60 protein-coding genes, 1 tRNA gene and 2 pseudogenes (2 of these 63 only partly in view) are annotated in these 54629 nt (G+C 62.5%); 40 read left to right on the forward strand and 23 right to left on the reverse strand.

What is annotated here, in order from left to right; genetic code table 11:
• A protein-coding gene (locus ACE10W_RS04930; protein WP_375762533.1) for an alpha/beta hydrolase family esterase crosses the window boundary here: on the forward strand, nt 1-390 show its 3' portion. Its footprint begins 804 nt before the window's first position; only the last 390 of its 1194 coding nucleotides appear in the window; its start codon lies beyond the left edge, outside the window; it ends in the stop codon at nt 388-390.
• Nucleotides 391-484: 94 nt separating this feature from the next.
• Here ACE10W_RS04930 and ACE10W_RS04935 read toward each other — a convergent pair whose 3' ends face one another.
• Both ACE10W_RS04935 and ACE10W_RS04940 read right to left on the reverse strand, forming a co-directional pair.
• Nucleotides 485-694, reverse strand: coding sequence for a hypothetical protein (locus ACE10W_RS04935; protein WP_375762534.1), 210 nt, complete (start codon nt 692-694; stop codon nt 485-487).
• A 272-nt stretch (nt 695-966) separates the two neighbouring features.
• Nucleotides 967-1326 carry a response regulator transcription factor gene (locus ACE10W_RS04940; RefSeq protein WP_375762535.1) on the reverse strand — a complete coding sequence of 120 codons (360 nt, stop codon included), beginning with the start codon at nt 1324-1326 and terminating at the stop codon, nt 967-969.
• 347 nt (nt 1327-1673) lie between these two features.
• On the opposite strand from ACE10W_RS04940, the gene ACE10W_RS04945 reads away from it, so the two are divergent.
• Genes ACE10W_RS04945 through ACE10W_RS04955 form a run of 3 tightly spaced genes read left to right on the forward strand, consistent with a single transcriptional unit; the run spans nt 1674 to nt 2671 of the window.
• Nucleotides 1674-1895, forward strand: a complete 222-nt coding sequence (locus ACE10W_RS04945; RefSeq protein WP_080133286.1) for a hypothetical protein — start codon at nt 1674-1676, stop codon at nt 1893-1895.
• Nucleotides 1896-1909: 14 nt separating this feature from the next.
• Nucleotides 1910-2155: a hypothetical protein gene (locus ACE10W_RS04950; RefSeq protein WP_375762536.1), complete on the forward strand. Its 246-nt coding sequence runs from the start codon at nt 1910-1912 to the stop codon at nt 2153-2155.
• A gap of 48 nt (nt 2156-2203) precedes the next feature.
• Nucleotides 2204-2671 carry a hypothetical protein gene (locus ACE10W_RS04955; RefSeq protein WP_375762537.1) on the forward strand — a complete coding sequence of 156 codons (468 nt, stop codon included), beginning with the start codon at nt 2204-2206 and terminating at the stop codon, nt 2669-2671.
• Nucleotides 2672-2737: 66 nt separating this feature from the next.
• Here ACE10W_RS04955 and ACE10W_RS04960 read toward each other — a convergent pair whose 3' ends face one another.
• From ACE10W_RS04960 to ACE10W_RS04970, 3 genes and pseudogenes are all read right to left on the reverse strand, one after another.
• On the reverse strand, nt 2738-2968 hold the full coding sequence (locus ACE10W_RS04960) for a hypothetical protein (protein ID WP_375762538.1): 231 nt from the start codon (nt 2966-2968) through the stop codon (nt 2738-2740).
• An 80-nt stretch (nt 2969-3048) separates the two neighbouring features.
• A pseudogene (locus ACE10W_RS04965) lies at nt 3049-3286 on the reverse strand (hypothetical protein).
• On the reverse strand, nt 3279-3542 hold the full coding sequence (locus ACE10W_RS04970) for a hypothetical protein (RefSeq protein ID WP_375762539.1): 264 nt from the start codon (nt 3540-3542) through the stop codon (nt 3279-3281). Before ACE10W_RS04970 ends, ACE10W_RS04965 begins: the two are co-directional and overlap by 8 nt.
• Before the next feature lie 133 nt (nt 3543-3675).
• On the opposite strand from ACE10W_RS04970, the gene ACE10W_RS04975 reads away from it, so the two are divergent.
• From ACE10W_RS04975 to ACE10W_RS05020, 10 genes are all read left to right on the forward strand, one after another.
• Nucleotides 3676-4605, forward strand: a complete 930-nt coding sequence (locus tag ACE10W_RS04975) for a Ku protein (protein WP_375762540.1) — start codon at nt 3676-3678, stop codon at nt 4603-4605.
• A 52-nt stretch (nt 4606-4657) separates the two neighbouring features.
• A complete protein-coding gene (locus ACE10W_RS04980) occupies nt 4658-4909 on the forward strand; it encodes a hypothetical protein (RefSeq protein WP_375762541.1) in 252 nt (83 codons plus the stop codon).
• Nucleotides 4910-5273: 364 nt separating this feature from the next.
• Entirely contained in the window at nt 5274-6734 is a 1461-nt protein-coding gene (locus ACE10W_RS04985) for a glucan biosynthesis protein G (RefSeq protein ID WP_375762755.1), read from the forward strand.
• Nucleotides 6722-8842 (forward strand): glucans biosynthesis glucosyltransferase MdoH, encoded by a 2121-nt coding sequence (mdoH, locus tag ACE10W_RS04990; RefSeq protein ID WP_375762756.1) that lies wholly within the window; start codon nt 6722-6724, stop codon nt 8840-8842. The genes ACE10W_RS04985 and mdoH overlap by 13 nt, the downstream gene beginning before the upstream one ends.
• 270 nt (nt 8843-9112) lie before the next feature.
• Nucleotides 9113-9304 (forward strand): hypothetical protein, encoded by a 192-nt coding sequence (locus tag ACE10W_RS04995; RefSeq protein ID WP_375762542.1) that lies wholly within the window; start codon nt 9113-9115, stop codon nt 9302-9304.
• A 127-nt stretch (nt 9305-9431) separates the two neighbouring features.
• Nucleotides 9432-9842, forward strand: coding sequence for a hypothetical protein (locus tag ACE10W_RS05000; RefSeq protein WP_375762543.1), 411 nt, complete (start codon nt 9432-9434; stop codon nt 9840-9842).
• Nucleotides 9843-10123: 281 nt separating this feature from the next.
• Nucleotides 10124-10324, forward strand: a complete 201-nt coding sequence (locus ACE10W_RS05005; RefSeq protein WP_375762544.1) for a hypothetical protein — start codon at nt 10124-10126, stop codon at nt 10322-10324.
• A 16-nt stretch (nt 10325-10340) separates the two neighbouring features.
• Nucleotides 10341-10745, forward strand: a complete 405-nt coding sequence (locus ACE10W_RS05010; protein WP_375762545.1) for a hypothetical protein — start codon at nt 10341-10343, stop codon at nt 10743-10745.
• Nucleotides 10746-10833: 88 nt separating this feature from the next.
• Entirely contained in the window at nt 10834-11043 is a 210-nt protein-coding gene (locus tag ACE10W_RS05015) for a hypothetical protein (protein ID WP_375762546.1), read from the forward strand.
• 132 nt (nt 11044-11175) lie between these two features.
• Nucleotides 11176-12204 (forward strand): glycosyltransferase family 4 protein, encoded by a 1029-nt coding sequence (locus ACE10W_RS05020; protein ID WP_375762547.1) that lies wholly within the window; start codon nt 11176-11178, stop codon nt 12202-12204.
• 100 nt (nt 12205-12304) lie between these two features.
• On the opposite strand, the gene ACE10W_RS05025 is transcribed toward ACE10W_RS05020, so the two are convergent.
• Together ACE10W_RS05025 and ACE10W_RS05030 are read right to left on the reverse strand one after the other, a co-directional pair.
• The gene (locus tag ACE10W_RS05025) at nt 12305-12532 is read right to left on the reverse strand and encodes a hypothetical protein (protein ID WP_038383553.1); all 228 of its coding nucleotides are present in this window, start codon (nt 12530-12532) and stop codon (nt 12305-12307) included.
• Between the two features lie 101 nt (nt 12533-12633).
• On the reverse strand, nt 12634-12885 hold the full coding sequence (locus tag ACE10W_RS05030) for a hypothetical protein (protein ID WP_375762548.1): 252 nt from the start codon (nt 12883-12885) through the stop codon (nt 12634-12636).
• A gap of 293 nt (nt 12886-13178) precedes the next feature.
• On the opposite strand from ACE10W_RS05030, the gene ACE10W_RS05035 reads away from it, so the two are divergent.
• The 3 genes from ACE10W_RS05035 to ACE10W_RS05045 all read left to right on the forward strand — a co-directional run bounded on the left by ACE10W_RS05035 (nt 13179) and on the right by ACE10W_RS05045 (nt 14878).
• Nucleotides 13179-14297 (forward strand): DUF1236 domain-containing protein, encoded by a 1119-nt coding sequence (locus ACE10W_RS05035; protein WP_375762549.1) that lies wholly within the window; start codon nt 13179-13181, stop codon nt 14295-14297.
• A 24-nt stretch (nt 14298-14321) separates the two neighbouring features.
• Nucleotides 14322-14639, forward strand: coding sequence for a hypothetical protein (locus ACE10W_RS05040; RefSeq protein WP_375762550.1), 318 nt, complete (start codon nt 14322-14324; stop codon nt 14637-14639).
• A 68-nt stretch (nt 14640-14707) separates the two neighbouring features.
• Nucleotides 14708-14878 (forward strand): hypothetical protein, encoded by a 171-nt coding sequence (locus ACE10W_RS05045; RefSeq protein ID WP_375762551.1) that lies wholly within the window; start codon nt 14708-14710, stop codon nt 14876-14878.
• A gap of 39 nt (nt 14879-14917) precedes the next feature.
• Here ACE10W_RS05045 and ACE10W_RS05050 read toward each other — a convergent pair whose 3' ends face one another.
• Nucleotides 14918-15469: a response regulator transcription factor gene (locus ACE10W_RS05050; protein ID WP_375762552.1), complete on the reverse strand. Its 552-nt coding sequence runs from the start codon at nt 15467-15469 to the stop codon at nt 14918-14920.
• Between the two features lie 151 nt (nt 15470-15620).
• Here ACE10W_RS05050 and ACE10W_RS05055 point away from each other — a divergent pair, with 151 nt between their 5' ends.
• From ACE10W_RS05055 to ACE10W_RS05080, 6 genes are all read left to right on the forward strand, one after another.
• Nucleotides 15621-16571 carry a sensor histidine kinase gene (locus ACE10W_RS05055; protein WP_375762553.1) on the forward strand — a complete coding sequence of 317 codons (951 nt, stop codon included), beginning with the start codon at nt 15621-15623 and terminating at the stop codon, nt 16569-16571.
• Between the two features lie 300 nt (nt 16572-16871).
• Nucleotides 16872-17258, forward strand: a complete 387-nt coding sequence (locus ACE10W_RS05060) for a response regulator (RefSeq protein ID WP_375762554.1) — start codon at nt 16872-16874, stop codon at nt 17256-17258.
• A 400-nt stretch (nt 17259-17658) separates the two neighbouring features.
• Nucleotides 17659-17829 (forward strand): hypothetical protein, encoded by a 171-nt coding sequence (locus ACE10W_RS05065; protein ID WP_375762555.1) that lies wholly within the window; start codon nt 17659-17661, stop codon nt 17827-17829.
• Between the two features lie 101 nt (nt 17830-17930).
• Entirely contained in the window at nt 17931-18398 is a 468-nt protein-coding gene (locus ACE10W_RS05070) for a hypothetical protein (protein ID WP_375762757.1), read from the forward strand.
• Between the two features lie 166 nt (nt 18399-18564).
• A complete protein-coding gene (locus tag ACE10W_RS05075) occupies nt 18565-18732 on the forward strand; it encodes a hypothetical protein (RefSeq protein ID WP_375762556.1) in 168 nt (55 codons plus the stop codon).
• A gap of 572 nt (nt 18733-19304) precedes the next feature.
• Nucleotides 19305-20129, forward strand: a complete 825-nt coding sequence (locus tag ACE10W_RS05080; protein WP_375762557.1) for a class I SAM-dependent methyltransferase — start codon at nt 19305-19307, stop codon at nt 20127-20129.
• 10 nt (nt 20130-20139) lie between these two features.
• Here ACE10W_RS05080 and ACE10W_RS05085 read toward each other — a convergent pair whose 3' ends face one another.
• The 10 genes from ACE10W_RS05085 to ACE10W_RS05130 all read right to left on the reverse strand — a co-directional run bounded on the left by ACE10W_RS05085 (nt 20140) and on the right by ACE10W_RS05130 (nt 30633).
• Entirely contained in the window at nt 20140-20409 is a 270-nt protein-coding gene (locus ACE10W_RS05085) for a hypothetical protein (protein WP_375762558.1), read from the reverse strand.
• A gap of 128 nt (nt 20410-20537) precedes the next feature.
• The gene (locus ACE10W_RS05090; RefSeq protein ID WP_375762559.1) at nt 20538-21260 is read right to left on the reverse strand and encodes an SOS response-associated peptidase; all 723 of its coding nucleotides are present in this window, start codon (nt 21258-21260) and stop codon (nt 20538-20540) included.
• A 2-nt stretch (nt 21261-21262) separates the two neighbouring features.
• Complete coding sequence (locus tag ACE10W_RS05095) at nt 21263-21712, reverse strand: hypothetical protein (RefSeq protein ID WP_375762560.1); 450 nt, start codon at nt 21710-21712, stop codon at nt 21263-21265.
• A 9-nt stretch (nt 21713-21721) separates the two neighbouring features.
• A complete protein-coding gene (locus tag ACE10W_RS05100) occupies nt 21722-22120 on the reverse strand; it encodes a hypothetical protein (protein ID WP_375762561.1) in 399 nt (132 codons plus the stop codon).
• A 119-nt stretch (nt 22121-22239) separates the two neighbouring features.
• Complete coding sequence (locus tag ACE10W_RS05105) at nt 22240-22878, reverse strand: GTP pyrophosphokinase family protein (RefSeq protein WP_375762562.1); 639 nt, start codon at nt 22876-22878, stop codon at nt 22240-22242.
• The gene (locus tag ACE10W_RS05110; protein ID WP_375762563.1) at nt 22853-23866 is read right to left on the reverse strand and encodes a hypothetical protein; all 1014 of its coding nucleotides are present in this window, start codon (nt 23864-23866) and stop codon (nt 22853-22855) included. Before ACE10W_RS05110 ends, ACE10W_RS05105 begins: the two co-directional genes overlap by 26 nt.
• Before the next feature lie 288 nt (nt 23867-24154).
• Complete coding sequence (locus tag ACE10W_RS05115) at nt 24155-25462, reverse strand: ATP-binding protein (RefSeq protein ID WP_375762564.1); 1308 nt, start codon at nt 25460-25462, stop codon at nt 24155-24157.
• Nucleotide 25463: 1 nt separating this feature from the next.
• Entirely contained in the window at nt 25464-28007 is a 2544-nt protein-coding gene (locus ACE10W_RS05120; protein ID WP_375762565.1) for an Hsp70 family protein, read from the reverse strand.
• 2 nt (nt 28008-28009) lie between these two features.
• On the reverse strand, nt 28010-28357 hold the full coding sequence (locus tag ACE10W_RS05125) for a hypothetical protein (RefSeq protein WP_375762566.1): 348 nt from the start codon (nt 28355-28357) through the stop codon (nt 28010-28012).
• Between the two features lie 38 nt (nt 28358-28395).
• Nucleotides 28396-30633 carry a tetratricopeptide repeat protein gene (locus tag ACE10W_RS05130; protein ID WP_375762567.1) on the reverse strand — a complete coding sequence of 746 codons (2238 nt, stop codon included), beginning with the start codon at nt 30631-30633 and terminating at the stop codon, nt 28396-28398.
• 596 nt (nt 30634-31229) lie between these two features.
• On the opposite strand from ACE10W_RS05130, the gene ACE10W_RS05135 reads away from it, so the two are divergent.
• Nucleotides 31230-34922, forward strand: a complete 3693-nt coding sequence (locus tag ACE10W_RS05135; protein WP_375762568.1) for an SNF2-related protein — start codon at nt 31230-31232, stop codon at nt 34920-34922.
• A gap of 25 nt (nt 34923-34947) precedes the next feature.
• On the opposite strand, the gene ACE10W_RS05140 is transcribed toward ACE10W_RS05135, so the two are convergent.
• Nucleotides 34948-36417, reverse strand: a complete 1470-nt coding sequence (locus tag ACE10W_RS05140; protein WP_375762569.1) for a TM0106 family RecB-like putative nuclease — start codon at nt 36415-36417, stop codon at nt 34948-34950.
• Nucleotides 36418-36572: 155 nt separating this feature from the next.
• Between ACE10W_RS05140 and ACE10W_RS05145 the strand changes: the two genes are divergently transcribed.
• The 8 genes from ACE10W_RS05145 to ACE10W_RS05180 all read left to right on the forward strand — a co-directional run bounded on the left by ACE10W_RS05145 (nt 36573) and on the right by ACE10W_RS05180 (nt 41437).
• Nucleotides 36573-37067 carry a helix-turn-helix domain-containing protein gene (locus ACE10W_RS05145; RefSeq protein WP_375762570.1) on the forward strand — a complete coding sequence of 165 codons (495 nt, stop codon included), beginning with the start codon at nt 36573-36575 and terminating at the stop codon, nt 37065-37067.
• A 160-nt stretch (nt 37068-37227) separates the two neighbouring features.
• Nucleotides 37228-37890 carry a hypothetical protein gene (locus ACE10W_RS05150; RefSeq protein ID WP_375762571.1) on the forward strand — a complete coding sequence of 221 codons (663 nt, stop codon included), beginning with the start codon at nt 37228-37230 and terminating at the stop codon, nt 37888-37890.
• Nucleotides 37891-38433: a hypothetical protein gene (locus ACE10W_RS05155; RefSeq protein WP_375762572.1), complete on the forward strand. Its 543-nt coding sequence runs from the start codon at nt 37891-37893 to the stop codon at nt 38431-38433.
• A gap of 1 nt (nt 38434) precedes the next feature.
• On the forward strand, nt 38435-38962 hold the full coding sequence (locus ACE10W_RS05160) for a hypothetical protein (protein WP_375762573.1): 528 nt from the start codon (nt 38435-38437) through the stop codon (nt 38960-38962).
• A gap of 1 nt (nt 38963) precedes the next feature.
• Nucleotides 38964-39158 (forward strand): hypothetical protein, encoded by a 195-nt coding sequence (locus ACE10W_RS05165; RefSeq protein WP_375762574.1) that lies wholly within the window; start codon nt 38964-38966, stop codon nt 39156-39158.
• Nucleotide 39159: 1 nt separating this feature from the next.
• Nucleotides 39160-40011: a metallophosphoesterase gene (locus ACE10W_RS05170; RefSeq protein ID WP_375762575.1), complete on the forward strand. Its 852-nt coding sequence runs from the start codon at nt 39160-39162 to the stop codon at nt 40009-40011.
• Between the two features lie 80 nt (nt 40012-40091).
• Nucleotides 40092-40682, forward strand: coding sequence for a hypothetical protein (locus ACE10W_RS05175; RefSeq protein ID WP_375762576.1), 591 nt, complete (start codon nt 40092-40094; stop codon nt 40680-40682).
• Nucleotides 40679-41437 (forward strand): hypothetical protein, encoded by a 759-nt coding sequence (locus tag ACE10W_RS05180; RefSeq protein WP_375762577.1) that lies wholly within the window; start codon nt 40679-40681, stop codon nt 41435-41437. Before ACE10W_RS05175 ends, ACE10W_RS05180 begins: the two co-directional genes overlap by 4 nt.
• Before the next feature lie 91 nt (nt 41438-41528).
• Here ACE10W_RS05180 and ACE10W_RS05185 read toward each other — a convergent pair whose 3' ends face one another.
• On the reverse strand, nt 41529-42638 hold the full coding sequence (locus ACE10W_RS05185; protein ID WP_304548173.1) for an IS630 family transposase: 1110 nt from the start codon (nt 42636-42638) through the stop codon (nt 41529-41531).
• 72 nt (nt 42639-42710) lie between these two features.
• On the opposite strand from ACE10W_RS05185, the gene ACE10W_RS05190 reads away from it, so the two are divergent.
• From ACE10W_RS05190 to ACE10W_RS05210, 5 genes are all read left to right on the forward strand, one after another.
• Entirely contained in the window at nt 42711-42878 is a 168-nt protein-coding gene (locus tag ACE10W_RS05190) for a hypothetical protein (RefSeq protein WP_375762578.1), read from the forward strand.
• Nucleotides 42879-42968: 90 nt separating this feature from the next.
• Nucleotides 42969-43793 (forward strand): hypothetical protein, encoded by an 825-nt coding sequence (locus ACE10W_RS05195; protein WP_375762579.1) that lies wholly within the window; start codon nt 42969-42971, stop codon nt 43791-43793.
• A complete protein-coding gene (locus tag ACE10W_RS05200) occupies nt 43790-46171 on the forward strand; it encodes a transposase family protein (RefSeq protein WP_375762580.1) in 2382 nt (793 codons plus the stop codon). Before ACE10W_RS05195 ends, ACE10W_RS05200 begins: the two co-directional genes overlap by 4 nt.
• A gap of 9 nt (nt 46172-46180) precedes the next feature.
• Nucleotides 46181-47164 (forward strand): ATP-binding protein, encoded by a 984-nt coding sequence (locus ACE10W_RS05205; protein WP_375762581.1) that lies wholly within the window; start codon nt 46181-46183, stop codon nt 47162-47164.
• Nucleotides 47161-49650: a hypothetical protein gene (locus ACE10W_RS05210; RefSeq protein ID WP_375762582.1), complete on the forward strand. Its 2490-nt coding sequence runs from the start codon at nt 47161-47163 to the stop codon at nt 49648-49650. Before ACE10W_RS05205 ends, ACE10W_RS05210 begins: the two co-directional genes overlap by 4 nt.
• Here the strand turns inward: ACE10W_RS05210 and ACE10W_RS05215 are convergent.
• Complete coding sequence (locus ACE10W_RS05215; RefSeq protein ID WP_375762583.1) at nt 49637-50242, reverse strand: hypothetical protein; 606 nt, start codon at nt 50240-50242, stop codon at nt 49637-49639. The two genes, ACE10W_RS05210 and ACE10W_RS05215, sit on opposite strands and share 14 nt — an antisense overlap.
• 98 nt (nt 50243-50340) lie before the next feature.
• Between ACE10W_RS05215 and ACE10W_RS05220 the strand changes: the two genes are divergently transcribed.
• Nucleotides 50341-50586, forward strand: coding sequence for a hypothetical protein (locus ACE10W_RS05220; RefSeq protein WP_375762584.1), 246 nt, complete (start codon nt 50341-50343; stop codon nt 50584-50586).
• Nucleotides 50587-50943: 357 nt separating this feature from the next.
• On the opposite strand, the gene ACE10W_RS05225 is transcribed toward ACE10W_RS05220, so the two are convergent.
• Nucleotides 50944-51019, reverse strand: a tRNA-Ile gene (locus ACE10W_RS05225).
• Between the two features lie 524 nt (nt 51020-51543).
• On the opposite strand from ACE10W_RS05225, the gene ACE10W_RS05230 reads away from it, so the two are divergent.
• A complete protein-coding gene (locus ACE10W_RS05230; RefSeq protein WP_162131541.1) occupies nt 51544-51705 on the forward strand; it encodes a hypothetical protein in 162 nt (53 codons plus the stop codon).
• Nucleotides 51706-51820: 115 nt separating this feature from the next.
• Here the strand turns inward: ACE10W_RS05230 and ACE10W_RS05235 are convergent.
• Nucleotides 51821-52580: pseudogene (locus ACE10W_RS05235) on the reverse strand (IS6 family transposase).
• A gap of 243 nt (nt 52581-52823) precedes the next feature.
• Between ACE10W_RS05235 and ACE10W_RS05240 the strand changes: the two are divergent.
• Nucleotides 52824-54629, forward strand: the 5' portion of a protein-coding gene (locus tag ACE10W_RS05240) for an NEL-type E3 ubiquitin ligase domain-containing protein (RefSeq protein ID WP_011084490.1). The gene runs 57 nt beyond the window's last position; 1806 of the gene's 1863 nt are visible here — the first part of the coding sequence; it begins with the start codon at nt 52824-52826; the stop codon falls past the right edge of the window.

Here is a 54629-nt window from a genome sequence, read left to right on the forward strand (position 1 = left end):
CTTTCCTCTGCGTTGACCGCGATGCGGCAGGGCGGTGCGCCCGTAGCTACCGTGAAGGCTTGCTCTGCGGTGCCGACCATCGTGTTTCATGGCGACCGCGACACCACCGTGCATCCCGACAACGGCGACCGGGTTCTCGATGGCCTCGGCGAAGCTGAGAGCCGGAAAGCCAAGGTGGTTCGTGGGCGAGTGCCGGACGGGCATTCGTATACGCGAACGATCCTGACCACTGCGCAGGGACGAGACATCTCCGAGCACTGGAGTGTCCACGGTGCCGGGCATGCCTGGTCGGGCGGCAGCCCTGCGGGCTCCTACACCGACCCACGCGGACCGGACGCGACGAGGGAAATGTTGCGCTTCTTTATGGAGCATCCGTTGAGTGCTCAATGAACTTCCCAACGCGCTCGGATATTCAAGAAGGCCATTCGAAGTTCGGCGACTGCAGACGTCACTCCTTCCAAAGGATGGCTGTCGTCGCCGGGCGTCAGGCCTCGCCAGGTCCGGAGAAGATGGAAGCCGGCGTGGTGCGCGGGGTCGGCAACGGCCGCTCGGTCGCCCCGGATCGCGAGGCCGGCCGGCCTTTCGCATCGTAGCGCATGGCGAGATCCAGCAACCGACGGCGGGTGAACGGATCGGCCCTCTCGGCTATGACCCGGACCCGCTGCGCGAGACCTAGGTAGAACTCCTGCTCCATGACGCACCCCCACAACATCACTGCCGGAAGTTGAGTACCATACGGTCGCGGAGTCAAGAAACGCCGGTGATCATGCAACTTTCCGCGACCGACTTGAGATCGCAACGGGGGGGCTGCACGACCCGACGGCCCGCAAATGGGCGGAGGGCCCGTTGCGTCCGCCGGCGAAATGAGCACGATCAGCGTGCCCCCTGCCGTCTCTCGAATGTCCAGTGGCAGGTTGGCGGCCCGTGCCGCGCGAGCCACCCCGTGGCGAAAGCGAGCATCTGCCGTCAATTCGGCGAAGCTCGCCTGCCCATTCTCTTCACGGCCTTCACGATTTCCGCCGGATCATATGGCTTCTGCAGGAGCAGACTGCCCGATACAGGGCGCGGCGCGACGGGCGAGAAGCCGGTCGCGTATATCACGGCGAGCTCGGGATCCTGCTCGCGGCAGCGCTCGGCGATCTGCCAGCCGTCGACGCGTCCGGGCAGCCTGATGTCGGTGACGAGCACGTCGGCGACTCGTCTCCCGCACCATGCCAGCGCTTCCTCGCCATTGGCCGCATGGATCACTTCGTAGCCCTCCTCGCGCAGGGCCTCCACCACGAGCTCGCGGATGAGGGGGTCGTCCTCGACGACGAGTATTCGCACCGGCGGCTCCTCGAAACCTAAAACTCACATCAGTCTGCGAACGGCCGAAAGTTTTGGCCGTTCCATCGCGCGCCTTGCGTCGAGCGCACCTCTGGCTGGCGATCGCAAAGGCGGAGGAGGCCTTCGATCGAGCGAGGCGGGCGCATTAAGAAAGAGCGGCCGCTATCGAGAGCGATCTGGCACAGCGGACCAGGGTGAGCAGGCGCGCCAGGTGTGTGGTCGGCGACGGATGAATGGGAAGTTCCGGTCCTGCGAACCGGGCATTCCGCGACCAACGGCTGCCCGAACGGAACGGCGATCCTCCATGCGACTTGATTCTCCGAAGTGTCTCAACTCGGAGAACGATTATGAAAACGATCTTGACCATCACCTGCCTGTCCGTACTCGCCTTGGCGTCGCCGGCGCAAGCCAAAGGATGCATCAAGGGCGCCATCGTCGGCGGCGTCGCCGGCCACATGGCGGGCCATGGCAAGCTGGGCGCTGCGGCGGGATGCGCGGTCGGACATCACGAAGCGAACAAGCAGAACCCGAACAATTCGAACGCCCAAGCTCCATCGGGGCAGAAGTAGCGCGGCCACGCGCGATGAAGATCAGATCGCATTCCGAGAGCCACATCGTCGAGCTTGAGGATGGCTCGCGCTGGCAGGTCTTCCCTGGCGATCTCGATCTGACGCTGAACTGGAAGCCCGAGACGGAAATCGTCGTCATGCCAACTGACGATGATCTGAGTTCTCACGTGCTGGTCGGCGGAGACACAAAGGTCCGCGTGATCGCGGACGGCGAAAGCTGGGCGGTACGTGAGGTCAAGTCGGCGTTGAAGGAAGGGTAAGGACCGGGCTCCGCCGGTTCAGCGGAACGAGATCCGGAGGGACGCGCGATGAAAGCAATGATGGTGGCTCTTGCCTTGGCACTCGCTGCCTCGACATCGGCGGTCTCGGCGCAACCGCTGAGATGGACCAGGTACACCATTCCGCAGACCGGCACCTCGGTGGATTTCCCTTCCTCGATCTTCACGGAAGAAGCCGGCCGACCCGGCGGGTACGGGCAACGATTCCGCACCGCAGACGGCCGCGCCGATCTCACGATCCAGGCCGCGCCCAACCTCGCGAACGATTCACCCGCGGCCTTTCTCGCGAAGAAGCACCCGCCTTCCCGCATCCAGTACAAGCGGGTGACACCGCGCTTCTTCGCAGTTTCCAGCTACAAGGGCGACAAGGTTTGGTACGACCGGTGCAACTTCTCGGAGCGGCTGGTTCATTGCGTGCTGATCAACTATCCCGCCGAAGAAGAGCAAGCCTGGGACGACGTCGTCACCCGCATGAGCCTGTCCCTCAGCGGCAAGTAGGTGATCCCACCTTCTCCGGCGGAGAGCGATCCTGTGCGTCGCCGGCCTGAGGTCTTGCGTGAGCGATCACGCGGTGTCCTCGACTCGATCGCAGCCGACCCACTCGCGTCGGCGTGCGTAGAACGTCCAATCGACCCTGCAATCGAAGAAGGTCTGCCGGTCCACAAACGGCGCGCTAGGCAACTCCACCGGCGTCACTTTCACGGCCCCGATCGCGGCCGCCGCCGGCATGGCGGTACAGGCCGCAGTGGCGGCGGCGCCAGCGAGGAGATTGCGGCGGGTGGGTTTGTGCGGCATCACTGCTTTCCAAGGTGCGAAGGCGGCGCGGAAGGCCGCTCGGCGGACCACCACCCGCAATCTCCGCGTTACCTAGCGCATCATAGCGCGCTGAGATCGTCCGGCACGTCACCGAACTTCCGGATCAGCTTGGCGTCGCTGAAGTCGCCGCTGGATGGATCCCCGGTCCGCGAGAAAGCGATGGCGCCAGCATGGCCCGGCTTGCGGGAGAGCGCCTCCGCGCGCATCACCGCTCAGGCATTCTGCCGGGTCCCCGGCGGCCACGCCGTCGTCGGAGAAAACGAACGGTAGAGCGACGTAGTAGGTCACCTCAGCCATCTGCCTCATCCTTGTGTTGTCGCGCTCCTGGAAGCCGTCCCCGGGCGTAGCCCGTCGAGACCTTCTTCCGGAGCGCGTCGAGCTGGGCCTCGAGAAAGTCGTTGGCCACGATCAGCGCCTTCACCGCCTCCCGGGCGTCGCCACCGCAGGCCGCGATCGCCTCGTTGGCGGCGAGCTCGAGGTCGCTCTCAAGGGCTCGGTCTGGTCGGAGGCAGCTTTCATCGGATTGTGTTCCCGTTTCGTTCCTGCGAGTCAAGAGCCTCTCTCCCAAATTCCCTTGGCGCAGCCGTCGGCACCGGATGAATCTCGGGGATGGTGACTGGCGTGTCGGAACCGGCCCCCATCGTTCGTCTTGAATCCAGGCCGCCTCGAACCGGAGTTCTGCGTACATGGCCCCCCGAGCCAATTGGAAAGGCTTCCTGAGACTGTCGCTCGTCACCTGTCCGGTCGCGCTCTATCCGGCCACCTCCGAGAGCGAGAAGATCTCGTTCAACCAGCTCAACCGGCAGACCGGCCATCGGATCAAGTATCTGAAGGTCGACGCCGACACCGGCGACGAGGTGCCGAACGAGGACATCGTCAAGGGCTACGAGCTCGACAAGGGCCAGTACATCGAGGTGACCAAGGACGAGCTCGAGGAGATCGCGCTGGAATCCACGCGCACCATCGAGATCGACGAGTTCGTCGACAAGGCCGACATCGACCCGCGCTACCTGATCCGCCCCTACTACCTGCGTCCGGACGGCAAGGTCGGGCACGACGCTTTCGCGGTGATCCGCGAGACCATCCGCGAGATGGACAAGGTCGCGATCGGGCGGGTGGTGCTGACCAACCGCGAGCACATCATCGCGCTCGAACCGATGGACAAGGGGCTGGTGGGTACGCTGGTGCGCTATCCGTATGAGGTGCGTAGCGAGCAGGAATATTTCGAAGACATCCAGGACGTGAAGCTGACAAAGGACATGCTCGACCTCGCTAGGCACATCGTGAACCAAAAGGCGGGGCGGTTCGAGCCTGAGAAGTTCGAGGATCACTACGAGAGCGCTCTGGTCGAGCTCATCAATCAGAAGCGGGCTGGCAAGGTCATCCGCCCGAAGGAGCGACCGAAGGGCGAGAACGTCGTCGATCTGATGGACGCGCTGCGCAAGAGTGTGGGCGGCGCTGCGGCCGAGGTCGCCACGTCGAAAAAGCCCGCGAGGAAACCGAAGAAGGCCTCGGCCGGCCAGAAGGAAATGCTGATGCCGATCGCCGGCAAGAAGCCCGCAAAGGAGGTGGCCGCGAAGAAGCCGGCGGCGGGGGCCCGGCGGAAGTCGGCCTAGGAACCGAGACGCGGGAGGCCGGTTTCTGTGGCGGCCACTGTGGGAGGTTCGCATGGATATGAAAGAGTCGTCGGCGATGACGGAGGCCTCTGGATTGACGGACGAGCAGGGCGACCTCGAGCGGGCTTCGGTGGACCGGTCGAACACGGAGACCGGGTTCGCGGACGGCAGGGCAACCCCGCCAACTTCGCAAGATGCAGCGGTGCGCTGGGCCGAGCGATTGCGCGAAGTCACCGTGAAAGCTCCGCTGCAGTCGCTCCTTGTCGCGTTCCTGCTCGGCATCTGGTTTGCTCGTCGCCGTTAGAGACTGCCCATGAGGACGCGATCGCAGGGCCTGGACCGGCAGCGCGGACCGGACTGCCGAGATACCGTTGATCTGGCGCAAGTGTCCGGCGTCGAAGCAGTCGGCTGACCAGGTCCAGCGGGGCGAGCCGAATTCCAGGAAGGCTCGCCTGGAAGAGGCGCGCCGGGCCGCAGAAGAGTACGCCAAAGATCTCCGGGAGATCATCAGGAGGCTCCGCGACCGTTTGCGTAATTGAGCCTGCAGGCGCGTCATCAATGATGGCCGCGCGGTGGAACTCGCTCGCTTGGCGGCCGTTGCATGGCCGCGGCAGCAGTAGCGGGTAGGAGAACACGTGAACCGACGGCAACTTGTTCAAGGGTCGGCGTTGCTGCTCGCCTCGCGCAGCGGTTACGCCGCCGCGTCAGATGACGCGTTTGGGGCGTCCACGGTCAGGGACTTGGCCCGTGCGCTGGCCGGCAAACCGTACGAGGCGCCGGATGAGAAGCTCCCGAGCGGATTGAAGGACCTCGACTACGATCAGTACCGTTCGATCCGCTTTTTGCCCGAGCGCGCGCTCTGGCGCGGCAAGAACCTTCCGTTCGAGGCGCAGTTCTTCCATCGCGGCTTCTTCTACAAGAACAGGGTGACCATCTTCGAGGTCGCTGACGGCAAGGCCACCGAGCTCAAGTACCGCAAGACCGACTTCTCCTTCGGCGATAAGGTCCCCGCGTTCGAGGACGCCGATCTCGGTTTCGCGGGCTTTCGCGTCCACGCCCCCATGAACCGTCCCGACTATTACGACGAGGTCTGCGTCTTCCTCGGCGCGAGCTACTTCCGCGCGGTGGCCAAGGGACAGACCTACGGGCTCTCGGCGCGGGGACTTTCGATCGATACCGGGGAAGCCAAGGGAGAGGAATTTCCTCTGTTCAAGGCTTTCTGGCTCGAGCGGCCGGCGCCGGGCGCGACCTCGATGGTGATCCATGCCCTGCTCGACAGCAAAAGCTGCGCAGCGAGCTACAGATTCACGCTGCGCCCGGGCGACACGACGGTATTCGACGTCGAGATGTCGGTCTACCCGCGCGTCGAGATGCAGCGGGCCGGACTCGCGCCCATGACCAGCATGTTCTTCTACGGTCCGAACGACCGCAACGACATCGACGATTTCCGCCCCTCGGTCCATGATTCCGACGGCCTTGCGATCTTCAACGGGAAGGGGGAAAGCCTCTGGCGGCCGCTTAGCAATCCGCGAGACCTCCAGATCAGCACGTTCCAGGATCTCAATCCGCGGGGCTTCGGACTGATGCAGCGGGAGAGAAACTTCTTCGCCTACCAGGACATCGAGTCCAGCTTCGAGAAACGTCCCAGTCTCTGGATGGAGCCGATCGGTGATTGGGGCGAAGGCGGCGTCACGCTGTTCGAGATTCCGACCAAGGAAGAGGTGCACGACAACATCGCCGCATTCTGGCGGCCCAAGAATCCGCTGCAGGCCAAGGGCGAACACAACTATACCTATCGGCTGCATTGGGGTCCGGATAGCCCGAAGCCGCATTCGCTGGCCCGCTTCACGCGGAGCGGGATAGGGGCGCGGGGCGAGGACATCCGCCTCTTCGTCCTCGATCTGATCGGTGAGAACCTGAAGGGCATAGATCCTTCCGGCGTCAAAGGCGTCGTGACGGCGGAAAAATCCGAGGTGAAGAACATCGTCACGCAGCCCAATCCGTACACCGGCGGTTGGCGGCTGAGCTTCCAGTGCCAGGTGAAGGGAGAGCCGATCGAGCTGCGGGCGTTTCTGACCGAAGGCGACAAGCCGTTGTCGGAAGTCTGGGTCTACCGATGGGCACCCTGAACGCGGCGCCGCGCCCGGTCGCCGGCGATCTCGCGACGCAGCGCTTGCTGCCGCGCGAGTCGCCCCTCCCGATGGCTCCCGGCGACCTCGGAAAGAAAGGGGTACCCGACCGCGTTCCCGCGCCGGCTGCACCCGCGATGGCCTGGCGACGCGGCCTCATCCTGCTCGCGACGGCGGCGCTCACGGGTGCCGGCGGCTATGAGATGTATCGCGTGCTGGAGGTCGGCGGCGTCACCGTCCTCGAAGCCATGGTGCTGGCGCTCTTTCTGGTCCTGCTCGCCTGGGTCGCCTTCTCGTTCGCATCCGCGCTGGCCGGCTTCTGCGTGCTACTGGCTCATCGTTCGGGCGCCTTCGCGCCGGAGGCGGAGCTGCCTGCGATCGCAAGCCGCACCGCCATGCTGCTTCCCACCTACAACGAGGACCCCCACCAATTGACGGCCCGGCTGCGCGCGATCATCGAGTCGTTGGAAGCGACGAACCATGGAGAGCTGTTCGACTGGTACGTTCTGAGCGACAGCACCGATCCGGACATCTGGGTCGCCGAAGAAAAGGCGCTGCTCGCATTGCGGCAGGCCGTCGGAACATCACGGCTGTACTATCGCCACCGCTCCGACAACACGGCGCGCAAAGCCGGCAACATCTCGGAGTGGATCACGCGGTTCGGCGCCGTCTACGACTTCATGATCGTGCTCGACGCCGACAGTCTGATGAGCGGGCAGACCATCGTCCGATTGGTCCATGCCATGGAGACCAATCCCACCGCCGGCCTCGTCCAGTCTCTGCCCCTGATCGTCAATGCGCGAAGTCTGTTCAGCCGCGTCCAGCAATTCGCGGGACGGTTATACGGACCGATGATCGCCGCCGGCGTCGCCTGGTGGCACGGCTCCGAGGGCAATTACTGGGGCCACAACGCGATCATCCGGGTGAAGGCGTTCGCCGAAGCGGCGGCGCTGCCGCAGCTGCGGGGGCCCAAGCCGTTCGGCGGGCACATCCTCAGCCACGATTTCGTCGAGGCCGCGCTGATGCGGCGCGCCGGGTGGGGCATCTACATGCTGCCGATGCTCGGCGGAAGCTTTGAGGAGGTGCCGCCTTCGCTGCTCGATTTCGCCGCGCGCGACCGGCGCTGGTGCCAGGGCAATCTTCAGCATCTCGCTGTGGTGCCTGCACGCGGTCTCCATTGGCTGTCCCGCCTACATTTCATGGTAGGCATCGGGGCCTATCTGACGGCGCCACTGTGGCTGCTGTTCCTGCTGCTGGGGATGCTTATCTCGCTGCAGGCGCGCTTCGTGCGTCCGGAGTATTTTCCGAAGGGCTTCTCGTTGTTTCCGACCTGGCCGGCCCAGGATCCGGTGCTGGCCATCTGGGTGTTCGTCGCCACCATGGGGCTGCTGCTGTTGCCGAAGCTGCTCAGCCTGCTCCTCGTCTGGATGCGGGGCTCGGAGCGGCGCCAATTCGGCGGGGCATTGCGAACCTCGGCCGGAGTTTTCGCAGAGATCGTCGTGTCGGCGTTGATGGCGCCTGTGATGATGATCTTCCAGTCGATCGCGGTCGTGGAAATACTGTCCGGCCGCGATGCGGGCTGGCAGACACAAAGACGCGACGATGGCACGGTGGAGCGCCGCGAACTCTATCGGAAGTACGGGCTCCCGACCTTGTGCGGCGTTGCGATGGCGGCAAGCGCCTACGCCGTTTCGCTTCCCCTTCTGCTTTGGATGTCGCCCGTCATCGTTGGGCTGCTGTTCGCGGTCCCCATCGGGGCGCTGACGGCCAGACCTGCGTCCGGCAAACTGTTCGCCACCCCTGAGGACAGAGAGCCGCCTCCCGTCTTACGCCGGGCCAACGAATTGAGCGCGTCGGCGGACGTCGGGTTCAGACCCGCGTTGGTAGAACTGCGCGCAGATCCTGCGCTGCTGGCCTTCCACCTGGCGCAGCTCCCACCACCTCGCGCCGCCAGGCCGGACACGGTCGATGCGAACCTGGCGGTCGGCCGCGCCAAGGTTGATGCGAGCGAGACTTTCGAAGAGGCCGCAGAGCATCTGTCCTCGCGGGAAGTTTTCTCGATATTGAACGACGGCTCGGGGCTCTCGACCGTGCTGCAGAAGCGATGAGGGTTTGGCTTGGCGGGCACTTAAGGAGTAGCGAGGGGACGCAGCTTGGTCGAGAGACCGAGAACTCGCGCGGGCGCGTCCTCAACTCCGTGAGCCTTTCAGAGGGAGCGCCGAACACCGCGGACCCGGACACCGGGCCTTGCGATCCGCTTTCGGCGACCTCCACGTCCGTGGGAACAAATCCTATCGAGGTCGGCTTGATGCCGGGCGCAATCTCGCGCGGGAGGATTTTCGGTGAAGAAGCTTGGGTGGACAACGGCAGTATTGACTATGACGATGCTCGGCGGCGCGCAAGTCGCTTCGGCAAGATTGGGCATGGCGCCCATGGCGACGCAGGACGAGAGCGTGATCCAGGTGAAGGGCGGTCATGGTCACGGCGGAGGCCACCGCGGATGGCACGGCAATCGCGGCCACCACTACGGTTGGTACATCGGTCGCGGCAACCGGCGGCACCATCATTGAGATCGGCTGATGGCATCCGCCGGTACTCCGGCGGATGCTATCTCTCTGCGGGTCACTGATCGCAGCGGCCCGCTCTTCCGATCCGGCCCCCGCCGATACCTGATTTCTCATTTGCGAGCGACCGTACATGCCGATCGTGCGTTATTTCCTCTTCGTCGGCGGGCTGCTGCTGGCGTTGCTTTTCGCCGCGGATCAGTACCTCCCGGATCCCGGCGGGCGCGCGAGCCCGTCCGATCCCGACAGGACTATCATCCGGATCGCCTCGGCGAGGAGCCTTCCGGAGAAGATCGTGTTCGACACGTCTCAGCGCGCCGATTTGCCGACGATTGCGCAGGCTGAGCCGCTCCCTGAAGAACCCCGGCAGCAAGTGCGAGAAGCCATGGCCGCAACGAATGTGGAACTGGCCGCTGAGGTGAAGAAAGGGGCGGCCGGGCGGGTCTCCCCAGCGGCCCGCCCGCATCCGAAGCGCTCGGCGAAGCTGCAGAAAAGGACACCCGACCGGCGTCTCGCCTTCGAGCGGGTCGATCCATGGTGGTGAATGCCGGCACCGGCGAGAGCAGCTCATTTCAAGTCGACAACGGCCGCCTCTAAGGCGCAGCCCTTGGCCGCATCACGCGCCAGCACCTCCGCTGGCCGGGGCGAGGGACCGCCAGCTTGCTCGAAAGCATCGACTACAAGACGAAGGCGTTAGGTTGGATTCAGGTCATGCTGCGTCGCGGAAGCGTAAGAGATTATCGCCTGATGTGGCAGGGTTAACTTTGTTGAATTCGCTGCGGAGCGTCCTGCAGTAGTTTAATTCTTCTTGCGTTGGGGGCTCCCATGTTCGATCCGGCCACGACCGCGATCTTGCGCGTCGTTTTCGACGAGGTCTGCGAAGACGTCTCGCGGTATGACACCGCGGCACGCACCCACGTGGCGTCGAGGATTCTGGAAGCGGCTACCAACGGTGACGTCTCGCCCGAGAGGCTCAAGCAAGTCGGACACGAGGCCCTCCACGACGCGCCCACGACGTGGCGATAAGGGGGAGGAAGGCGGGGTGAACTTCCAGGTCACTGTGCTCAAGATCCTGGTGAGCTATCCCGACGGGTTTGCCGTCATGGCGGACCTCAAGCGCGATATGGCGATTCTGGCGACGAGCGGGCGCGACTGGGCCGAGCGGACAAAACGTCTTGCGGCTCGCGTGCCCACTCTCGACATCTTCTCGCAAGGTCTGGTCGAGCGTCGGAACGGCGGGTGGCGGATCACCGAGAAGGGCCGCGCCTTGCTCGAGTTCATGGAAGCGAAGCCTGGCGAGATGCGGACGGAGAGCTCTGCGCCCGCAGCGGAGACTTCGGCTACACACCAGGCGTCCCCACTTCTGGCCGCCAGGCGCTCGGGCCGAAGCGAACGTCTGAAGCGCCGCCGCGCAGCACGCGAGCGAGCCCGCGCCAAAGCGAGCTGACGCGCCTATCCGGGCGACCGGGAAAAATCGGAAACATTGCCCAACGCTTCGAGTTGCCAGCGACAGGATTGGCCGCGGGAGCGTGAAGATGGTCGACGAAGTCGTTCTGAGGAGCGCCACCGAAACAGCTTGGTCTGTCTACCGGGCGCACCACCCTGAGGTCGACCCGCAGGACAGCAGGTGCTGCCTTCTCGAGCGCCATCTGCAAAGGCGAGGAGAAGACCGCGAGAGCGATACCGAAGAACTCGCCGGCTTCGGGATTGCCGACCTGCACAGATTTTTTCGGGACGGATGTTAAGGACCATCAAAATGCTCGTCGCGCGCGTAGCTCGCGGAAGCACAAGGCCATCTTGGACGCTGCTCGCGATTTCCTTTCTCATCTCCGCGGTCGTCGTGATCGGCTTGCGTCTCACGTTCGGAGGCTAGGTCGATGCGCATCGCCCAGCTTGCGCCGTTGGCCGAGAGCGTTCCGCCGAAACTTTACGGCGGGACGGAGCGCGTGATCGCTTGGCTGGTGGACGAGCTGGTCGGTCTCGGGCACGACGTCACCCTGTTCGCGAGCGGGGATTCTACGACGAAGGGCAGGCTTCACGCGGTGTGGCCGCGCGCGCTGCGCTTGGGGCGGAAAGGCGTCGATGCGAACGCCGCTTGTGCGCTCCTGATCGAGGCCATCGCCAAGCGCGCTGCCGAATTCGACGTGATCCACTCCCATGTCGACTGGTTGCCACTGCCCGTCCTGAGCCGCACCGGCGTACCGTTTCTGACGACCATGCATGGCCGACTCGACCTTCCAGGCTTGTCCGACGTGATCGGGGCTTTCCCTCACGCCCCCCTCGTCTCCATCTCCGACAACCAGCGCCGGCCTCTCCCTGAGGCGAACTGGGTGGCGACGATTCCGCATGGGCTGCCAAAAGAGCTGCTCCGTCCCTCCTACAAAGCCGGGTCGTACCTGGCCTTTCTCGGGCGGCTGACGGCGGAGAAAGGGCCGGAAGCTGCAATGCGCATCGTCCGCGCTGTCCGGATGCCGCTCCGGATCGCGGCCAAGATTCCTCGCGCGGAGACGGCTTACTTCAAGAAGAAGCTCGAGCCTGAGATCGACGGCGATAACATCCAGTTGGTCGGCGAGGTTGACGAAGTCCGCAAACAACCGTTCCTCGCGGGCGCCGCCGCGTTGCTCTTTCCGATCGATTGGCCCGAGCCCTTCGGCCTGGTGATGATCGAGGCGATGGCATGCGGGACGCCCGTGATCGCCTACCGGTCCGGATCGGTGCCGGAAGTCGTGGAGGAAGGCGTCACCGGCTTCATCGTGGACGGCGAGGAGCAGGCGATCGAGGCAATCAAAAAAGTCGTCCACTTGGATCGACGAAAAGTCCGCGCCCGGTTCGAGGAACGATACGTCGCGAGCCGGATGGCGAGGGAATATGAAGAACGATATCGCGCGCTGGTCGCTGCCAGGTAACGCCGCCGCAGGAATCGTTCGGCCGAAACGAAACGGCCCGCCCGGCGTGCCGGACGAGCCGCTAGTCAAAATGGCTTGTTGGAACAGAGCCGCCGAGCGATCACTGCTCGGTGCAGACCTTCGTGGTCTTCACGGCGGACTCGGCCTCCGTCTTGGTCTTGTAGACGCCATCGCCAACGACCGTCGTGGTGGTCGTCGTCGGCTTGGTGTCGACGACGGTGCACTTCTTGGTGGTCGCGTCGCGAACGATGTAGAACTCGGCGGCGCTGGCGGCCTGGGTGCCGAGAGCGAAAGCGGCGAGCGCGCCGCAAACAATCAACTTCTTCATGGTGTCCTCCTAGAGCAGTCCATAAGTTGTCACTGCTAACGAGGCGGGCACGGCCGAAGTTCCACTTTTTCCCGGTTAAGGCGCCACGAAGCGAAGAGCTTTCAGGTGGCCCGCTTACCCCCGTCGATGACCTGAAATCGCGGACTGGCCAGCTTGTCTGGCGGCACCATGACCGGCGCGAAATCCGCGTCCTGTCGTTGGGCGCGTTTGCAATTGGGGCAGACGAAGAGGTGCGCGATCATCGTCGAGGGAGTGTCCCGAACGAGCTCGGATCGAAACCACCGCATGGCTATACGGCAATTGGGGCAGGTCGGGTTGTCGACTTGCCCCAGGGAATCCTTCAGTCGTTTCATCGGCCGCCCCCGCCGCTTTGTGTTGGGTAAGTGGTAGCAGCTCGGGCGGCGAGGGAAAGTATAAAAAGATACACAACAAGCCGGCATGCCCCAGTGACACGCGCGCCCGAGCATCAGATCGGCGCCGCGTGGGACGCCGTCATGGTTAACGTTCGCTTGCCATTCCGCGAAGCGGCATCTCCAGTCTTGGGAGAAATCCGAAGCCTCGATCTCGCGTAATTGCCGAATTTTCCCGGTTCGGAACCGAAGGCCGCGCCAAGGGTTGATCGGCGTCCATATTAGGGAGGTTTCAGATGAACAAGCGTTTATTCTTGGCCACGACCGCTGCGATCGCCATCGCCACTTCGGCGTTCGCGCAGTCTTCTCCGAGCACGTCGAGCTCCAACCCGTCCGCGACGCAGCGTCAGCAGGATTCCAACTCGACGACGTCGCCGTCGTCTTCGGCGTCGACCCCCTCCAGCGCCTCTTCGGGATCGCAGACCAATCCTTCGACGAATTCCGCGCAGACGCAGTCTCCGTCCTCGACCGGCCAGACCGCGGCAGGCCAGTCGTCCAATTCCGGCAGCGGCACCAACACGACGCAGGCGCCTGCCTCGAACAATTCGACGAACCAGGCCCAGACCAATCAGCCGTCGAACCAGTCCACGACGCCGTCCAACCAGGCGCAGACCAATTCGCCGTCGAGCACCAACAACCAGGCGCACAGCGCGAACCCGCCTTCCTCGAACACCAACCAGGCGCAGTCCCCGTCGGGGAGCGGTTCGACCAACGCGGCCCAGCAGCCGAACAATCAGCAGAACACCGCTGATCGATCGTCGTCGAATACCAACGTGAATGCGTCCGTGAACATCAACGACCAGCAGCGGACCCGCATCAGCGCGTCGATCTCGCACCTGAACTTGCAGCCGCTGACCAACGTGAACTTCTCGCTTTCTGAGGGCACCGTCGTCCCGCGCGACGTCCGCCTGCAGCCGCTGCCGGCCGAGGTCGTCGAGATCGTGCCGCAATACCGCGGCTACGACTTCGTGCTCGTGAAGGACGAGATCGTCATCGTCGAACCGTCCACCTACAAGATCGTGACGGTCCTGCCGTACTCCGGCCGCTCGACGGCCTCGGCCCCGGCGCGCACGGAGCAGCGCAAGGTCACCTTCAGCGATCGCGACCGCGAGGTGATCCGCAAGCACGCCAAGGTGCGCCCGGTCGTACGCGAGAAGCAGGTGACCACCGGCAGCACCGTCCGGACCGAGATCCGGACCGGGGAGCGCGTGCCGGAGGGCGTGGAGATCGAGGCCTTCCCGGAGGAGGTCTATCGGGATGCTCCGGCCCTTCGCGAGTACCGGTACATCAACCGGGACAGCCGCACCTACATCGTCGAACCCCATGAACGTCGCGTCATCGAAGAGATCGATTGATCTCGCAACTGAAGGAGAAGAACCATGAAGACCATTGTGCTGGGAGCGCTCACGGCGACCCTGATGGCGGCGTCCGCGAATGCCGCCCCGCTCGCGCCTGCGGCAGTCGCGTCCGCCGAGCTTGGCGGCGTCGAGCAGGTCCGCCTCGTCTGCGACGAGTACGGCCGCTGCTATCGGACCCGCGGCCCCCGCTATGTCCAGCGCTACTACGGCGACGACGACGGCTACGTCGTCCGCCGAAGCTACGGCTACTACGGCGGACCCGGCTACTACGACCGCGGCTACGGCTACTACGGCGGCGGGCCGAGCATCGGTTTCAGCTTCGGCACCCGGAGCTGGTAATTCCCCAGAAGGGGCCGCTCTCCGAGCGGCCCCTTCGACGTCATGCTCGCTTTCGCGGAGAAGAGAGATTGTCTGCTGTTGCGAAGCTCCTTAATCAGAAGGAGCAGCTGCTCGCGCGCCTCGACAACGATCCGGGCCCGAACGAGCGCGCCGAAATCCAGGCGTTGCTTGCGAAGATCGAGACGGCGTTGAAGTTGCTGGGCAGCCAGGACTCCGCTCCTGCCGCGACCGACGAATAGCGCCCCGCGAGCGATTTCTCTTTCGCTCTTCCCGAGGATCTACCAAGGATAAAGGCCCCAGCTCTGGGGGCTAGGGGGGTATGAGCTGGGGCCAGTACGGGGTTCGCCCCTGGGGCAGGGGCATTGGGAAAACTTGGCACTGACGCCTTCGTTCCTGCGCAGGGAAATTTGATCTGCGCGCAGCCACTGCTGAATCGGTGAAAGCACAGCAGCCGGCAAAACAGCTAAGCCGAGCGCGTCCCCCTTCGTCTGGCCGAGCTCCTCTACTATTCGAACTATCTCTTCCGGACGAAAGGGTTTCTGAACAATGCGGCTGCCGGGAACCGGACGTGGCGGGACGGGTGAGAAGCCAGTCGCGTAGATGACCGGCAAATTGGGACACTGCTCCCGGTAGCGTTCCGCGATCTGCCATCCATCGACCTTCCCGGGCAACCTGACGTCAGTCACCAGGACATCCGCGATGCGGCGGTTGCACCATGCCAGCGCCTCTTCGCCGGTGCTCGCGTGGATCACGTGATAGCCCGCATCGCGCAGCGCCTCGACGACGAACTCGCGGATCAGAGGGTCGTCCTCGACTAGAAGTATGCTCACTGCCGACTCTTGACGAAACGTATGGGTCTTTCGCATCGAACGGCGCAGTGGCTCGGTCGTTCCCCGCGTCAATGGCTCTTGCGGACGAGCGCGGCCGTCCGAAATCCATACCTCCAAGGAACAGCTGTCCGCGGCAGGTAGTTTTCAATTCATGAACAGGCTCTCCCCGCTAGTTCTGGAGCATCGGCTTCCGACCTTCGCCCGGTACGCCATCTCCGCGAGCGTCATGCTCGCCTGCGCGGTCTTGCAGATGGCGCTGCAGATGCAGACGGGCTCGCCGGGCTATTTTCTTCTACTCCCGGGCGTGTTTCTCTCCGGCCTGATCTTCGACCGCGGCTCCGGAATATTCGCAGCCATCATCGCCGTCGCCGTCGGCGCCTACATCAGCTATGCCGGCAGCATGAGTATCGACTATTTCGCGACGAATGCGCTCTTTGCGATCACCGCCGCCGGGACGGCCGCCGTCGCCGAATTCCAGCGTGCCGAACTGCGCCGGGTCGTCATGGCAGACAAGACGAAGGCCTTGCTGCTGCAGGAGATGGCTCACCGTACCAAGAACAACCTGACGATCCTCGGCGGCATGATCAGGCTGGAGGCGCGGCATGGAGGACAGGAGGTCGCGGCTGCGCTCGATGCTACCGCGCGCCGGCTGCAGGTGATGGCGGAGGTCTACGACCACCTGTCGGTCAAGCAGGACTCCCGCTCTGTCAACATGCGCTACTTCCTGAACGACGTCGTCGAGAAGGTCTTCCAGTCCTTGGCGCCGTCCGGGCCCGTCGCCTTCCAGGTGGTCTGTGGCGACTTTTTCCTGCCGCACAACCATGCCCTTGCGATCGGCATGATCGCGAACGAGCTCGTCACCAATTCCTTGAAGTACGCGTTTCCGGACGAGCGCGCGGGTCACGTCACGGTCACGCTTTCGAACACGCACAAGATTGAGCTGTCGGTTGCGGACAACGGCGTCGGTCTGGCGGATGGCCCCGCACCGGGCGGTCTGGGGTCGCGGATTGTACAGCTTCTCACGCAGCAGCTGGAAGGCGAGCTCACCTACGAGCGGCAGGATCCCGGACTATGCGTCCGGGTCCGCGCTAATCCTCTCTAGTTATGACGCGTGTTCTAGGACTCGCAATCGTTCAAGGAGGGACTTGAGGGAAGGCGGAAGCTCCTTGTCGACGCGCAACATCTGGCCAAGCCGTTCGCCGATCTCGGCTGCGATTGCGCGGCCAAGCGGGTCGTCGGGGCGGTCCGGGTTCCTCATCGAAGCCAGCTCCTCCTCGCCCTTATCAACGCTCGCGGCCGAAAAGCGTTGCGGGGCCGGCCTCTGAATGTTCACTTTTGAACAGTTCCAGGGAACCCGGTCGACTGCGGCTGCGTAGAATCGCCACCTATGGCGGGGCTCCCTGTGACCGAATCTCTCACCATCCTCGTGGCCGAGGACGACTACCTGATCCAGGAAATGCTGGAGGAGGCGCTGACTGAAGCCGGCTTCAGGCCGCAGATTCTGTCGTCGGCGGAAGAAGCGGCGACCGTTCTGAAAAGCGGCATCTACCAATTCCGGGCCCTCGTCACGGACGTGAACTTGAAGGGGAAGACGAGCGGTTGGGACCTCGCACGTCTTGTTCGGGAGCGGGATCCGGAGTTTCCTGTCATCTACATGACGGGCGCGGCCGCCGACCAATGGGCGAGCCTGGGAGTCCCCAAGAGCATTCTGCTCACCAAGCCCTTCGCGCCCGCGCAGCTCGTCACCGCCGTCTCGCAGCTTCTCAACATAGGATCCGCCCCTCTCTGAGGGAGCGGTTTTCGTGGGCTTCAGAGCAGAGCAACGAGAGCGACCATGGCGAGCAGACCGGCCGCGGTCACGCACCAGCATGACAGTTCAAGGAATCGCATACCCGCGCTCCCGCTCGAACTTCCTGCCCGCGCGGACGCTATACCCGGAACCGGACTTCGGGAACCGAAACTTTTTCATGCCTTCATGAATTCAGGATAGGGGCTGCAACGCGAGGCGCAGCGGATGTCCAGCATGCCTGTGGGCGACATGGTTCTCACGGTCGCCGTCATGACCATCGCGTTCGTCGGCGAAGTTGCGGTCTTTGCCCTCCTCGGAATCTTCTGAGTGAGGACGACGGCGCCGATAGAACGAGGCACGCCGGCGCACCACCTTGAAGAAGCCTGCTGGAGAACGTGCGATGTCGACGGTGGCGAACCTGCTTGCGCAAAAGCAACGGCTGCTCGAGCGACTGGAGAACGATCCGGGTCCGAACGAGTGCGATGAAATGGAGAGGCTGCTCGCCAAGATCGCGACCGCCCTGACGTGGCTCGAGTCCAACGACCGGGTCGAGGAAGACGGACCGCTGTAGCTCTTCGACAGACGGACTCCTTGGAACGCAGATAGTCGTTCCAGCTTTTCTCACGGCGCGACATGCAGCAAGCGCTCGGGAAGGTTTGGGAGGAGATTTCGATGAGAGTGACGGCACCGGCAATCGCATTTGCATTCGCCGTTTCAGCATCGGCCGTCTCGGCACAACCCGTCAGGTGGACCACATACAGCATCCCTCAGACCGGCACGTCGGTCGACTTCCCGTCCTCGATTTTCACCGAGGAGGCGGGCCGCCCGGATGGATATGGGCAGCGCTTCCGGACCGCCGACGGCCGGGCTGACATCACGATACAGGCCGCTGCCAACGTCGCCAACGATTCGCCGGCCGCCTTCCTCGCGAAAAAAGGTCCACCGTCGCGCATTCAGTACAAGCGGGTGACACCCCGCTTCTTCGCCGTCTCCAGCTACAAGGGGGACAAGGTCTGGTACGACCGCTGCAACTTCGCCGGCCGCATGGTTCATTGCGTGCTGATCAACTACCCTGCCAGCGAAGAGCACGACTGGGACGACATCGTCACGCGCATCAGCCTGTCGCTTCGCGGCAAGTAGTGGTCTGAAGCAGGATAAGGCTCTGATCGGATCGATCATGCCGGTTCCCACGCCCGACGCTCCACAAGACGGCCAGTCGATGGCAAGACTTCAGCCTTCAACGACCCCGGATCCCTACGGTCCGATCGCTGCGTGATCGTTTACCATCGTCGTGTATATTTCGTCGATGAACATCGAGTACGACCCAGCGCACGAGGCGGCCGCGGCGATGAAGCTCGCTGCGGAAGCCGTTGGAGTCGAACGGCAACGCTGGATCATGCTGGCGCTGGCCTGGCAGCAAATTGCCCGACGCCCGCGTCCGCCGCTCGACGTCAAGTCCGAAAAGGCGGCTTAGCCAGAGATACCGGCGTTCGGCTTTGGTCGTCGGCGCCGCTCCTCGCGCCGCGGTCAACCGCGCGCAGGGCCAGCGGCCGACGTCCGTATCGGTGCGATGCCTGGAGGGCTCGCGCCTCCGACCGCTTCTGCCTGCTCTCTTCCGTTCGGAGGGCAGCGTCTCAGGGATTCAGTACAAGACGAGAGACGGGCCTCTTTGGATGGTCTTGAGGCGATTGCCCCATGATGACCGAGATCGCGATGCCGATCGCCAATGCCGACAACAGGGTCGACACGATCGGATAGCTCCTCAGGTTGCTCATGGCTCAGTGCGACGGTTCGAGCTTCCGCATCTCCTGCAGGCGGGCGAAACAATAATCGCGATAAAAGGCTTCGATGAATGTCCACATGACCACATCCCCATTGGTCTAATCTCCGCAGCCTGATCCCGTTCGGTTTCAGGAATGTGTCGCCGCCCCGGAAAATGGTTTCGGTGGTCTCCCGGCGGAGCTTCCCCGCTCAGACCGGGCTATCCGAAGACAGACGCAAACCGCGGGCGTGCTATATGAGACCGAACAGCAGCTGGAGGGGACGATGTCCGGTCTTTCCCATTGGCAACTCGACTGCAGCGCGCCGGAGCTCTATGAGCGCTACCTTGTTCCCGCGATCACCGCGAAGTGGGCGGCCGATCTCGTCGAACGCGCCGGGTTACGGCCCGAGGAGCGGGTCCTCGAGGTGGCGTGCGGGACGGGAATCGTGGCCCGCCTCGCGAGTCTCCGGACCGGAGACGGCCGCGTCACCGGCCTCGACCTGAACCAAGGCATGCTGGCTGTCGCGCGAACGGCGTCCGGCAAGGCGATCGGATTCATCGAAGGAAGCGCTTTGGATCTACCGTTTGCGGGCGGCGCTTTCGACGTCGTGCTCTGTCAATTGGGCCTGCAGTTCTTCCCCGACCGGGCAAAGGCTCTGAGCGAGATGCGTCGGGTGCTGTTGGCGGGCGGACGCCTTGCCGTGAGCGTCTACAGCCCGATCGAGAATACTCCCGGCGCCCACGCGTTCGTGGAGGCGCTCGACCGCGTGTTAGGAAGCGAGGCATCGCGGATCAAACGCGGGGAGCATTCGTTTGCCGCCGCGGGCGAGTTGCAGGAACTCCTGCATAATGCCGAGCTCGAGAACGTGAGGGTCGACACCGTCGTACAGCGGATCGCTTTCCCATCCGTGCTCGACTACGTGCGCTTCCAGCTTCTCGCGACGCCGATGGCGGCGCTGCTGGGTAATCACCCGGAGTCGGAACGCCAAGTGGTGATCGACAAGATCGCATCGGAAGTGGCCGACATGTCGGAGGATGAAATGCTGCAAGGCGGCGGGTTCTCCTTCCCGCAGGAAGCCTACGTCGGAACGGCGAGAGCACCGGGCTGAGCCCCAAGCCTCAGCATTCTCCGTCCGGGCACTCCGGGCAGATGTCGCCGATAGATTCCAGGACGTCATGCACCTCGGCCACGGCTTCCTCCGGAGAGATGCCGGGCGGCTGGTCATGCCGCGCGATATCGATGGCGCGCTCACGCGCGTGGGGGTCCGCCCGGTCCTTCGCCCAGCCGTGCTCCTCGCATTCGTGAATCGCGCCGGCCTCCTGCAGCACGCTGATCGCCCAGCCGCGCAGCGTGCGGATCGCCGGCCGTCGTTCCTTCGTCATCAGCATCGAGATGGCTCCTGCCTGGACGAATCCTTCCGCCCGCCTGCTCGTTCCGGGCGGTTAGCACGGGTCAGGGATTCGCAATCGGCAGGGCTTCGGCTTGTCCACCTGTTCCGCAGCGCCTGTGGAGAACGCTACGTCGCCGGCGCGGGGTCTTCCTTCACGCCGCGGGCGACGATTTGCAGCGTCCCGTCAGGAAGGGGCCGCTGTAGCTTCAGAGCCTCCTCGGCCGGTGCGGTCATCCAGGTCTCGACCTCCTCCGACGTCGTCAGGATCACCGGCATCGCCTTCGGATGGATGGCGAAGACTTCGGCATTCGCCTCCGTCGTCAGGAACGCGTAGAGATCGTTCGTGGTCTCGCCTTCCTTGACCTTCCGGACGGACGTCCAGTTGGTCCAGATGCCGGCGAAGCAGGCGAGCGGGCGGCTCTCGTCGAGCGCAAACCAGATGTCGCCGCCTTCGGCCTTGTTGAATTCCGAGAAACTGTTGAACGGCACCACGCAACGGTGCTCAGGACCCAACCGCCGCGTCCAGTGTTTGCTCTTCACGTTCCGGATGTTGGTGGTTCCAGGATCCGGCTCCATCCGGAGCAGCTCCTTGAAATCCACGGCCTTACCCATGGCTTGCAGTTTCTCGGCTCGCTTCTTCGTCGCGTCCATGAGCGCCTTCGACGACGACGGCATGCCCCAGCGCGCGGTCGCGAGCTCCCGGCCATCGGCGCCATTGCGCACGATCGGCGCCTTGTAGTCGGGAAAGACGCCGGGCATCGGCGCGAGGTTGCCAACGTAGCGGTTGACGACGCGGAACAGCGCGCTGATGGCGGCTTGGTTGGTGGTGATCGAATACAGATTGCACATCGTCAGGTCTCCGGAGCGGCCTGGCGAGGGCGCTGCGCCAACTGTAGCAGCGTCGCCGACGGGCGGCGATTGGCCTTGGCGCACTTGCTGCAGCGAAGTCGGCTTGCCAGATCATGGACGAAGGTCGTCGGCGGATGGCGCAGCGCGGCCAGGTCGACGTCCCGCTTGGTCTTGCAGCGCGAGCACTCGATCTCGAGCCAAGGGTAGCCGCCATTCAAGGCCTGATCGATCGCCGGGGATGGATCGATCGGCTGGCCGTCCGCCCACATGCGTTCGTTCCAGCTCTCGCACAGTAGCTTGTCCGCCGTCCGGATCAGGGCCTCGCCCTTGGCCCGTGCCTCGGCGGACTGCGCCGCAAGGATCGTCGTCACGGCGCGCGACCTGCCGAGCTCCTTGCTCAGCGCCTTGCGGTCTCCTCCGGAGAGAGGAGTGGGGTGGTGCTTCGGCGCCATTGCCCACGCCTAGTCGAAGGCGGGCCAGCAGCCGTCCTCTTCGTAGCGGCCGGTCCTCGCTTGGCAGGTGTTGTCCAACAGCCGCTGGCCGACCTCCGCCCAGATCGCGTTCTGACCGTATAGGCGGGTGGCGTCGACCTTCTGAATTTCGACCGTTCGGCCGCACCGTCGGCAAGCGACCCGCAGCAGGTGCCGCTGGATATCGGCCAGCCGCTGCGTCCGGATCGAGGGCCCCGGCGGGGCGCGGTCGGCAGAAACGTCGTCCAGGATGGCTTGCCAGTATTCCGGCGGCAGGTCGTCGCCTGGGGCCGGTGCGGGCGTGGCAGATGCCTTTCTGCCGACGGCGGCGGCCATCTTCTCCATCTCGGGTCGGGTCGGCATGCGCCAGCTGGCGGGGCGGTCGGTCATACCACGAGAAGAACATAACAAGAACAAAGAGTCGAGTCCCCTCCATCGAGAGCCTTTCAATGCCCCGCCGACCCGCGCTCGGCCTTCGATCCACGGCCGGACGGCGCGGAAAACAGGCCTTAGTCGTTCGCCTCGCGTCGTGTCCGGAAGAGCTCGTCGAACATCTGGTCGGCGCCCCATGCCTGCGCGGAGGTGTATGCAAGCTTGCGCTTTTCGTCGGGACTCAGGGGTGCAGACCCCGGTTTGTAACCTAGATCATGCTCCGCCTCGGACCAGGCGTGCTGGAAGAGCGTTTTGACCTGAAGTTCGAAAAAGTCGGGAAGCGTCGATTTGTCGATGCCATCACCTTTGACGTCGCTGGGCAGAACCAGAACGTAGTGTCTGCCGAAGTAGCCGAATTCCCACTCCGATTCCGGAATCCGATCGCGGAACTCGATGGGCTTGAAGTAGCTCTTGATGATGCCGTCGACCCGGTCCACGTCGGCGCGATAGAACGTGATGATGCGGGCGCCGATTTGATCCTGGATCTGGGAGAGAGGCTCTGAGTATTTGGGTCTGCCGTCCGTCAGCGCGGTTGCCTTCTTTAGGAAACTTGCGGGATCCTTGGCGCGCGCCGTCACGCGGTCGATTCTCGGCTCTTCCTTGAGGAGATCAGCGAAGTGATCACGCAAAGCGCTGGCGGTCGGCTTTAGCGATTTTTCGTAGCGCTCGACGTATTCGGCCTTCAGAGCTTCATCGTGCCGTTTTGAGCTTTTCATCGATCACCTTGCCTCGCGTCACAAACTTAACCTCGCCCTTGGACCCATCGACGGGCTCCCGTTCGAAGACTTTGTCGAACTTCTCCGTGTCGGCGGTGAGCAGCGCACCGTTGCTGAGTTCGACTGATTTGAAGGCGACAAGGTTCCTGTAGGTATCGACGTCGAACTGGAAGATTTCCTGCGCTGCGGCAGAGGACTTGAGCTCATTCTTGATGGCGCTCTTCGCGCCGTCCGAGAGTCCTAAACGCTTTCCGAAATCGTCGATATTGAGCCGCTGCCCGGCCAGGCCGCTTGCGAGCGTGCCGGCCGCGGTCAGTTCCTGTTTGACGTCCAATGGCGCCTTCTTCGCCGCGTCCCTGAGCGCCATCGCTAGGCGCCGCGTGCCCATTGCCGGGGTCGTGGTGAAGTCAGAGAGAAGAAAATCGTTGATCCAGTAGTTCGACGGTTCGCCCGACAGGGTATTGAGTTGCTTGTCAATCGCGCGCCCGACCCAAAAACCGCCCTGGAGCGACGAGTGTTGGTAGAGCACGGCCTTGTAGGAGGTCTTGCTTTTCATGAAGACGCGTTCCAGGAACTGGACCGAGAGCGTTCCCGGCGTCTCGTCGACGTAAATCGCGCTGTCCGTTGGGAAGCGCGAGAGGACGATCTTGTGATCGCGCCCCTCCTTGCCCGCTATCAAGAATAGCAAGCCAAGTCCCGAACGGCCGTCGCTGTGTTCGGCGAGCCGCTCGGCGATCTTCCGCCCCTTCGCCAAATCTGGTTTGGCGAGGTACGCGACGAGTAGATCCCTGCAATCGTTCTGCTGCCTGCCGTCGGCCGTCGGGCTGAACGTGATGTCGACGTCGCACTCGGTGTCCGACTTGGCGTAGATCCCATTGAGGAGATCGAACATTCCGCCGGTCAGGGAGACCGTCGTGCCTACGATTTTCGTCTTTCCCGTTCCCTTTCCGGGGTGCACCAGAAAGGTATGAATGTGCTGTACGGCCAAGATTCAACCCCGCTCCCCAATTCGCGCTTTTTTACGTTGAATATAGCGACGCAACGTCAGCGAGCACAACGGAAACCGGAGCATCTCGGGCGTCTGGAGACCAGACTGGCCGGTCATACCTTCGTCGAAGACGTGCGGCGCGCAAGCGGTCTCAGGCGACAGCGCCTCGACGTGGTGGGGCCAGGCCGGAAGCGTCGTCACGGCCACCGTCTTCCGAAGGACGCGATGGCCCTCAACATATCGCGACCGAGAAGGCGGACCGGCCAGCGCGGTAGTGCTTCGGTCGAGCTACCGAAGCCGGGAGAGCGCTTCATTCAGAAAGAAATTCGTGATTCTGTCCTGCTGCGCTCGCGCCGTCAGCCGCGCAGCTTCATTCACCACCCAAGCTGCGTCGCTCATGGGACGGCCGGCCAATGACTGGCTCGCCGGCGACAGATCGATCACGTCGTGCGGCCGATCCTTGAGCATGCCGGTCAGAGCGAGCTTGACCTCTTCTCCGGTAGGGTAATCGACGAGCACCGTATGGTCGAACCGCCCGGTCCGCAACACGGCGGGATCAAGCGCTTCCTTCCTGTTCGTCGTCGCCAACACCAGGACGCCGTTCTTGGCTGCTGCCTCTATCATCCTGAGGATCTCGGTCAGTTCCTCGACCTTGTGGTCTTGGGACATAGGTCCTCGCGCCGACGCTACGGCATCGATCTCCTCCAGGACGAGCAGCGAGGGGGCGCTGCGCTTGGCCTGCTCGAAGGCCTGCCGCATCGCGACCGTCGTCTGATGGATGAACGGGCTTCCGACCTCCCCGAGGTCAAGCCTGAAGATCGGCCGCCGCAGCGCGGCGACCAGCGTATCCACCGCGTGGGTCTTGCCCGATCCTGGTGGTCCGTAGAGCAGAATTCCATTCGGCAACTGAACTCTGAGCGCCTGATACCTCTCTGGATCGGCGCTTGGCTCGAGGACGTACTCGCGAAAGAAGGCCTCGAGCGCCGGCCGCCCCGGTAGGGCGAAGGCTTCCGGAGCAACCGGCTCCGCGAGTTCGGAGACACCGAGCGCCGACAGGAAGAACTTGATGTCGTCGGCCGAAACCCAGGGATTGGCCGCGCGCACCGATCCGGCGTCCAGCGCGGTTGCCTGCGAAGCGGTGAGTATCTGCGCGGCGACCTGCCTCATGTCCTCCGTGGCCTCGACGTCCTTCACCGCTAGGCACGCCTCCAGCGCCGGCAGAAACAAGGCGCTCGCCACCTCGGCCCGCGGTGCGCGCCGGCGCATGCCAGCGATCGCCACGCCGAGGGCTCTGAGGTCGCTGGTGGTGGGCAGTCCGAAGCGCTTCGGCCACCGCAGCAAGGGCACGGGCTCGGAGGACTTCGCCACCGGCAGCGTCAGGAAGCGGCGGCCGCCGAACTCTAACTCGGCGAACTGCGAGGCACCATCGATCCGGGTAGCGTCATCCGCGACCGGCTCCCCGCCGGCGAGGACGAGTATCAGGGCGTCGCCGGCCTGCTCCTGCAGCACCTGATAGCCAGGCCCTTCCATCCGCAGCCTGCCGACAGTGCCGGATGCCAGCTTGTGGCCTATCGGAAACCAAGGAAAGCCGGACATGCTACTTCATGAGGCCGGCAAGAGCCGCGGTGGCCGCGTTCTTGGCTGTGGTCGGTATCTGGTTTTCGAGGATGCGCCCGATGGTCCGACGAAGTCCTTCCAGATCGTTTCGGTCGATGCAGGCCTGTCCGTCCGCGACCAGCCTATCGTGGAGCCCCTTGTCGATGGCGAGGTGGCGTTCGCGTGAGAAGGCGAGGAACAAGTCTACCTGAAAACCGGGATGCTCCTTGGCGCCGTTGATGAAGATCGCGAACATTTCGGAGTGCGACTTTCGCGCGTCGTCGGGCCGACCGTGACGGAGCGCGTCCCGAACCTGCGCCTGCAGTGAGTCGAACCGGTCGTTCGTGGCTTTGGACGCGTGGGGACGGACGACGGAATCGTAGTCTTGGACGAGACGATCCGTCTCTTCCGTCAGAACGGCGCCCACGTTTTCAGGACGGTTCTTGATGCGGGAGATTTCCTGCCTAATAGCGCGGCCCTCCTCGGCGATCGATCGGCGGGTATCCGCTTCGAAAGACGTCCTCAGATTCTCGCGTTGCTCGTCCAGCCGCCGGTTCAGTTCCTCCGTCTCGGCGCTGCGCTTCGTGCCGAGGGCGCGCTCGAGTTCTTCGAGTTCGGTCGCGGTCGTATCGAGGACGGAGTTGGCGAGCTCCTCGCCTTCCTGCCCCTCGAAGCTCTTCCTGGCTCCGTGATCGGTGAACATCTTCCCGGTGTCGAACCGACGGCCGATTGAGGGCACCTCGAGCGCGCAGTTCAGAAGACCGTTCTCATCGAGATTCCAGTGTACGCGGACGACGTCGCCGCGACGGATGATATCGCCGATCTCCAGTTGGGAGCCCTCAACCCGAAAACTTCCGACATGAAGATTGAGGGCAGGATCCGTCACGCCTGCCTCCATCTGGTAGACCTCGAAATCGAGCCCTCCTTCTTCCCCGCCTTTAAGATCGTTCGCGGCCCGGTACGTTTCGGTGCCGCTCGCCGGAATCGATTGTCCCTTCGCCACCAGTTCGTGGAGCGTATTCCTGGGCAGACCGCCTTCGTCGACCACGACCTTGACGGCGATGGTATGGGTGATCGGCGTGCCCGAAGATGACGCGTCCGTACGCTTCACCACCAGTCTCGTTTCGGCCTCCTGCAAGGGATTTCCGGATCGGTCGAACACCATCACCCTGAACTGGTTGTCGCCCCGGCGCGCGACCGGCACGTCGTTCACGGAGGTGGTCCCGTCGAGAGGCATCTGCCCGCTGGTCCAACCCGTGTCGCTGTCGATCTGGAGGCGATAGCCTTGATCTTGCGCTTCCGGCTGCGGCCTGATCCGGATCCGGATCCGAGCATCCGAGGTGCGCTCCGGATAGCCGTATTCGATCCTGAAGGCTCCGCCCGCTTTGGCCGTGGCCCGCGTCGGTTTGGCGGTCACCGCTTCGCCGGACCAGTCGCGGCTCTCGGCGAAGATCGCGGCACCGAACGCGACCGCGGTCATCGGATCGGAATCCAGATCTCCGGCGATCCCCAACTGTTCCGGCACGCGCGAACGCACGATCGGCATGCGGGTCGGACCGCCGATGAACACGACGCGATCGATGTCGCCGCTCTGGTAGCCATTCTCCTTGAGCAGCTTCCGGCATGCGTCGATCGATCGGTCGACCTGATCGGATACCAGCTCCTCGAGCTGCCGCCGGTCGAACGGAATGTCGAGGTAGATCTCCTTGCCGGCGAGGTCACGGGACGAAAGTTGGCTTTCGTCCGCGGAAATGCGCGTAGAGGGCTGCGCCGACAGTTCGATCTTGGCCTTCTCCGCATAGAAGGCCGCGATCCTGAGCACGCGCTGATAGGTCGGATCCCTCTGCAGGTCGTCCGGAAGATCGAACTGGTCCATTAGCCAGGGCCGAACGATCTCGTTCACGACGCGCCGGTCGAAATCGGTGCCGCCCAGCATGTTGATGCCGCCGTGACCGACGACGTTGATGGTACCGCCGACGCTCTGGACGATGGCGACGTCGAACGTACCACCTCCCAAGTCGTAGACGAGGAATTGACCGTCCTTCAGCGCCGAGTTGCGTCGTTGACGATCGGCGATCGACGCCATCGCGGCCGCTATCGGTTCCTGGACCAGGCCCACACGGCCGATGCCGGCGGCCTGCGCCGCCCGCATGGTCGCCTCGCACTGCATCTGATTGAACGCGGCCGGGATCGTGATGACCGTGCCCTCCAGATCGAATTGACCTGCCGCCAACTTGGCCTGCGCCAGAAGCGTCTTGAGCACTTCCGCGCTCGCCTCTTCGGCGCTCATCGACCGGTCGGCGCTCTTGAATTCGATCGGGCTCGAGGTGCCCATGAGGCGCTTGAATTTCTTGCCCACGTTCTCCGGCGAGAAGGCATCCTGCTCATAAGCCCGTTTCCCGACGAACATGCCGCCCCGGCGGTCGATCATGATCGCGCTCGGAAGCACGTCCGATCCGTCCACCGTCTTGTAGAGGCGCAATTCCCGACCGTCGTTGCCGACGATGGCCGAATTGGACGTTCCCAAATCGATGCCGAGATACATGCTCACTCCTTACTCGCCAGATAGACCTTGCCCATCAGAACGGGATGCATGTCCGCGATGACGGCGGGTTCGATGGTACGGGCGACCACGACGTCGGCACGTCCCTGAAACTCTTCCCCGTTTACCGGAGATACCGGCAGGTTGACTTCGAAGTCCATCCCGTCGAACGACTGAACCGACATCCTGCGATCTCGGAGAAGTTCGTCGAGACGGTCGGCCGCGTAGCGTCCCTGCGAGGCGTATCTCTCCCGCCGATCCTCGGGAACGCTGTCGAGAGCCCGCTCCAGCACGCGCAGCAGCTTCCAATACTCGACCGCGAGCTTCGCCATCGTATCTTCGCCGTCGGTCATGATCGTCCCTCGTTCGCGCGCATTGCTTTCCTTCCCGCTCATCGCCGCGTCGCCGGCGGACCGGATGGTCGCCACGACGCCGCGAGAGCGCGTCCCTCGGACTCCAGCGAGTACCGCTTCCCGATCAGCTCGGCATCGACGGCATCCTTGTCGCCCTGCCGATAGCGATAGTCGCTGCAGCGCGAATTGTAGTCGTCGACCGCGGCGCTGAAACGCTGGCCCTGTACCCCGGCTTGAACCAGGGGGCGGGCGGCTTCGATCCGGACGCGCTGGAACGTGCAATAACGGATGTTCGCCCTGGACAGCGCCAGACCGGTGCCGACGGACGGCATCGTCTCGCTGGTGTCGAAGCTTTCGGTTCTTTGCGGAGGCGGGGCAGTCGCCTGAGAAGGTGCCGGCGTTTGCGGCCAAGTTTGCATATTGGAATAGGATGGCGTCGGCCGGTATTGAGTCGTCTGGGATCCCGAGTTGCTTCCCCCGTTGGCAATGATCGCCCAGAGGCCGCCGCCAACGATCACGACGCCCCAGAACCACATGACGCGGGTATTGGCTTTGCGTTTGGCGGTTGCAGTATCGCGAATGGTCCGCACGGCGCTCAAAGTATCTTCGTCGGTTTCCAGCGTGAGGAGCTTGTCCGCGAGTTGCTCCGTCTCCTTCCACTTCTGCGCCTGCAAATTCTTCGTCAGGTCGTTCTCGACGAGGATCTTGCGAGCGGCGCGCTGGTCTTCCCGCAGCATCGCGAGCATTTCGGGCGACGGCGGCCTATGAATGGCGTGGTCGAGAAGTCCCTGGATGATCCTGTCCGCGGCTTGCGGCGACGACGAATCGTTGTTCAGGGAAATGGCGACCGAGCGGACCAGGCGCCAAGGCGCATCCGAGAAGGGCAATTTGGCGGTCGCATCGACTGCCGCTACGAACTTGTCGAAGATGGACCTCACGCTTCCGACGGACCCGGGCCCGAAACCGGCCTTGAGCAATTCGCCTTCGACCGTGCGGTGCGAGTTGTTGGCCTGCTCGCAGGCCTGCAGCAGCGGCGTGAGCAAGTCGTCGGCCAGCTTGTCGTTGCGGAGTTCGGCGAGTTGCTTCGTGTCTTCGGCTATCTGGTCGGCGGCGCGGGGCAGGTGGCCGAACACTCCGGACGCGATTGAAACGACCCTCTCGGCGCATTCGAACTCGCGCTGCTCGTTGGACAGATCGAGTGCGAGCTGCCGAACCGTGCTATACATCTCACGCGCCGCGGGATCCTCGCGCTGGCGGTGGGTTTCGTAGGCCTGGACGGGCCGAACCAGCGCCATCCAGAAGCGCAGCGCCTTGTCGAGTTTTCGATAGATCGCGTCCGACTTCGGATTCTTGCGAATCTCGTCGCAGGCAATGACTACGGCTTCCCGGCGCTTTGAGAGTTCCGAAGCCACGGTTTGACGGAACATCGACACGTAGACGTCGAGTCTGAAGACTTCCGCGGCGTCCCCGCCGGCGACAATCCTCGAGACGAACAGATCGAAGAGTGCCACCGCCTCGTCGCCGAAGCCGAGGGCCTCGATCACCGCCTTGGTCTGACGATCGAGCAATTTGGAAAGCGCCTCGCTGACCGCGTCGCGGTCAACGCGGCCCAGGGCGATTTCCTGCCGCACGTCGTTGATGGCGTCGCAAACGGCCCCCGGCGCGACGGCTGCCTGTGCCGCAATCAGCTCACAGAAATATTCGAGCCGGAGCGGCCCCGCCGAGCCATAGTGGGCGATGACGTTCGATCTCGGAAGCGAATGCAGTCGTGTAAGGCTCTCCTTGATTTCGCCGAGCGGCCTTCCGCTGCGGATATCGGACACGATCAGCGTCGCCAGCTTCGGATCGACATCGAGGAAGCCGCCGATTTCGGCTTCGATCCGGAGCCTCGGCGTCAACAGCGTCTGCTGGGCGCGCATGAGGACGTCCGGCTCGTCAGCCTCATCCTCGACCGCGTCTTCGTACGCCTCCTTGACCGCCCCGGGCTTCGCGTCGGGCGGCAGCCCGAGGAGAACGAAGGGATTCTTGAGGAGATTGAAGTCGCCGCCCGCGATCGGCCGGGCATGACTCTCCGACAGCACGCGCGCGCGATGGGAGCGATACAGTTCAGCGTTCTCCGGGGCCAGCCGAATGGCGATATCGAAATCGGCAAGGGCGCGGTCGCGGTCACCTTTCTTTGCCCACACCAGGGCTCGGAGCCCATGTGCATGGGCATCATTGGGACTTAGCCTCAGGGCGCCATCGAAATCCTTCAGCGCCTCGTCGTATCGATGCATACGTGCCTTCAGAAGCCCTCGCTGCCGACGAGCCTTGGCGTCTCGGGGATTCCGAGAAATGGAGGCATCGCATTCGAGTATCTGGGCTTCGAGATCTTCCTCGAGCTCTGTACTTGTGCCGTCCGAAGACATGGAATCCGTGATGCAAAAGACTGGAAAGTTAATGTACTACTGCCCGCACCGAATCGCGATTGAACCTTCTATGTAGCGCAACCGCAATGGCCATGGTTGGGATCTCGCTTGTGGTTTTCGGGCCTAACCATTCGATTAGCGGGGTTCTCGCTCGATTAGAGTGCGGCGGTATGCAATTACAGCCTTCGTGGGCGGCGGTGAAGGGCGTCGATCCCTCGAGTTTGTCCGGCGCGACGAGCCCTATCTTCCGGTGAACTTGGCACGGTCCAGGCGACGGATCCCACGACCGGCGCGCCGTGACGCTCGATGTTCTCAGGATGGCGTCACAAGGTCACCTTCGGAAAACGACGAAGAAGGAGTGCTGGCAACTCCCCTCGGATCCTCCTGCTCGCCGTGGTTGCCGAAATCCCTCAAAACCGGCATGCTAAGTTTCTTTATTTAACGTAAGGCGCTGGATTGGGGCAATGTCGGCGTCGTCATCCGAATTTCAGACGAAAATTTTGCGTCGCAGCATCCTTCCGGACGAATACAAACTGTACAGAGCGGCGCTCGAATGGGATTTGACTGATCCAATCGTCATCGAGACGCGGAAAGACCTGAAATCCGAAAAGCGATGGCAAGAGCACCTACAGCCCTACCACCATCAGGTCTCTAATCTTATCACGTTCTGCCGCCGGCTACCCGTGACATTGCTCGCCGACGACGTTGGCTTGGGCAAGACCATCAGCGCAGGATTGATCGCCAGCGAACTTATCGCGCGTACAAAGATCTCCAAGATCCTGATCGTCTGTCCAAAACTCCTCGGACCGCAATGGCAGGCGGAGTTGCAGGCAAAATTCGATATCCCTGCTCAAATCGCAACCGGCAGAGAGCTGATAACCGCCGAACCGGACGATGTTGGCGCGGTGATAACGACCTATGCTTCAGCACGCCTGCATCTCGAGAAGATTCCTGAAGATCGTTTCCAAATGCTAGTGCTCGACGAGGCGCACAAGCTGCGCAACCTCTACGGCGTCGATCCACCTCCGCAGGTCGCTTTGCGCTTCAAGGAGGCTCTTGAAAAGAGGCGCTTTCGCTACGTTCTGATGCTCACCGCCACTCCGATCCAGAACCGGCTTTGGGATCTCTACTCGCTCGTCGACCTTCTTACGGTAGCTCGGGGTCACCAAAATCCGTTCGGAAGCGAGGGGATGTTCGCGCGCAAGTTCATCGCCGACAAGCGCGATACGGCTCGTCAGCTCAAGGCCGAAGCTCGTGAAGAGTTTCGCTCGATCGTGTACGGTTACATGTCCCGCGTGCGGCGCGGCGACGCAAAGTTATACTTCCCGGATCGAGTTGTCCAACTCCACCGGGTCGAACCGACCGTCGCCGAACTCGAGCTTATCCGGGTCATCAGCAAACCGATTCAAAAGCTCAATCGGCTCGCTCAAATTGGAATTCTGCAGGCACTCACCAGCAGCCCTCATGCGCTGATGGCCCAACTCACCAACATGGCTCGGAATGGAACCGTGCCACGGGAGCTCGCCGCCGCAGTATGCAGCATCGTCGATGGCATGAGCACCAGCGCGAAGCTGAACGGCCTCGGCTCGCTGATCGATCAATTGATGCGTCAAAACCCAGAGCGATGGCGCATGGTGGTGTTCACGGGCCGTCTCGAGACGCAGACGACGATCCAGGCGTTCCTGGAGACGCGGGGCCTCAAGGTCGGAATCATCAACGGCAACTCGGGGCAGCGTAACCAAGACACCATCGCCCGTTTCTGGAAAAATCCGCCGGCCTGCCATGTGATCGTGTCGACCGAAGCGGGTTCAGAGGGCGTGAACTTGCAGGTCGCCAACGTGCTTGTGAATTTCGACTTGCCCTGGAATCCGATGATAGTCGAGCAGCGCATCGGCCGAATCCAGCGGCTGGCGTCCGAACATGCGAGCGTCAGCATCCTCAACATCACGCTAAAGGGAACGTTCGAAGAGTATATCGTCGGTCGTTTGATGGAAAAGCTGCAGATGGCCGCGCATGCCATAGGCGACATCGAGTCGCTCCTCGAGGCGTCTGGCGTAGACGACGAGAATGGGGAGGATTTCGAGGACAGGATCCTTCGGCTGGTTCTGGCGGCGCTCGCCGGCAAGGACTTCGAAAAAGCCACGAAGCAGGCAGAACAAAGCATTCTCGACGCTAAGGAAAAGCTGGAAGCGGAAGAGGCTAACATCAACGACATGCTGGGCAGCATGGATGGTGCGGAATATGTCGGGCCGCGGGCCCCCAAGCTTCCTCCGATCGTGAGGTCGATGGAGTCACGGGAGTTCGCGCTCGCCGGTCTCAAGAGCCTTGGAGCAACGGTGACGTCCAAGGAAGGCGGCCTTTATCTACTGGAAGAGGATGCTGGACGCGAACTGATTTGTTTCGAAGAAGCCGACCGCAATGGCCGCGCCACTTTGTACGCACCCGGTTCAGCAGCGTTTTCGAGATTAGTAAGCCGGATGATCGCCACCGGGGTTCATCAGGTGGAGGATAGGGATGACGACCCGGCCGGCCAGGCAAATGAAATCTCGCGTTGCTGGGTCGACAGCTTCGGCGCATCGCTCATTACGACAAAGGTGGAAGGAGTGCGCCGCTGCTTCGAAGGCAAGGCGCTTATCCGGGTGCGCGCCACTGTTGCTCACGACAGCTACGAACGCCTTGTAGAAGTTGAATGTCAGCCCGGCGAACACAGGGCACACGCCGTTCGATCCGGTCTCTATAAATTGGGCGATACTATCGAGAACGCCCAACATCTCGGAATTGATACCGAACGATTGGCCGATGCAGCCGGACGAGATCTAGGCATCGGCGAGTTCTGCCGTTTCTATTTGGAGCGGCGCGTTCAGGAACTGGCGGCCGCTGGCGATGATGCTCGCAAACGGAAGAAGATGGAGGACGACTTCACTCCGCGACTTGAACTGACGGTCGTCGCGTTGGAAGGCGGCATTCACCGTGAAGTCACTTCTGAGGTGCAATACAAGTTCGACAAGGGCCCGCAGTATGAGAGCCGTTTGACGGTGGTACCACGGACGGGCGATTGCGTTTCCGCGCCGGAACTGGGTCGATGCGACAGCAGCGGCACTCTCGCACCGAAGGAATGCCTAGGCCATTGCGCCATGACCGGCGTGGATGTCTTGCGACATCTACTCGTCACCTCGGAGGTCAGCGGCCGAACGGCTCTTCCGGACCACGCGCTGCGCTGCAGCCTAAGCGGCAAACTTGTCCTGACGGACGAAGCGGAACTCTCCGCCGTTACAGGAAATCCTGTCGCGAGTTCGCTTCTCAAGACCTGTAGTCTGACTGGTAAACGGGCGGAACCAGAGCACTTCGGTCGGTGCGATTTCACTGGCATCGAGGTACTGAAGAGCGAATTGGTCATCAGCGACATCTCGGGCAAACCCTATCGTCGCGACCAGAAATCGAGGTCAGTCGTATCTGATCAAACGGGCCACAAGGACGAGTTTCTCCTTTGTTATGAGACACTGCAACCGATAACAAAACAAGAGGCTGAACGGTGCGAAATCACCGGTAGGTTCGTTCGGCCCGGCGTACTAGAGCGTTGCAGCGTCACCGGGAAAGCCGTCTTACCGTCCGAGCTGGAACGCTGCGCGATTACGGATTCTCGCGTGCTGAGAAGGTTACTTGTTGTCAGCAGCGTTTCTGGCGCTCGTATCCAGCATCAACTAGCGATCCGTTCGATTGAGGGCAAATACTGTGGTCCAAGCGAAGCTAGACCCTGTATGTGGAGCGGGCGCAGATCGCACCCGGACGATCTTAGGGTCTGCGGCCTTACCGGAATTTCTTTCCATTTAGACTTCGCTACCCCCGGCGGCAGTCCTTATCTTCTGCCGCTGGGTGATTTGCTGCACGGGGTGCGCCACACGACGGACGCATCAGATCGCTGGACCGAGATCGCCCTAAAGGCATCCAGCGTCTTGCACGGAGGTCGCTGCCGTGTCGTATCCGCCCTCACTTCGCCGGATAGGCGGCATCTGGCCCTATGTTGTGAAGTTCGCACACTACTGGGGTTGCGAGTTCAACACGCCGGTCTGCTATACTCAATTGACGAAGGATTGTTCGTCGGCCGCTTGGCCTTAGGCAAACGCACGCCGAAGGGATGGATTCAGGCGGCTGTCTAGGCCCTGGACCGAGCGCCTACCGGCGTCAATCAGCAAGTGCCCTGATTCCGTCCAGCAACACCCGGGTGGCGCGACAATCGTCTTCGTTGTAATCGAGGATACGCTGTCGGATAACCGGACTTCGTTCCCGACACCAGCGGTCGAACCATTCGACGGAAGCGGCTCCAGAGGGATGCGTGTCTCTCCACGCAAAGCCCAAGAACTTGGCCAAGGTTTTGATCGAATGATCTCTGGTGGGCCATTCGGTCGCCTTCAGAACGACATCTCCGTAGAGATCAATCGCCCTTCGTGGGTCGAACAACTGTTCTACATCCTCAGGTGTGCAGATGTCCGGATACTTCTGCTGGAGCTTCCGGTAGATTGTCCGTTCATACTTGCTGTAATAATATATCCCAGCCTCTTCCCGAGAGGCAAAATAGTCGAGAGCTGCGGCGAAAGTCTCGCGCTCGGCTTTCGGCGTTGGCTCGTCAGCAAAGAATGAAACGAAGCGCTCAGTGTCGTTGTCTCCATTCTTCCGCTCGACAAATCCATGCAGGTAGCAAACTCCGCGCAGCGGGTCGACTTCAATATCGAAGAACAGCTCGACCGAGAAGGAGTCCAGTCTTATCGCTGAGCGCAAATAGGGCTTCGGCGAGGACGCCTTCAGCATGACGGCGCGTGCATGCAAAGCGCGGAAGCGATCCGCCCCAACGCCGGCGAACACGGTCTTCTTGCCCTTGATGAACGCTTCCGGATTGATCGCCGCGAGCGAGGCGATCGTGGGTATCTGATCATTCATCGTGTCGCGATCTGACCGTCGAAGAAATGGGATCAACGTCAGATCGTCCGTCGAGACGAGCTGTTGGAGGCAAAAACAATACCAATGACAAAGTTTGCAGGAGCTGGCATAGCCCGGGAGCGGGACGATTTGCCGGGCCAGTATCGATCGCGCTTGGGCGAGCGTATTTTGGTAGTCACCCCAAAGGTCTTGACCGGAAAGGTCGCTGAAATCGTAGGTGACTTCATTACCATGAATATCCAAGACGAACGCCCGACGTCCCGCCGAAAGATTCAAATGCTCGAGGATGTCTACGTACAGACCGAGCTGGACGGCGTAGTGGCGCTTCGGCCTGCCGTCATGATCGTCATCTCCCCCCTCCTTGCCGCGCCCTGATTTGATGTCGCCTGGGACGTAGCCGCCGACTTCTTTGCGCAACAGGTCCGGCTTTCCAAACAGATCAGCGGCTCTGATGCATCCTCCGTAGATAAGAGGCTCGCCCTTGCTCATAGCATCAAGCGTGAGCCGCTCACGGTCGACCTCGTTGGCGGTCGAAAGATCGAGAAAGGGTATCTGCAAGTTGGAGATCGTTTCCTGCTCGAACAAACTGCCCCTTTCCCAGAGCAACCGGACGAAAGGACTGATCTGGTCTCGCTTCTCGACATCGCCGAACGCGTCCAAAGCAACACGCTGCGGGCATTCGACAAGGTTATAAAGTATCGAACCTGTCAGAGTCACGTATGCTGCCTCCAGGGCGCTCTCATTTTCTAGAATGCTTCCCGCATCGAGAGCACGCAAGGGGTGCAGCTTTGCACTTTCGATAGGGGCCGTGAATCCACCCCTCTGCGCCGCTGAGCGGTAAGACAGCGCTGGAGCATCGCGCGGACCCGAAAATGCGGCTCTGGCTGAAATCGAAGTCAATCCGGACAAAGATCGCGGCGTCGAAGTTCGGAAAAACCGTTTTCAGTTTGATCACGACATGGAGAGAAGGTCTTCGCCCCTTTTGGGTAAGGGCAGCGTTCGATTCCTTGAAGATGATGAGTTCGCTATGGCGCGCGCGACAGCGCCGTGGCATGGATAATGGTCAATTTTCGGTCCTGGCGTGTTTACTGCACGAAAAGGCAAGGATTTGCAGGGCAGCCGTGGCGGGATCTGAGTCCTTGGCGAAAACCCAAAAGCGGGTCAGAGCAGCCCTCGGGCAGAAGGTCAGGCACCTTCGGCGCTCGCTTGAACTGACCCAGGCCGACTTGGCCGGCGAGGCGGGTATCCGCCGCGCGTCGGTGATCTCGGTCGAGCGAGGACAGGCAAATCCTACTCTGGACACCATCGTCCGCATCGCGGCAGCTCTTAAGGTGGAGCCGTCCGAATTGCTGGTTCTCGATCGCTGAACCTGCGTCGAAAGATCCATCCATCAAGCTGGACAATCTTCCGATAGGCCCGAAGGGAGCCTTTCCGAAAAAGAGAATGTACGGTATATCGGACATAAGGAGTTGTCGCGCCCCGAGCGTCAGGTCCAGATCCAGAGAATGAGGAGGCTGGGAGCTGCCGATGCTGAGCGACGAGGCGAGGGCTGACTTCGGTCTGCCAGATCCGGCAAATTGTTCAGGTTCGATCATGCAAGTCTCAACGTCTTCCCCCCGCGATCTTCGGCCGTCGCACTTCAAATCTCCAAAGTGCCGAGGCCTAGTTGCCATTCCGGTGCACGATGTTCTTCTTCGTCACGCGCTGGAACAAGCTTCCTTGGATTCTTCCGTCCAAGAAATCCACTATCGAGACGGTCCCCTGCTGGAATGTCCCCGGGTCTCGCTCGCGGGTGTTGTGCTTCGAACGGAAGTCGGTGCGTTTCTCCTCCGTGCCCAAGAGGTCCGCCCAGAATACAGCGAAAAGGATGACGCCCGCCGCAAATTCGTCCTGCGGAACTACGGCTTGCAGTTGCTCGAGCGAGATGCGCAAGACATTCTTCGTGAGCCGATGCATTCGAACGCGCGGAACGTCTGGTCGCACGCAGGCGAACGCGTATCGCTCACGGACAGGCTGCGGCTTTCGGTAGCTCTCAACGCAGGCCCTCAACGTATCGTGGAGCTCGAAGAGCGAGTCCGTCTTGATTGCGATGTTGTTGCCGCGATCTGCGTCCTCGCGTGCGAGAATCTGGTCCAGTTACGTCTTTGCGATGCTCCACTTGGTCCTGAAACCATCGTGGTGGAGGCCTGAATGGCGGGCTTTATCCAGGATTGGCGCATCGAGTTGATCTCGACCTACCCCGAACTCTTTCATCCGGTCGGCGATCCGCGCAGGGGCGAAGGGATGCCCTACGTCGATGACGGCTGGCGCGATCTCCTCGATCGCATGTGCGTCCGGATCCTGACCGCGGTGCGTGCCGACGGCGGCACCTTCAAGTTCACCCAGATCAAGGAAAAGTACGGGACGCTGCGGGTCTACTGGGACGGCGCCTTGTCTCCGGATGCCGACGCTCGGGTCGAAGAGGCCATCACCTTGGCCGAGGCCCGCAGCGCCTGCACCTGCGATGTCTGCGGCGAGGAAGGCCGCCTCCGCGACGGAGCGTGGCTGGCTACGCGCTGCGTGGCGCATGCGGAAGGCCTTACGCCCGTCGAGCGCCGGCTCGGATTCGAGAACGTGTACCTGGTCCGTCACTTCGCCGATGGCAGGCACTTCGTCACGTACCGCAGGTACGACCGCCAGAACGACGTCTTCATCGACGTCGACCCCGCCACTCTCGGCATCGAGGAGGATTGAGATGGCCAGGGAGGATTGGGGTCTCGACCTCATGAAGCGTCACCGTCGCCTCTTCGTGGTGAAGGTCGAGGAGCCATTCCGCTCGGCCGGGTATCCGTTCTGCGGACGCGGTTGGGCGGACATCCTCGAGCGGCTCTGCGGCCGGGTCGAAGACGCTTTGCGCGCCGGCGAGACCTTCGAATTCGTCAGAATCAGGCGGAAGTTCGGCATCCTCCGCATCGATTGGGAGAGCGAAACTTGCGAGGACACCGAGGACCAGATCGGCCATGCCGTAAATCTCGCCGTCGCCCGGTCAGCCTGCTCCTGCGAGATCTGCGGCCGCGAAGGTCGCCTGCACAACAACAAGGGCTGGCTGGAAACCCGCTGCACCGATGACGCTGTCGGGGAGCCTGTCCCACCTCGTTATGGGGCGGGGAACGTGCGCCGGCTCAGGAGGTGGAGCGGCCATGCCGACATGTACTTCGCGACGTACGACCGCGAGACCGACACCCTGAACGAGGTGCCCCGGCCCTCGCGAAAGGAGGGCTGACATGGCCAGATTTCGCTGCGGCGCCTGCGGCCAGGACGGCGAGTGCGAGTACGATGAGAAGGACCATCGCTGCCCGCTCTGCGGTTCGCCGGACGTCGTGTTCGCCCTCGCGATCGAAGAGCTGCCGGACGAAGTCCTGGATGCGATCAATTCGGCCGAACCGCTCGATGATCATCCCGACGAGGAGGATCGTTGAGATGCGCCTCTGGGTCATGTCAGACATTCACCTTGAACTCACCCGCGGCTGGGACCTGCCGGCACCGGCGGACCGTCCGGCGTTCGACGTCATGATCGTCGCCGGCGACTTGATCCCGCGCGCCGAGCGCGGCGTTCACTGGCTGATTGAGCGCGTGCCTGACCGGCCGGTTATCTACTGCATGGGCAATCACGAATTCTACGGCGAGGACATCGACCGCACCCTCGAGAAGGCCAAGGCGGCCGCGGCCGGCACGAACGTGCACGCGCTGGAGAACGAGACCGTCCGTATCGGCAACGTGATCTTCGTCGTCTGCGCGCTCTGGACTGACTTCGCGCTGTTCGGAGATCAGCGCCGGGAGATGGCGATCGCGGCCGAGCAAATGAACGACTTCCGGAAGATTAGGACCGGCCACTATGCCCAGCGCTTCCGGCCTGTGCACGCGCTGGCGAGGCATCAGCGGTCCCGGGCCTTTCTCGAGGCCCAGCTCCGCAAGGATCGGCCCGGCCCCCTTGTGATCGTGACCCACCATGCCTGCCGGCGCCCGGAGCTGCGCCTGTCGGATCCGCCCAAGCCGGACGAGCTCTTGAGCGCGGCGTATTACAGCGATCTCAGCGCACTGATGACTCCGGCGCGCGACGGCGGTCGCGGCGCGCTGCGCCCCGCAGATCTCTGGATTCACGGGCACACCCACTCTTCCTTCGACGCCGTGATCGGCGGGGCGACTGACGCCACGATCGGCGGGGCCCGGACCCGCGTCCTGTGCAATCCCAAGGGATACGGCCCGTGGCCGCCGCGCGAGCGTTCCTGGGAAAATCCAACCTTCAACGAGAAGCTCATCATCGAGATCTGAAAGGGGCCGATCATGACCGACGCCGACCAGAAACACACCGAGACCCGCCCCGCCCTTTCCATGGTTTCGGATGCCTCGTCATGTTCTCCTCCAAGCCCCGCCGCCCCCACCTCTTCTCGTCCGCCAAAACCGCGGCCCCGGTCGCCGCGCGACACCCTGCGCTCCAAGACGCGCTCGCGATCGCATCGATCGATCCGGCGGTTCAAACGATCTCACACGTTGCGGCGGCGAATGCTGGGTCCGCGCAAGTAGACGTCGACGTCGACGCCGTCGTCCTGACGCGGCTCGACGGACGCTTTCACCTCGACGTGGTGCCTGCCCGCCGTGTCCGCGACTTGGACGAGGAAGGACTTATCCAAATCGCGTTGCGCGATCTCGGTCTTCGCCAGCTCGTCGTCACCGCCGAGGACCTGAGAGCCGAGCCGCGCCGCTCCAACGTCCGCCTGGTCTGGTCGTACAAAGACAAGCCCGTCGCCCTCCCGTTGCGCCTGCGCATCCTGAAGGCTCTCGCTGACGAGGGGCCGATGGAGCTCGGCCGTCTGCTCGAGACGGTCCGCAGCGACATCGACCCGTCGCCGGCGCTGATGTCGCTCGCCTGCGCCGACCTCCTCGAACTCGACCTGACGTCCGGACCGCTCGGTCCAACCACTCAAGTGAGATCCCGCACATGAAAAAACCTACACGAGGTCGCTCCTCCGGCACCGTCATCCGCATGACCCCGAAAGGCGCGAAGCCCCAGGGCACGGTCCTGATCGACAGCGTCTACGACCGAGAGCTCGGCAGGTTCGAGGACGACGAGCCCGAAATCGAGGGAAACTTCGAGCTCGACCCCGAGGAGGAGGCGGCTCCGCCCGACGACCGGCCGGAAGCAGTGACCGCCGTGGTCGGAGCGGCCTTCGATGCCGCGACCACGGCGGACCAGCGCCGCCGGCTTCGCCATAACCAGGCACTATGCGCAATCATCCACGTGCCGAGCCCGGTCTGGGTCATGCCCGTCTCGCTCTACTTCCGGTGCGTTTTCGGCGAACGCTGGCTCCAGCAGACCCGGCATGGCCCCACTGCGGGCGAACGCGGCTTCGCCACTAGCTCCGCCTCGGTCGCGCTCGCCTTGTCGGCCGGCCAGTCCGTCGTGGGCATTGCGGCCGACCTCAGCCTGCTTCCGCGGTCTCTGATCGGCGCCGCCGACCTGACGATCCGGATCCCGCCTCCCAACGGGGCCGTGCTGAAGGCCGCCATCACCCGCTTCGCCAGGCGCACGCCCCCGGAGTTCGACGATTCCATCGCGGCCGATCTCGACCTCGACGACGTCGTCGCGGCGTTCCGTCCCGGCGCCGGGCCGCAGCGGATCGTGCAGCGGCTCGCCGCGGCCGCCGCCGCGCTGCGCCTCCACCGCGACTTCGTGAAGGAGCAGCCATGCTCGTCGTGACGATCGAATTGTGGCCTGGAGGCCTCGGCGCGCTGCGGCGGCCGATCGGGTCGCTGCACATCGGCAACGAAAGCAACCTAGTCACGTGAATCTAAAGTTCGCCACATAAAGTCTGCTGGGCTTTGTGGCAGAAGCGTTTGACGGAAGCCAAGATCTGGTCTGCGGACTTGGTCCATTTGAAGGGCTTCGGGTTATTGTTGTGCAGTTCGATGAAGGTACGGATGTCGGCCTCGAGTTGCCTGACGGAGGTGTGAACACCTCGCTGGATTTGCTTTCTGGTGAGCTCAGCGAACCAGCGCTCGATCTGATTGATCCATGACGCGGAAGTCGGCGTGAAGTGGACATGATAGTGCGGCCGGCGAGCGAGCCACGCTTTGATCTTGGGTGTCTTGTGGGTGGCGTAGTTGTCCATGATGATATGGACAGCGAGCCCCTCAGGGATTTGAGCGTCGATCTCTTTGAGGAACTTCAAGAACTCGACCGCCCGATGGCGCTTGTAGCATTTGCCAATGACAAAGCCGGAAGCGACATCGAGCGCGGCAAACAGCGTGGTCGTACCATGCCGCACATAGCTGTGGGTGCGACGTTCCGGCACGCCCGGCATCATCGGCAGGACCGGCTGCTCGCGATCCAGGGCCTGGATCTGGCTCTTCTCGTCGATGCTGAGGACAAGGGCTCGGTTCGGTGGGGACAGGTAAAGCCCGACAATATCGCGCACCTTATCGACGAATAGGGGATCGCTCGACAGCTTGAATGTCTGGCTGCGGTGCGGCTGCAAGCCGAACGCCGTCCACATTCGGCGGATCGTGGTGTGAGAAAAGCCAGTTTCGGCGGCCATCGAGCGGATCGACCAGTGCGTCGCGTCGCGCGGCGTCGTACGCAATGTCCGCTCGATTACCTCAGCAACCTGATCGTCGTTGATGGTTCGAGGACGGCCAGGGCGGGCTTCGTCAAGCAGGCCATCACAGCGGTCCTTCAAAAATCGGCGGCGCCACTTGCCAACCGTGTGTTCGTGGAGGCCGAGTTCGGCAGCTACCGACTTGCTTGGCAAGCCATCCGCACACCGCAGGATCGCGCGGCAGCGCTCAGATAGCGATCGGGCAACGCGATGACGACGAACCTGCCTCTCCAAGTACGCCCGCTCCTGCGGGCTAAGAACCAGCGGCGCGATCGGCCGGCCTCGCTCACCTGCATTCGCCACGAGCTCTCTCCTCTGTAGAGATTCGAGCTATCAACTAATGTGACGAACTTGCGTTCCAGATGACTAGCGGACGTGTCGAATTACGGCGCCATCGCCATGGAATTGGCCAACCCGCTGATCGGCTCGCCGGCCGGCATCGCCGAATTCCGGGTCCTCGCCCATGACCGTCGGCAGCGCGTCTGGGCTCTCCTGCAGCGGGCCAGCGAGGAGGCCATGAAGGCCGACTGGGTGGAGCTGTAGGCAACGTGATTCAGCCTCTGAATCACGGCCGGATTGATTCCGCCGGCGCGGACTGAAGAGTCCCGTTCCGCGGTAGAAAGGAGCGCAGAGATGAAGCTTGTTCTTGAACGCGAGATCGAATTCCGCGAGGCGGGGACGGTCGCCATCATCAGCGTATCCGAGACCGGTGGTCCGATCCGCCAGTTGATCACGGGCCGTGAGCCGCATCCGACGGGCAGGCCGGTGCTTGTGAAGGCAGGCTTCCGTGCCCAGCCATGGGAATCCTTCCGTGGTGAACTTCCGTTCATGGAGCTGGCCGAGGTCGCGAGTCCGGTGCTACAAGTCATGGCCCAGCCCCACCGGCTCGACATGAAGGTCGTCGGCGGTCCCCAACCGGTCCTGAGGTTCGAGACCGACTTCCTTCTTACGGTGGACGCGAATTTCGTCGCCGACCTCCAAAGCGGCGCGCCGTTCTGGCTGGCCGCCCTCAGGTGGCGCGGAGATTCCGAGTCCTTCGAACCGCGGAAGCTTGTCGTTGAGGCGAAGACCGACGACGATCCGAGGAACGCTGATCCGGAATACGGGCACAAGGTGGCCCTCGCGCGCGAAGTCTACGGCAAGATCGGCTGGGCATTTGCGACGGTGGTCGGTTTTCGGGATCTGCCGTCTGGGGAGGTGTCCAGGGGCGTCCACCGGATCTGGCTCCGTGCGCTGACGAAGGTGAGCGCCGCCGATGTTGCCAAGGTTTCGGATTTCATCGCGCGCGCCGGCGTGCGCAGCTACGCCGAAGTGGCCGAGATTCTGGGCGGCGGACCGGTCGGGCGTTCCAAGCTGGCGGCCCTGCACGTGCGGCGCGTTCTCCGTATCGATCTGACCAAGGGTCTCTTTCCGAGTTCGGCGGTCTCGCTCCTCGACGACGGCGGAGTGATCCTGTGAACGAGATGACGGTGCTTCACGGGAATGGCGCGCCCTTGGCTCCGGGCTTCGGTGGCGTGGTCGACTTGACGCCGACGGACGTCAAGGTCGGCGAAAAGTATGCCATTCTCTTGCCCGATCACGACGCGGCGGTGGTGCTTGAATTCAAGAAGGAGCTGTCGAACGGTCTCCTTAAGTTCGTCAAGCTTGGCACGGACCTGGAGTTTCATTTCCCGAAAGGGGAGTGGGGATCCATGCGTTCCGACCGCCGTGCATGCCGGATATCGGAGGGACGAAGAGGAAGAAGTGCGGGTGAGATCGAGGACATCGACCCTCTTTCGATGCTGGACCCTGACGATCCCGGGATCACGGCCAAAGAGCGCGCCGCGCGGCTGCATGCCCAGAAGCGGCTGCGCGAGGCCCGCACCTTGCGGTTCTACGCTCTTCGTTATGACGAGCAGCCCGCCGGTTGGGGCCACAAGGGCGTCGGAGACTTCATTGCGGACAACTATGACGACGCTCGGACCGCGGGATTCACTTGGATGCCGTCGCCGGGCGCGCTGATCCGTGCCCTACAGGACTGCGGGGTTCCAGGCGAGCGGCCGCTTTGCGCCTTCTTGAGCCGACGGGGGCGCCACGATCGCGGAAAGCGCTGGCCCGAGTCCACGCTCGAACTGGCCGTCGCGATGACCACGTCCTACTGGTCGGAGCGCGGCATCCGTCAGACCGACGTGATCTCGGAGTTCTACGACGCCTTCGACAAGGAGAATGACGCACGCCGGAATCGTCGTGAAACCGAATTGGTCAGGCCCAGCAAGGAAACGCTGAGGCTCTGGATCAACGCGGGCGCCAACTATTGGAATTGGCGGCAGAAGTACGGAGATGCGTCCGCGCGGCGGCGGTTCAGAGGACACGGTCGCGCCATCGAGGCGAGCTGTCCCCTCGAATACGTGATGCTCGACCATACCCGGATCGACGCTTGGGCTGTCATCTTCGACGAGAACGGGACGAAGGTCCTGGTCGAGCGCCCTTGGCTGACTCTGGCGGTGGACGTGTACTCCAAGATGATACTCGGGGCCGTTCTGACTTACGAACCGCCCTCAGTCTACAGCGCGCTGCGCTGCCTCCGTCAGGTAGTGCGGAAGAAGGACTTTCTTATTCAGGAGTACGGCGATCACAAGGGAGCCACCGACGGCTGGGGAAAGCCGATCAACGTGATCGTCGACAACGGCTGGGAGTGGGTCGGAACATCGTTCCAGGTCTGCTGCGAGGCGGCGGGGATCCACGTGATCTGGGCGCCCGTCAAGAACCCCCAGTTCAAGCCCTATGTCGAACGCGCGTTCGGAGTCTTGAACGAGAACCTGTGGCATCGTCTGGAGTCCGGTATTCCGTTCAAGCCACATGAAATGACTGCGCTCGGCCTCGATCCGCGGACGAAAGCCGTTCACACGCTCGAATGGCTCTACAGCCGGATGTGGCAGTACATCGTGACGATCTACCATTTGGAGGAGCATGGGGAGAAGAGGCACGTTCCTGCGAAGCGCTGGCGCGACGGGCTTGTTGCCGGCGACGGGCGGCCGACGGTGGATGACGTCGGCGAACTCGACAAGGTGCTGGGGCGTTCGGAAGTCTGCCTGTTGACCACGTCCGGAATCACCTTCGACACCCATCGCTTTCACGACAAGGAAATCACCAGCGATCTTCTCGACCGCTTGCTGCGGCATGCGAAAAAGCGCAAGCAGCGCAAGGGCCAGTCGAGCGGGACGGTCGCAGTGCTGTGCACCTGGGATCCTTCCGATTGTTCGTTCGTCCACGTCTGGGATTTCGTGCTCAAGCGCAACATAAGGCTTCCGAACTGGGATCGTGAATACTCGAAGGGGCTGTCCTGGCGCACGGCCGAGAAGATCAAGAAGTTCGCCCACGAACAGAACATGCTCTTTCACTCCGATGCGGAGAAGCACGCCGCGCGGGCTGCATTCAGCCGTTCCTTGAGGGAGAACCTTCCTTACGTGCCGTTTGGCCAGGCGCGGAAGTCTGCGGGCGAGCTCGCGAAGCCGCAATTGATCGCGGGCGACTACGTTCAGCAGGTCGTCGTCCCCGGGCCGTCGACTGCGGCCGATGCGGTCGACGTACCGCAGGTGCTGCCCGCTCGCGGCCGCGAGGGCGACCGGATTCCGGACAAGGCACCTCGCCGGGGAGGAGCCGCCGCGACCAGGGCTTCGCAGCAGGCGCGGGCGAGGAACCTGACGCGGAAGGAGCGTGCGGCTGCACGTCAGCTCCCGGACGACACGCCGACGTACAGCGTACCCGCCAAACAGGTGTCGGTCGAGCACGCAAGCTTGAGCGATGCGGAAGCGCAGGAGCGTCTTGCTGAGCTGGCCAGGAACTTGAAATACTAGGGATTCCGTATGTCCAACAAGGTTACTCGCGCGAAAATCTGGACCGAATTCCAGTTGATGCGCATCGAGCACGGGCGGCTGCCCGTCGCGCACAAGATCTTTGACGATCTCAGGGAAGCGCGACGGAAGGCCCCGCTTGAACCACAGCAATTCGCCGCCCTCTTTGCGCCTACGCACAGCGGCAAGTCGATGGCCGTTCGCATGTACCGGGAAACCGTCGTTGCGGCAGAGGCGATTGAGCGTGGCCTGTTCCCCGCGACCATGGACCGCAAGGAGATCGCGAACGCGCAGCGGATCGTCCTGCATATCACGCTGGAAGGTGTCACCAGCATCAAGAACCTGGCGGAAGAAATCCTGCTGTGCTTCGGAGTCAAGGAAAAGGGCTCGACGAACAGCCTGCTCAAGCTGGCGTACGACTACTTGAAGAAGTTCGAGGTCGAACTGCTCATCATCGACGAGGTGCAGCATCTGAAGACGACCAAGGAAAAGAACAAGTTCGCGGAATTGAGGGAGGGAGAAACCGCGCTCACGAACACCTTCAAGACGATGCTGATCCGGGGATTGGTCCCCATGGTGTTCATCGGCATCACGGAGGCTCGCCCGCTCGTTTTCAACGACGAACAGCTCGCCGACCGGTGTCTCGTGGAGATCGATTACGACTGCCTGGATTTCGCGGTCAAGGCCGAGCGCGATATCTTTCTGGATTACTGCGGTCGCGTCGGCCTCAAGTTGAAGCAGCACGGTCTGTTCGAAGAAGCCTCCAATTTCCTTGCCCAGGGCATCCCGGCATGCCTTCACGCCGCCAGCACGGGAAGGATCGGGATCGTGTCGCGCATCGTCATGCAGGCGGCGACCTTCGCGGCGGAAGAAGGTGCTCCCCAGGTACTTCGCGAGCACCTCAAGAAGGCCGTCGACGCCTGGGCCATTCCTCGCAAAGTGACCGACTACAATCCTTTCCGTGATGGCGTTCGCCAGCTCGAGATTCTGAAATGACGTTCATCGTTCCGGTCGAGCCCTATCCCGACGAGAGCCTGGCGGGACTCATCGTGAGAGCGACGGCGATGAATTTTCGTCGAAATCCGCTAATGGCGCTTCGGAGACTTGGGATCGTCACGACCCGGCCAGCTTCGCTGTGCGTCCGATCCCCGACCTTGTCCAAGAAGATAGCTGGAATGGTCGGATCGTGTGACGTGGAGACGATTGCCCGTAAGTTCCACGTACCGATAGAGGGAAGGGCCGGCTGGTCGGACTTTTTCGGAGAGCCGCTTCGCGATCTCTACCGGGAAGTGAAGAAGAGGCGGGTGGCGCCCGGTGCGTTGAAGAGCGGCGAATACGTTCGGGCGCCGTGGTCCTTGAGGCCGTTCTCGTTCGACCCTGTGACCAAAGAAGGGCTGATCGATACCTGTCCGCAGTGCCGATGCCCCCTCGGCTGGACCCTCACCTACGGCATTGCCTTCTGTGACCATTGCAGCCGTCCGGAGGAGTTCATGCACTGGACGTGGCACTATCCCGGCTTGGATCTGCGCGATTTTCCTCAGCCGAAGGTGGAGGTGGAGGACGAGGAGGCTCTCGATTTCGTAACCGGATTGATCGATCCGTTTCCGGGACGCAAGGAGGCGGCCAGACGGCTCGTTCCCGAAATCTGGTCGGCCGTCGGCAACGGCGACTTGTTCGAGGTCGCCATGAGCCTCGCCAGCATGCTCAACGCCGAACGTTGGCACTTCAAGCAGACCCTTTCTCGCCGCCGGAGAACCGTTTCCCGGTGGGAAGACAGCATCACACCTCGCATGCTGTCGGTCGCCGGCCGCGCCATCATCGACGGTCAAGCGGGTTTCGAGGAGTTTGGCGACATCCTCCTGCGCGAGGGAGCACAGAAGCCGCGCGAGACGACGTACGGCAAGGGAAACGAGATCGGCCCCCTGGGGACGAGCGACAAAATCCTCTGCATCGAGGCTCGCAAAGTGATCGGCCGCATGGCGGAAGCCTACATGGTGTCCCGCAAGGATCCTGACATGCGGACGCTGAGCCAGCTCGCAAAGAAATACGGCACCACCCGGACGGCCCTGACGAAGCTTGCAGGAAGCCGTTTGATCCCGACCGTCATCCACGATCACCTCGAGAAGGCTCCTGTCTTGATGTCCGACTCGGCGCTCGCTCCGCTCATTCGTCAGATGAGAAGCATGGTTTCCGCGGTATCGGCTGCTCCGAGGATCGGCGTGCACCGGATGCATCTGCCCGATCTGGAGAAGCGTGGCCTCCTCACGCGCGTGGACGGTCCCGTGTTGAAGCTGGTGAAATCGGACGCCTACTACACCAAGGAATCGCTCGATTCGCTCGTCAAGAAGCTCGGGGGCCGGGAGGTCGAAGGCGGAAATCCCGTTCGGCTGAGAGTGGCGCTGCGAGCGCTGAAGTGCCGCCACGTGCCGTGGGCGGAGTTGGTTGTCGCGATCGCCGATGGCCGCCTGAAGGTCGTTTCGCTCAAGGCCTCCGGAAGCCTCGGCGAGCGGTTGGCTGTCGCCGATCTCGATGCGCTGGCCGAGGTTATTCGATCGGGACCGGACTCCGGCCAGCGACCCGCTTCGGAATGGGTCGGGAATTCGACGGTCGCGGAGATTTTGGGGACGAACGAAGCCGCGGTATGGCGACTGCTGCGGCTCGGCCATTTGAAGCACCACGAAGGGGCGCCGCCCTACATGCCTTTCAGGCGCGCGGAAGTCGAGCGGTTGGCGCGGAATGTGATCTTCGCCCCTGAAGTCGTTCGGGTTGGTTCGTTCCGCACGTACCGAGAGGCGTCCGCATGGCTGACCTCCAAGAACCTGGCTCCCATCGTTGAACTGAAGGAGGGCGGATGGAAGATGTATGCCCGTGGGGCCGTCGAGCGGCTGTTGAAGGAGCGCGAAAAGCCGGCGCCGCCGAACCCCGCATCGAACCTGCGGCCGAGACCCAAGGGCGTTCTCCATGGAGAGAAGTCTCCGGAAGGACGTGCCGCCAAGGCCCAGGAGCGCAAGGATTTATCGCGCGTCGGTCACGCAACTGCGGCATCCATCTTGGGCTGCACTATCTTTGCCGTGCAGCGACTGGCGCAGATGGGCAAGCTGCGGGACTCGAGGGGAGTGACTCCCTACAGCCGTGCGGAGTTGGAGGCGCTGCGAGGTGAGATCATTTTCCTCCCGGAGATGATGCGTTTGGGTGGCTGGCGTTCGCGTAGAGGAGTGAACGGTTGGCTCAGTCGGGAACGGCTTCAGCCGCTGTTCTACTTGAAGAAGCCCGCCGAGGTTCCCGCGTTCTGCCGCGTCTCGGTCGAGAGCCGCTTGGCGAAGCCGATCACCATCGGCAACGCATATCCCAGGGAGATAAAGCGCGGGCTGCTGGACATGGTCGCAAAGGGAGCGAGCGTGCATGTCGCTTCGAAAGTGCTTTCGGTGACGTACACGACCGCGAAAGCTTGGGTGCGCGAAAGCCGGGCTACCTCTTCCTGAGGCCGGGCACCAGCTCGGGAGGCATGCTGGGAAAGTCCATCTTCTGGCGCGGAGACAACTTGCCCGGCCGACCTTCCGCCTCCTTGAGCCGCTTGATCCACACGCGCGACATGAGGATCCTGTCCGGCTGGATGGACTCGTCGATCGGGCGGCGGGCGTATGCGGGGATGAGGTGGAGGATAAAGGGTTTGACGGCGCGGACCTCGTTCATCGAGGCCCTGTTCTCATGGATTTCCAAGGCCCATCGATGGAGATGTTCGATCAAGACGAAGATCTCCGCCAGGGCGGCGCCCCGGAACGAGGGAACTCCGCTTCTGTATCGTTGTGAGGCTTCCCTCTCGGCGAACAACTGACCGAAATGAGCTTCGAGTACCTTGACGCGCTGGGTGATGGTGCCGCGATTCTTCAGTCCTGCCGTCGTGGCTGCCCGTTCGAACGCTCCTATCGGATGAAACAGGCATTCATCGACCACTGTGATCCACAGGAAGAGATCTGCCAGCGAGAGCGGAGGAGGCCGCGTCCGGCTCTTTTCCTGGGGCGTCCCTCGAGGGCGCTTTCTGGATTTCGCGCCTTTCGCGTCAGATTTTGCCACGGTGCTCCCCACTAATCCCCGCGGTAGCCTACGCGGAGAACGTGAGCAGTGTCCTAACGAGTCCTTGGGATTCGGTGCGCCCGTGCGTGATTCAAGACATGAATCATCCTGACATCGACATTGCGACCAGGGCGACTACAGTGAGCGGGCAACCGCAGGAGCTTCAGATGTACGTCGCCTGGTCGATCTTGAACGAGCTTTACGGACTGATCGTCTGGTTGCAGAGCGGTCTCGGAACGGGCGCGAGCATGATCGGCTTCGCCGAGGCCAGCCGCGAGGATCTGATCGGTCGCGAGACCGCTGCTGAGCTTGCGACCGCTCTCGAAATTCCGAGATCGGATTGATGTGCTGCCTTGCGTCGAGCTGGGCGTCCGTCTTGATGTGCCGCACCTCGGACCGCTCGGTCCTGGCGAGCTAAAACCGGCCTAGCCAAGCCGACAACTCAATCCGAAAAACAAGACGCCCGGCGACCAAGCGGTCCCCGGGCGTCTTGTTTTGGAGTTCGCCGGGAGGCCAATCTCGACGTGGCTGTCGACTGCCGCCAAAATGTGCCTTTCGACTCGCGATTCCTTGGATTTGCTTGGAATCGAATCGCGATTTTATGGAATTGCGTCAAATCGACTCGCAATTCTTTGGAAATCGACTCGCGATTCTTTGGAATCGACTCGCTCTAAATTTGGAGGGACACAATTTGAACTCACTGGTGGGCCCGGCAGGACTCGAACCTGCAACCAGACCGTTATGAGCGGCCGGCTCTAACCATTGAGCTACAGGCCCCGCTGCGGGCGACCGCTCAAAGACGGCCGGCAACGGTGCGCGGCCCGTTTACAGGATAGCCGGCATTCCGGCAATGCCAATTGAAAGAGGCGATTGGGTCCCGCTTTGGCGCTCGCGTCGCTTTATCGGAGCAAAGCTGGAGGGGCCCTTAAGACGTACGGGCTGTCAAGCATGGAAGCGCTGAGCTGACCGAGACAGCCCAGCCTTGCGAAACGGAGTTGACACGGCTCAAAGAGATGCAGGCCAAAACTCGCGAGAGCGATCTTCAAATCTAAGGTCGTAAGGTTGTAAGAAAACGGCGCATTGAAAACTACCATACGCGCGTGAATGTAACCGACCATCTCTCGGACCACGGCTCCGTTCTTCTGTTCGACAAACGCCTGGTCGTTCTTGCGGTAAGGCCGGCATTCTAGGCCGGTCATTCCGACAAGATCGATCTCCTCCACGAGGCGTTCGGCCACGGAAGGTCCGATTGTCAGACGTAGACCATCGTCGGTTCGGGCAACGCGGAGTCTGAGGCCTTCGTGCCTATCCATGACATGGGCAAGGCCATGCTCGAGCACTCGGATATTCAGGATTCCGCCGGGCAAGAAGAACAGATCGCCGATGCACGTGGAGGCGAGCAGGCCAAGGGCTACATGGTGGCCTGGGTCATCGATCGCGCCGATGCAGGCGCCACCAGATGACATTGGTGATTCAAACTCATCGGTTCGACGCTGATCGTAAGCGCAGCTCTGCGGCGCTTTAATTGGCGCTTGACGTCTGTTTGATCACGGTGTGTCCTGGCACGGCATCGTCAACTTAATCGACCGCCGAGCCGAAGGAGGCGATTCTCAGAGGTCGAGAGTCGGCGATAGCGCTTGTCATGGAGATCTCGCGCCAAGTCGCAAAGGCTCGCTCGCGCGAAGCACGACGGAAGTCGGCGGTGGCGGCTCCGGGATAGGGGATGTGGAAAAGGTTCGCGACCTGATCGTGAACGGACAGAAACCGTTGAGCCTGACGGGACGATTTGAAGCGCGTCATGATCCGCTCGCGTCGCCGCGTCGGCTGATGAGAATTCTCGGCCCGATTGTTGAGAGCTTTGTGCTGGCGATGTTCGACGTGTAAGCCCATCTTCGCCCTCGCAGCGCCGTACGAACGCAGCTTATCCGTGATCATAACGCGCGGCGGCGTGCCGGCGGATTTCAAGAGCTTCTTCATGAGCCGCTGCGCAGCGCGCGTCTCTTCGACGCTGGATCAAGACGTCGAGAACGAAACCATTCTGGTCGACAGCGCGCCAGAGCCAATGTTGTTCGCCCGCGATCGAGATAACGACCTCGTCCAGATGCCATTTGTCACCGCGGGCGGGAGCGCGCTGGCGGATCCGATCGGAGAACGGCTTGCCGAATTTCCGTCCCCACTGGGGCACGGTTTCATAGGTCACGCCAATGCCACGCGCCGCCAGCATTTCCTCGACCATGCGCAAGCTTAAGGGAAACCGGAAATACAACCAAACGGCATAGCTGATCACTTCCGGTGGGAAGCGATGGCGGCGATAAAGAGGGTCCTTGGCAGTCCGCATGCCGCTCGTCTACCCCCTCCGCCGCTCCAATTCGTTAACTTGACGGTACCCTCTGACCTCATCTGGCTCAAGCCGAAAGGCTGCACCGAATCGAAGCCGAACTCCTTCACAAATTGCGCAGATCGCTTCCTCAACATGGTTCAACGCTCGTCAGCTCGACGTAAGCTAAATGTCTTAGAGGCTGCAACGTTCGATGTGGGCCGAGAGGTCGCATAATTTGCTCAGTCCGACAAGGAGCAGGAAATGGATCCCTTTGATGCAGGGCAGGCTCAGCGCGGTAATGGCAGCACCGAATCTTCCGGCCGCGAGGACCGGGAAGGTGAGGAGGCGCAGTGGGTTGGAGTCTTGACCCACGCGGTGCTCGCCGCTGACGATCCGGCAAATCTCGGGGATTCTGCTCCTGCGGAGGGGGGGCACGACCAGATGCTGGAGGAGTGGGCTGCCGAAGAGGGGCAGAACCCGCTCGAGGATCGACAAGAGGCTGTAAGGCGAGTGAATGCTTGGAATCAGGGCGAGCTGAATCTTGCAATGCTGCGCCTCACCAGCCTGCCTCCACTTCCAGCCGGGCTCCACTCGCTCGACGCGTCCTTCAACCGGCTGACCAGTCTGCCCGAGACTCTCCCTGACGCGCTCAATTCGCTCAATGTTAATGGGAATCAGTTGGTCAGCTTGCCCGCGCTTCCGGCCGGGCTCGCCTTGCTGGACGTGTGGAGCAATCGGCTCACCAGCCTGCCTGAGACCCTCCCGGCCGCGCTCGAGGGCCTCAACGTCGGCAACAACCAATTGACGAGCCTGCCCGAGGCCCTCCCGGCCAGGCTCGAAAGCCTTGACGTTAGTGTAAACCAATTGACGAGCCTGCCCGAGACTCTCCCGGCCAGTCTCGGAAGCCTTGACGTTGGTGTAAACCAATTGACGAGCCTGCCCGAGACTCTCCCGACCAGTCTCGGAAGACTTTACCTTAACGATAACCAGCTAACCAGCCTACCCACGGGCTTGCTAACGCAGTTGGGGGCTGCTGCGGAGGTGGTTGTGTCTGGCAATCCGCTGCCCCAGGAGATGCTGATGAACCTGGACACAATCCAAAGTACCGATGGGTATGCCGGCCCGAGGGTCGTCTTTGATTTGTCTGAGACGCACGAAGATCAGTGGGAGGACGCCGCCGTTGCGCCGTTTCCTCTCGAGACAGTAGCTGCGGAGTCTCTTCCCGAGGCAGTAGCGGACTGGCTCAACGGGGATCCGAAGGAGGGCGATCCCGAGGTGGTGGCCAAGTGGCAGAGCTTTGCAGAAGAACCCGGTGCCCAGCAATACGCAGACTTCCTCAACGGGCTGCGGAATACCGTGAACTCTGGGAACGAAGGATTCCAGCAGGGGGTGGCCAATGATCTGCGGCAGGCAGCGGCCAACCCGCAATTGCGCGCGCAGTACTTCCAGCTTGCTCTTGACGCCAACGAGAGCTGCGCGGATCGCAGAACTTTGACCTGGAACGGCATGCAAACCGCGCGCCTGATCGCCAACGTCGAGAACGGGCTCTATGACAATAACGAGGGGGTAGCGGCCCTCGTTGATCTAGGCCGTGTCATGTTCCGCTTGGAGGCACTGGGGGGGATCGCGCGCGAGAAGGTCCAATCGCTCCGCACAGGCGGCACCATCAACAACGTCGACGAAATCGAGGTCTACCTTGCCTATCAGGCCACGCTGCGCGAGCGGCTGGGGCTGCAGCACATCGCCCCGGACATGAACTACTTCTACGACTCTCACCTCACCGAGGAAGACATTGACAGGGCTGAGACGTCTGTGCGGAGCAAGGAGGCGACGGGGTTCGCCGACTATTTGGCGACGGACTGGAAACCTTGGGACGATGTGGTGCTCCGCATTGAACCGGAACACCATGCCACGATGGAGGAAAAGCTCGCCGATGCCTTGGAGGAGGAGTTCCCGGGCCGACTGAAGCAAAAGCTCGTTGAAGCGGGACTGATCGGCGCTGAGGCCGATGTCGTTGCGGATGCCGAGCGGGAGTTCGGACCCCAGGTCAGCAAGGACATCGCTCGC

It is taken from the genome of Bradyrhizobium sp. B025 (assembly GCF_042257955.1).
GTDB classification, from domain to species: domain Bacteria; phylum Pseudomonadota; class Alphaproteobacteria; order Rhizobiales; family Xanthobacteraceae; genus Bradyrhizobium; species Bradyrhizobium diazoefficiens.

Coding starts and splice junctions, on each gene's coding strand:
- ACE10W_RS04935 (WP_375762534.1), bottom strand. CDS start 694: ATGGAGCAGGAGTTCTACCTAGGTCTCGCGCAGCGGGTCCGGGTCATA.
- ACE10W_RS04945 (WP_080133286.1), top strand. CDS start 1,674: ATGAAAACGATCTTGACCATCACCTGCCTGTCCGTACTCGCCTTGGCG.
- ACE10W_RS04950 (WP_375762536.1), top strand. CDS start 1,910: ATGAAGATCAGATCGCATTCCGAGAGCCACATCGTCGAGCTTGAGGAT.
- ACE10W_RS04955 (WP_375762537.1), top strand. CDS start 2,204: ATGAAAGCAATGATGGTGGCTCTTGCCTTGGCACTCGCTGCCTCGACA.
- ACE10W_RS04960 (WP_375762538.1), bottom strand. CDS start 2,968: ATGCCGCACAAACCCACCCGCCGCAATCTCCTCGCTGGCGCCGCCGCC.
- ACE10W_RS04975 (WP_375762540.1), top strand. CDS start 3,676: ATGGCCCCCCGAGCCAATTGGAAAGGCTTCCTGAGACTGTCGCTCGTC.
- ACE10W_RS04980 (WP_375762541.1), top strand. CDS start 4,658: ATGGATATGAAAGAGTCGTCGGCGATGACGGAGGCCTCTGGATTGACG.
- mdoH (WP_375762756.1), top strand. CDS start 6,722: ATGGGCACCCTGAACGCGGCGCCGCGCCCGGTCGCCGGCGATCTCGCG.
- ACE10W_RS04995 (WP_375762542.1), top strand. CDS start 9,113: ATGACGATGCTCGGCGGCGCGCAAGTCGCTTCGGCAAGATTGGGCATG.
- ACE10W_RS05000 (WP_375762543.1), top strand. CDS start 9,432: ATGCCGATCGTGCGTTATTTCCTCTTCGTCGGCGGGCTGCTGCTGGCG.
- ACE10W_RS05005 (WP_375762544.1), top strand. CDS start 10,124: ATGTTCGATCCGGCCACGACCGCGATCTTGCGCGTCGTTTTCGACGAG.
- ACE10W_RS05015 (WP_375762546.1), top strand. CDS start 10,834: ATGGTCGACGAAGTCGTTCTGAGGAGCGCCACCGAAACAGCTTGGTCT.
- ACE10W_RS05020 (WP_375762547.1), top strand. CDS start 11,176: ATGCGCATCGCCCAGCTTGCGCCGTTGGCCGAGAGCGTTCCGCCGAAA.
- ACE10W_RS05025 (WP_038383553.1), bottom strand. CDS start 12,532: ATGAAGAAGTTGATTGTTTGCGGCGCGCTCGCCGCTTTCGCTCTCGGC.
- ACE10W_RS05030 (WP_375762548.1), bottom strand. CDS start 12,885: ATGAAACGACTGAAGGATTCCCTGGGGCAAGTCGACAACCCGACCTGC.
- ACE10W_RS05035 (WP_375762549.1), top strand. CDS start 13,179: ATGAACAAGCGTTTATTCTTGGCCACGACCGCTGCGATCGCCATCGCC.
- ACE10W_RS05040 (WP_375762550.1), top strand. CDS start 14,322: ATGAAGACCATTGTGCTGGGAGCGCTCACGGCGACCCTGATGGCGGCG.
- ACE10W_RS05055 (WP_375762553.1), top strand. CDS start 15,621: ATGAACAGGCTCTCCCCGCTAGTTCTGGAGCATCGGCTTCCGACCTTC.
- ACE10W_RS05065 (WP_375762555.1), top strand. CDS start 17,659: ATGTCGACGGTGGCGAACCTGCTTGCGCAAAAGCAACGGCTGCTCGAG.
- ACE10W_RS05070 (WP_375762757.1), top strand. CDS start 17,931: ATGAGAGTGACGGCACCGGCAATCGCATTTGCATTCGCCGTTTCAGCA.
- ACE10W_RS05075 (WP_375762556.1), top strand. CDS start 18,565: ATGAACATCGAGTACGACCCAGCGCACGAGGCGGCCGCGGCGATGAAG.
- ACE10W_RS05080 (WP_375762557.1), top strand. CDS start 19,305: ATGTCCGGTCTTTCCCATTGGCAACTCGACTGCAGCGCGCCGGAGCTC.
- ACE10W_RS05085 (WP_375762558.1), bottom strand. CDS start 20,409: ATGCTGATGACGAAGGAACGACGGCCGGCGATCCGCACGCTGCGCGGC.
- ACE10W_RS05090 (WP_375762559.1), bottom strand. CDS start 21,260: ATGTGCAATCTGTATTCGATCACCACCAACCAAGCCGCCATCAGCGCG.
- ACE10W_RS05095 (WP_375762560.1), bottom strand. CDS start 21,712: ATGGCGCCGAAGCACCACCCCACTCCTCTCTCCGGAGGAGACCGCAAG.
- ACE10W_RS05100 (WP_375762561.1), bottom strand. CDS start 22,120: ATGACCGACCGCCCCGCCAGCTGGCGCATGCCGACCCGACCCGAGATG.
- ACE10W_RS05105 (WP_375762562.1), bottom strand. CDS start 22,878: ATGAAAAGCTCAAAACGGCACGATGAAGCTCTGAAGGCCGAATACGTC.
- ACE10W_RS05115 (WP_375762564.1), bottom strand. CDS start 25,462: ATGTCCGGCTTTCCTTGGTTTCCGATAGGCCACAAGCTGGCATCCGGC.
- ACE10W_RS05120 (WP_375762565.1), bottom strand. CDS start 28,007: ATGTATCTCGGCATCGATTTGGGAACGTCCAATTCGGCCATCGTCGGC.
- ACE10W_RS05125 (WP_375762566.1), bottom strand. CDS start 28,357: ATGACCGACGGCGAAGATACGATGGCGAAGCTCGCGGTCGAGTATTGG.
- ACE10W_RS05130 (WP_375762567.1), bottom strand. CDS start 30,633: ATGCATCGATACGACGAGGCGCTGAAGGATTTCGATGGCGCCCTGAGG.
- ACE10W_RS05135 (WP_375762568.1), top strand. CDS start 31,230: ATGTCGGCGTCGTCATCCGAATTTCAGACGAAAATTTTGCGTCGCAGC.
- ACE10W_RS05145 (WP_375762570.1), top strand. CDS start 36,573: ATGCGGCTCTGGCTGAAATCGAAGTCAATCCGGACAAAGATCGCGGCG.
- ACE10W_RS05150 (WP_375762571.1), top strand. CDS start 37,228: ATGCTGAGCGACGAGGCGAGGGCTGACTTCGGTCTGCCAGATCCGGCA.
- ACE10W_RS05155 (WP_375762572.1), top strand. CDS start 37,891: ATGGCGGGCTTTATCCAGGATTGGCGCATCGAGTTGATCTCGACCTAC.
- ACE10W_RS05160 (WP_375762573.1), top strand. CDS start 38,435: ATGGCCAGGGAGGATTGGGGTCTCGACCTCATGAAGCGTCACCGTCGC.
- ACE10W_RS05165 (WP_375762574.1), top strand. CDS start 38,964: ATGGCCAGATTTCGCTGCGGCGCCTGCGGCCAGGACGGCGAGTGCGAG.
- ACE10W_RS05170 (WP_375762575.1), top strand. CDS start 39,160: ATGCGCCTCTGGGTCATGTCAGACATTCACCTTGAACTCACCCGCGGC.
- ACE10W_RS05175 (WP_375762576.1), top strand. CDS start 40,092: ATGTTCTCCTCCAAGCCCCGCCGCCCCCACCTCTTCTCGTCCGCCAAA.
- ACE10W_RS05180 (WP_375762577.1), top strand. CDS start 40,679: ATGAAAAAACCTACACGAGGTCGCTCCTCCGGCACCGTCATCCGCATG.
- ACE10W_RS05195 (WP_375762579.1), top strand. CDS start 42,969: ATGAAGCTTGTTCTTGAACGCGAGATCGAATTCCGCGAGGCGGGGACG.
- ACE10W_RS05205 (WP_375762581.1), top strand. CDS start 46,181: ATGTCCAACAAGGTTACTCGCGCGAAAATCTGGACCGAATTCCAGTTG.
- ACE10W_RS05210 (WP_375762582.1), top strand. CDS start 47,161: ATGACGTTCATCGTTCCGGTCGAGCCCTATCCCGACGAGAGCCTGGCG.
- ACE10W_RS05220 (WP_375762584.1), top strand. CDS start 50,341: ATGAATCATCCTGACATCGACATTGCGACCAGGGCGACTACAGTGAGC.